Source organism: Aeromonas sp. S19(2024), assembly GCF_041402625.1.
GTDB lineage: Bacteria > Pseudomonadota > Gammaproteobacteria > Enterobacterales > Aeromonadaceae > Aeromonas > Aeromonas caviae.
In genome coordinates this window covers 403,701-461,371 of record NZ_JBGLQU010000003.1, presented here as the reverse complement: position 1 = coordinate 461,371, position 57,671 = coordinate 403,701, and the positions used below count along the sequence as shown (strand labels likewise).

Below are 57,671 nucleotides of genomic sequence, written 5' to 3'. Positions count from 1 at the left end.
CGTGCCCATCGGCAAGATCCTGGGTCTTGGCTGGATCTGCTGGCAGTTGCAGCGCAGCAAGCCCGTGCGCCGCAAACGCCAGCTCGTCATGTACCGCATCATCGATTTCATCGGACGCTGGTCCATGCTGGACCTGTTCGTCATCTCGCTGATGGTGGCCCTGGTGGATCGCGGCGTGCTGCTCAACGTGCGTGCCGGCCCCGGGGCGACGGCGTTCGCCGGCGTGGTGGTGCTCACCATGATGTCGGCCAGGATGCTCGATACCCGCCTGTTGTGGGACAAGGCGGCCCGTTAATGTTTTTTGTGTCGAACGCGCTGTGCATCACAGCCAATGTAAGGAGTCGGTATGGTCGGGGCTGAGCCCGTCATTGAGAAGCACCGCTGGTTATCACCGGTCTGGTTGCTGCCCTTCATCGCCCTCTTGCTGGCGGGAGGCTTTCTCTACCAGCAGTGGACGAGCAGTGGTCAACTCATTCGCATCAACTTTGCCCAGGGCAACGGTATCTTGCCGGGCAAGACCCAGTTGCGCTATCAGGGGGTCGCCATCGGCGTGGTCCAGGAGCTGGAACTGGCACAGGATGGTCGCAAGATTGCGGTGCTGGCCAAGGTGGACAGCCGTGCCCGCTCCCTCATACGCAAGGGCTCCGACTTCTGGCTGGTGAGTCCGAAAGCGTCACTGACCGAGATCTCCGGCCTGGACACCCTGGTGTCAGGCAACTACATCAACCTGCAACCCGGACGGGAGAACAACCCGCTGGAGGATGAGTTCGATGCCCTGGATGGCCCTCCCCCCGGTTATCAGGCCCAGGGGCGAACCCTGCACTTGACAGCCGATTCTCTGGGGTCGGTGGGCATCGGCGCCAAGATCTATTTCCGCGGGCTGGAGGTGGGCAGTGTCATCAACACCCGTCTTGGGGAAGAGAACCAGAACGTGATCCTGGATCTGGTGATCGAGCCGCGCTTCGAGCACCTCGTCAAGGCGGATACCCGCTTCTGGAACATCAGCGGCATCAAGGGCTCCTTCAGCCTGGCTGGCGTCAGTGTGGAGGCGGGCAGCCTAACCTCCATCCTGAGCGGCGGCATTGCGTTTGACTCCCCCAAGGATTCCCCCGTGGCGCAAAAGGGGGTCAACTTCATCCTCTACAAGGGGCTGGCCGAGGCCGCCCGGGGTGAGCGCATCACCATCCAGGCGGGGACTCTGCCCATCAAGGAAGGGATGCCCATCCTCTATGAGGGCATCGAGATTGGACGAGTCGACCCCATTCGCCTCACCGAACAGGGGCGGAGCGTGACGGCCCTCATCAACCCCGAACAGGCGTTCCGGGTGACCGGCAAGAGTCGTCTGGTGTGGGAGACGGTCTCTCTCTCCCCTGCCGGGATCAAGCATGCGGATCGCCTGCTGGCCGGGCCCGCCATTCGCCTGGACTATGAACCCGGTAAACGGGTCAACACCATGACCCTGGAGAGCCAGGCACAGCGCGGCGGCATCAAGCTGACCCTGCAGGCAGAGGATCTCGCCGGTTTGAGCGAAGGGGCTCCGCTCTGGTTCAAGGGGTTGCAGATAGGTCAGCTCGGGGCACTGACCCTGGATGCCGGCGGCAATGCCAGTGTCGAGTTGCTGGTGAACGAGCGTTATCGCCATCTGCTGCAACGGGCTCGCTTCTATCGCGCCGCCCCCTTGCAGGTGGAGGCGGATCTCAGCGGTATCAAGGTGGAGACCAGCCCGGCCAGTGCCTGGTTGGCGGGGGGCATCAAGCTGGTACAGGCTGCGAAGGGTGACAGGATTGACCGCCTCTACCCCAGCCAGGAGCTAGCCCTGCTTGGGAGCCGCCATGCCAAAGCGGTCAGCTGGACGCTGCGTGCCGCTCAGGCTGATGGTATCGGTGTGGGCTCCCCCGTCCTCTACCTGGGACTGGAAGCGGGCAAGGTCAAGGCGCTGGATGCCGATGATCGCGGTGTGGCCATCACCCTGGAGATCGATGCCATCTATGCTCCTTTGCTCAAGCAGCAACCCCAGTTCTGGAAGAAGGCCGCCATCGACGGCAAGATCCGGCTCGATGGCGTGCAGGTCAAGATGGGGAACCTCGCCACCCTGCTGCGTGGTGCCATCGAATTCGACAAGCTGGGGACAGGTCGCAGCAGTCATCAGCTCTTTGACAGCAAGGAGCAGGCAAGCTCCCAGGTGCGTACCCTCACGCTCACGGCGGATCACAATCCGGGTCTCGGGGTTGGCAGCCCCATCCGCTATCGCGGAGTGGACATCGGCAAAGTAGAGCAGGTGGAACTGGACCCGACCCTGGGCCAGGTAAGCTTCAAGGCCGAGCTGAATGAGCAATATGCCGCGCGTTTCCTGCAATCCGGGGCACGCTATGCCCTGGTGCAGGCCAAGGTCGGGCTGGGGGGGGTTGCCCACCTCGATACCCTGATCAAGGGGGCCTTTGTGGAGGCGACACCGGGCCGGGGGGCTGGCAAGGAGACCTTCCCCTTGAGCCAGAGTGGCCCCGCCGGTCTTGCCCTGACCCTCAAGAGCCCCTCCGTCGATGGCATCAGCGTGGGCAGCCCCCTGCTGTTTCGCAAGATGGTCGTGGGCAGCGTCACCGGCGTGACCCTGGCCCGGGATGGCAGCGAGGTACTGATCGATGTGAATGTGGATGGACAGTACGCCCATCTGATACGCGCCAATAGCCGCTTCTGGAATGTCTCCGGGGTCAAGGCCGATATCGGGCTGACCGGTGGCACCATCGAGGTCGAAACGGTGCAAAGCCTGCTGGCAGGCGGGATTGCCTTCAATACGCCGGAGCGGGAAATGGGCGCGACCGTCAAGGCGGGCCATCGTTATCCGCTTCATGCCAAGGCAGAGAAAGAGTGGCTGGAGTGGAGCCCCCGCATCTTGCCCTGAGTTATTCCCCTGTTCGTCAAAAACCGGCCTTGTGCCGGTTTTTTTATGGCCTCATGGACTCCCCCATCAAGAAGGGCCGCGCACTGTGGTAAGATGTCGCCCCTCATTTTGGGTCAGCGAGATTGCGCCGTGCACGACAACACCTACCTCCCCGATCACTTCCTGCGTCACATTGCGGAGTTCATGCCATCCCATCTCTCCATGGAGGCATTCGTGGCGAGTTGCCGGCAGCCGCTGCGGCGCAGCATCAGGGTCAACACCCTCAAGATCACGGTATCCGAGTTTGTCGCCCGTATGGCGCCGCTTGGCTGGCAGCTGGATCCCGTGCCCTGGTGTGCAGCCGGCTTCTGGCTCATCCGCAGTGATGAGAGCATCCCCCTTGGCAACACGGCCGAGCATCTGTGCGGCCTCTTCTATATTCAGGAAGCGAGCTCCATGTTGCCGGTGACGGCGCTCTTTGCCAGTGAGCAAACCAGAGGGGATGGCATGTGGCTGGACGCGGCCGCCGCCCCTGGCTCCAAGACTACCCAGATCGCGGCGCTGATGGAAAACCGCGGCATGCTGATCGCCAACGAGTTTTCCAGCAGCAGGCTGAAAGTGCTGAGCGCCAATATCCAGCGCTGCGGTGTGACCAACGTCGGCATGACCCATTTCGATGCCAAGGTCTTTGGCCAATGGCTGCCGGAAACCTTCGACGCCATCCTGCTCGACGCCCCCTGCTCCGGGGAAGGCACAGTGCGAAAAGATGAAGACGCGCTGCGCAACTGGAGCCTGGAGAGCATCGAGGAGATCGCCGCGGTGCAGCGTGGCCTGCTGGAGAGCGCTTTTCACGCCCTCAAACCCGGCGGTGTGCTGGTCTACTCCACCTGCACCCTGAGCCTGCAAGAGAACCAGGACGTCTGTCAGTCACTGCAGGAGAAGTTCGGTGATGCCTTCAGCTTTGACTCGTTGGCCGATCTCTTTCCGGGAGCGGAGAAAGCCTGTACACCGGAGGGATACCTGCATGTCTGGCCCCAGATCTTCGACAGTGAAGGCTTTTTCGTCGCCCGGTTACGCAAGCATCACTCCGTACCCAACACCATGTTCAAACCGGGCAAGCTCGGCAAGTTCCCCTTCTCGCCGCTGCCAGAGAAAGAGGCCGGCCCCATGCTGAGGGAGATTGAAGGGAATTTTGGCATCGTGCCCCATGGCCAACTGTTTGGCCGCAATGACGAGATCTGGCTCTTCCCTCACGCCTTCGAGCAGGTACAGGGGAAGCTGCGCTTCGATCGCATCGGCATCAAGCTGGCTGAGACCTTCAAGAAGGGATATCGATTGACCCATGAATGGGCTCTGGCTTACGGCCATGAGGCGAGCAAGGGATGCGTCGAGCTGGATGCCGCCAATGCCCGTGAATTCATGATGGGACGAGATGTCTGGCCAGAGCAGGATGCCGGGACTGGGGAAGTGATCGTTCGTTACCAGGGGCACCCGCTCGGCATGGGGAAATGGGTGGGGAGTCGCATCAAGAATGCCCTGCCCCGGGAGCTGGTACGGGACAACAACCTGTTCAATGCGTGAGAGTGGGTCGCTCGAGCAAAAATAGCGCCTGTTCGAGTCTGAAAAACCCCCACTCTGGTTGAACTTTTACCCGGTTCTTGAAATGCCTAGAGCCTTGTCTAAGCTTAAGGCTATCCGCATACCAGTTAGCGCACGGCTCTGCAAGGAGCCAATTCCCCTATGCCAGGTACAAGGAATTCGTACCTGGCTTTTTTTGTCTTCCTTTTTCAATCACGCCGGCACGATACCATCGTCTATTCGAGCATGTCTGCCGACTCGGGGACATCGCTCTGCTGCGCGTTGGTCGTTTGTTGCAGTTCGTGCTGATAGAGCAGATCGATTGCCTGCTCGATGATGGAGGCCTGACTGTCTTCCAGTTGTTGCCCCAGCATGGCCAACCGCTCTGCATGACGATTGCTTATCCAGCATTGCAACCGGCTGTGGGTTTCCTGCTTGCGCTTCACGTGCTGGCGCTGCCGTTCGGCATTCTCTTGCGCAGCGCTTTTCTTCAATTCCTGGCTATCGTGACCTTCCGACATGTCTACATCGTGAATGTTATCTCTCATTTTTCATTGGCATCTTCTACGAAAGTAAATCGGATTACGACTCTCCCACCGTCATGATGTCTGTGGAGGACGACATGAATATACCACCAGATCAACAGGATATCATTTAACATAAAAAATGGAGAGGCGCGGTTTTCTATAACAACCCATCCAGGGCGTGATCCGAGAACTTGTGGGCATCGTCGAAATATTCCTGCAAGGTGCGCATGTCCTTGTGTCGGGTCACCTCGATGATCTTGTTCATCGGCTTGCCCGCCGTCACCGCCGAGGTGATGAACCCCCGCCGCAAACTGTGGCCACTGACGTGGAGATCGTCGATGGCCTGGCCGGTTCGCCGCTTGATCATCAGGTTGATACCTTGCGGCCCCAGGGGGTCTGCCATCAGCTGTCCCCAGCGATTCATCCGGCGAAACAGGGGGCCCTCAGCAATCCGGCTTTTTTTCAGCCATTGTTGCAGTGCAGAGACCGGGCAATACCGGGTACCTGGAATGAGTGCTATCTCCGATTCATGGAGCTGATGTTTGCTTGGTTTGAGACGAAGGCGTATCCCCTGCCCCACAAACTGCACGTCATTCACCTCGATCCTGGCCGCTTCCGATCGGCGCAAGGCGCCACTGAACATCAGCAGCAACAGGGTGTAATCCCGAAGTCCCGCCAGGTTGCTGGTATCTATCTCGTCCAGCACGCAGGCCAATGGTTTCAGGGTCAGCGCCCCCGTTTTGCGTTTGCGGTTATCACCGAGCCGTACTATGCCCCGCATCATCTCCTTTATCTCCGCATGCTCGGTCGGCATGGGGTGGATCCCCTTCTGCTTGAAGGCATAGCGAATGCCGGCAAGCCGTCTTACCAGGGTGGCCGGTTTGCGAGGTTCCCCGTTGCGAAGCTCCCCCTTCCCTTCTTCCTTGTCGAGCCAGACCCAGTTGGCCAGGATGCCGTCGGCCTGATCCGCCAGAAAATTCATGATGTCGTGGTGTGTCGTCTGCAAGGGATCCAGCCCGTGAAGTTGGCACCAGGAGACAAAGATGCGGGTATCTGCCTGATAGGCATTGAGGGTGGAGTCGGCTTTGGCGCTGCGCAGGAAGCGTCTTGCCCGGCTGTTCAGCTGAGGATCGAAGACGCTCTGCAAGGATTGCTGAACTGGGTTTTGAAGGCGTGGGTAGTTCACTTAACTCTATGATTTAAAGCGGAGTTTCGGTGGATCTTACAGGATCATTCAGATCTATCAAGTATCGATAATGAATATTATCGATACTTAGGAAGAGTGCTTTTAACCCATTTCAGCTCCCTCATTTATTTCTCAAGTACCCTGTCATCTCTGCTCAGTTTTATCAGGATTGTGGATTTAATCTCATCAGTATCCACCGCAAAAAAAGTGAGAGATAACAACTTGGCATGATTGTTTTTGGATGAGTAATGATAGTGCTGATTGTCATAGTAAAACGCCCCGCATAGCGGGGCGTTGTCTGTTATCGCTTTGCCAACTTGAACAATTCGAAGAAATTGTGGCTGGTGGCCTCCGCCAATTCAGCGAGCGGTATCTGGCGAAGATCCGCGATAAATTGGGCGACGTCGCGAACAAAGGCCGGCTCGTTCTCCCTCCCCCGATGCGGAACCGGTGCCAGATAGGGAGAGTCGGTTTCAACCAGCAGTCGCTCCAGGGGCAACGCCTTGACCACTGCCTGCAGGGCTGAGGCGTTCTTGAAAGTGGCTATTCCCGAGATGGAAATATAGAACCCCATGGCCATCGCGGCCTCGGCCATTTCGAGGGACTCGGTGAAGCAGTGCAGCACTCCGCCCACCTGTTCGGCCCCCTCCTCTCGCATGATCCTCAAGGTGTCTTCCTGGGCATCCCGGGTGTGGATGATGAGCGGTTTGTTCAGTGCCCGGGCTACCCGGATATGTTCGCGGAAAGAGGCTTGCTGTACATCCTTGTTTTCCGGTGAATAGAAGTAGTCGAGCCCGGTTTCGCCGATGGCCACCACTCTCTCATCGGCCGCCTGAGTCAGCAGCAAGGCAGCATCCACCCCGGGATCCTGATTGAGCGGGTGAACACCGCAGGAGGCAAACACCTGGGGATGGGGGGCGATGGCCTCCATCATGGTCGGGAACTGGGCCTGGGTCACACTCACGCAGAGAAAATATCCCACGCTCTGCTGCGCCGCCTTGGCCAGCACATCGGCCATGTCGGTCTGCTTGGTGCCATAACTCAAGCGATCGAGATGGCAATGGGAATCAACGAGTAACATAGACAACCTTGTTTATAACCAGCGATTGAGCCAGTTCATCAAATGGATGGTGGGATTGGAAAGCTGTCCTGGCTGACAAGCCTCTTTCAGCACAACCAGCTGCTGTTCAGCTTCCAGGAGCCGTTCGCTGGAGTGTCTCTCAGCCAGTTGCTGGCTGAGTGATGCAAGATCTGGCATCGCCAGTTGATGATGACCGCAGCCAGCCTGAAGCTTGAGGGCATCGCACAGGAAGAGCTGCAACCAGTGCAGCCGGACCTGATTATCCTCGGCCAACTGGGCGCAGACATTCGCCGCACGGGTGGGGGCCGATGCCAGCGAGACAAATCCGTCGAGCAATGCCCGTCTGGCATCATCTTGCTGTGCTTCGATGTAGCTCAGCACCCGCAGCGGCGCACCCTGGCAGATCCGCACCTGGGCCTGGGTGGCCTGATGGCCCTGCTCGGCGAGCCAGGCAAGGGTCTCCCCCTCAGAGGAGAGCTGGCAGACATGCTTGTGACAACGGCTCAAGATGGTGGGGAGCAGGCGAGATACCCGGGATGCGATGAGCAGCAACAGACTGTCGCCAGCCGGCTCTTCCAGCGTCTTCAGCAAAGCATTGGCGGCAGACTCCGTCATGCGCTCCGCCTCCTGAATGATCACCACCTTGCCGCGACCGAGCTGGGACGTGCTCTGGAGACGGCTGCAAATCTCCCGGATGGCTTCGACACCTATGGTCTTGCCCTCGGGCCCCAGGGTGCCAAGATCCGGGTGATGCCCCTTCTCAAAAAGCTGGCAGGAGTGGCACTGACCGCAGGGCTCACCTCGTTGTGGATGCTGACACAGGTGCAGTCGCGCCAGTCGCTCTGCAAGCTGCTCCTTACCAAGGCCGGGATCGCCTAGCAGCAACCAGGCGTGCCCGAGCCGTCCGGCCCGGGCCGTCTCGCTCAAGGCATGCCAATCCGGGATCAGCCAGGGATACATAGTCCCTCGCTTGCCAGATAATGCTCAAGAGCTGCCTCGATGGCGGCTTTGACTTGCGCCGGGGGCAATCCGGCATCGATGACCTGGATGGAATCATCGGCGGCCGCCAACTCGAGGTAACGCTGGCGGGTACGTTCAAAGAAGCCGATCTGCTCCAGCTCAATCCTGTCCAGCTCGCCGCGATGGCGGGCCCGCTGCAGGCCGATGGCAGGATCAATGTCGAGATAGAGCGTCAGATCCGGCTTGAAATCCCCGAGGACCGCCCGTTTGATGGCGCCGATGAGGTTCGCATCGATGCCGCGGCCACCCCCCTGATAGGCCTGGGAGGAAAGATCGTGGCGATCACCCACTACCCAGATGCCGTCTGCCAGGGCCGGCTTGATCCTGGTCTCCACCAGTTGCACCCGGGAGGCGTACATCAACAGCAGCTCAGCTTCGACGGTCAGGCGCTCGTCGTGCACTTCCTTGACGATGGCCCGCATGCGCTCCGCCAGCGGCGTGCCGCCCGGCTCCCGGGTGCACTCGATCCGCGCCACTCCGTGGGCTTGCAGATAGTCGGTCACATAGCGCACCGCAGAGCTCTTCCCTGCCCCTTCCAATCCTTCAATCACGATAAATTTAGACATTAGGGTTTCTTCAATATGTATTCACGCACCGCCCGATTGTGTTCATCGAGGGTCTTGGAGAAGTAGTGGGCACCGCCCCCCTTGGCAACGAAGTAGAGATAGTCTGTCGATTTGGGGTTGAGCGCCGCTTCGATGGAGGCCTTGCCCGGCATGGCGATAGGCGTCGGAGGCAGACCGTCGATCACATAGGTGTTGTAGGGGTTCACGTCGGTCAGATCGCTGCGGCGAATGTTGCCATCGTACCTGTCCTTCACCCCGTAGATGACGGTAGGGTCGGTCTGCAACTTCATGCCAAGGCGTAGACGGTTGACGAACACAGAGGCAATCTGGGCCCGTTCATCCGGTTGGCCCGTCTCTTTTTCGATGATGGAGGCCATGATGAGCGCCTCATAGGGTGTCTTGTAGGGCAGATTGGCCTGACGCTTCTCCCAGGAAGCCTCCAAGAACGTTTTCATGTCCTGATAGGCGCGGCGCAGGATGGAAAGATCGCTGGCATGAGTGGTATAGGCGTAGGTTTCCGGCAGGAACCACCCCTCCAGCTTGCCATTTTCGATGCCGAGTTCCTGAGCCAGTTCGGTTTCGCTCTGCTCCAGAGTCAGGCGCTCCAGATAGGGAGCGCTGGAAAGTTGCTTCAGCCAATCCTCAAAACGGGACCCTTCGACAAAGGTCAGGCTGAAGTGAAACTCCTTGCCGGAAGCAAAGAGAGAGAGAGTCTCCTTGAGCGGCGCCCCTTCCTTGATTTCATAGGTGCCGGACTTGATGGCCACCAGTTCGGGATGACCGCGCAACCAGAGACGCACCGCCCAGGGGCTGGTTTCCCCCTCCCCCAGTTCGGCAATCAGGCGCGCCGCATGGGCGCCTTTTTCGACGGTAAAGAGGCGGGTTGGCCCCTTGTTGGTGAGCGTCTCCACCTGTTGCCACTTGTGATACACGTACCCTCCGGCAACGGCGACAGAGAGTGCCGCCCCCGCGAGCAGGGTGTAAAGCCGATTAAACTTCAATGACCAAGCGCTCCTGTAAACGGCGAATCAATACCGGACTGGGATAGTGCATATCCCCGATGCTGGTGACCGGGACAATCCCCATCAGGGTATTGGTCAGCCAGACCTCTTCCGCCTGCCAGAGTGACTCCAATGGAGCCTCTACGACACGCAGTTCAATGCCCATCTGTTTAAGCATCGTCATCACGCGCTTGCGCATGATGCCATCGATCCCGGCGCGGGTGAGATCCGGTGTGAACACCGTCCTGCCACGACGCCAAAACAGATTCGCGCTGACCCCTTCTACCAGAAATCCCCGGCTGTTCAAGACTATACCTTCGACCCCGCCACGCGCAGCAAGTTCGCGCTTCAGCATCACTTGTTCGAGGCGCCCCAGCGTCTTGAGACCGGCGAGCATGGGACTGTCCCCAAGCTGCTGCTGGCATACCAGGGCATTGATGCCGGTTTGCTGCCAATCATGATAATGCTCAGGATAAGGTGCCAAAGAGACGATGCGAGTGGGCGTGTCACAGCCTGCGCCGTCATATCCCCGCCCACCGGCGCCCCGAGTCAGCATTATCTTGACGACAGCCTGTGTCTGCCCAGAAGCCAGCTGCGCCGCCTCGTCGGCAAGCAGGTCCCAGGAGTGCTCGCCAAAACCAAGCCGGGCGTTGGCATGTTGCAGCCGGGCCTGATGGTCCTGCCACCAGAGTACCTTCCCTTCCCTCACCAGCATGGTGGTGAAATGACCATCACCGTATGCCAGTCCACGATCCCTGGCTGACAGTGTTTCTGTGGGTATTCCATTAATCAGCAAGGGGATCCCTCCGATAAAAAAGGCCCGATACTGCCGTATCGGGCCTTATCATTCGCCCAGAGCGAATTATACGCGTTTGAAGATCAGGGAGCCATTGGTGCCGCCAAAACCGAAGGAATTGGAGAGGGCATATTCGAAGCTGCCGGCCTTGGCAACATGCGGCACCAGATCCAGGTCGCACTCATCATCCGGGTTGTCCAGGTTGATGGTGGGAGGCACCATCTGGTCACGCAGAGAGAGCACGGTGATGATCGCCTCGATGGCGCCAGCCGCACCCAACAGGTGGCCTGTCATGGACTTGGTGGAGCTGACCATCAGGGCGCTGGCATGGTCACCAAACACCTTCTTCATGCCGCGCAGCTCTGCCACATCCCCAAGGGGGGTGGAGGTACCGTGGGCATTGATGTAACCGATCTGCTCGGGTGCGATGCCAGCATCCTTGATGGCGTTCTTCATGGCGCGTGCGCCACCATCGCCGTCCGAGGGAGGGGCCGTCATGTGATAGGCATCCCCGCTCATGCCAAAGCCGACCAACTCGGCATAGATCTTGGCGCCGCGGGCCTTGGCATGTTCGTACTCTTCCAGCACCAATACGCCGGCACCGTCGCCCAGCACGAAACCGTCGCGATCCTTGTCCCAGGGGCGGCTCGCCTTCTGCGGTTCGTCATTACGGGTGGAGAGCGCCTTGGCAGCGGCAAAGCCGCCCATGCCCATGGGGGTGGAGGCTTTCTCGGCACCACCGGCAACCATCACGTCCGCATCGCCATAGGCGATCATCCGGCCAGCCATGCCGATGGCATGGGTACCCGTGGTACAGGCGGTAGTCACGGCGATGTTCGGGCCCTGCATGCCTTTCATGATGGAAAGATGACCGGACACCATATTGATGATGGTGGACGGAACGAAGAAAGGGCTCAGCTTGCGGGGGCCGCCATTGATGAGGCTGCTGTGGTTCTGCTCAATCAGACCCAGACCGCCGATACCGGAGCCGATGGCAACGCCTACCCGCTCCGCGTTCTCTTCGTTGATGATCAGGCCGGAATCTTCCAGGGCCTGAACACCCGCCGCCACGCCATACTGGATGAAGAGATCCATCTTGCGGGCTTCTTTGCGGTTGATGCCGAACTCTTCGGGGTCGAAATCCTTGACCAAGCCTGCGAAACGGGTTGCGAACTCGCTTGCATCAAAGTGGTCGATGAGGGAAATGCCGCTCTGCCCGTTGAGCAGGGCTTGCCAGCTGGATTCGGCAGTGTTGCCTACCGGGGAAAGCATCCCCAAGCCGGTCACCACGACTCTGCGTTTTGACACTGAGGTAGTCTCCGAGAGGTGTTTTGAAAGGGGTAAACATAAAAGAAGCGGCCCTTGGGCCGCTTCTTTCAGAACAGGAACTTATTCCTGATTAGCGGTGATGTAGTCGATAGCCGCTTGAACAGTGGTGATCTTCTCGGCTTCTTCATCAGGAATTTCGGTATCGAATTCTTCTTCCAGCGCCATTACCAGTTCAACGGTATCCAAAGAGTCAGCGCCCAGGTCGTCGACGAAGGAGGCAGCGTTCTTCACGTCTTCTTCTTTAACACCCAGTTGTTCGATGATGATTTTCTTTACGCGTTCTTCGATGTTGCTCATGACCTGAATTTTCCTTTAAAAATACGCTATTGCGTCTGGTTGGGGTAGTGTATTCAATTGACGTGAGTTTGCAAGTGACTTGCCGCTGGTCAAACCACGAAATTCGCCAAACTTCGGCGTATTATCGCAAATTTGAACAGAACTCACGACAAATTGATTACACCATGTACATCCCGCCATTAACATGCAGGGTTTCGCCGGTAATATAGGCGGCATCATCCGATGCCAAGAATACCACAGCGGCAGCAATTTCTTTCGGATCGCCCAAGCGGGCGGCAGGCACCTGATTCATGATGCCGGCGCGCTGCTCTTCATTGAGCGCCTTGGTCATGTCGGTCTCGATGAAACCGGGAGCAACCGCATTCACCGTGATGCCACGGGATGCCACTTCACGGGCCAGCGACTTGGTAAAACCAACCAGACCGGCCTTGGCAGCAGCATAGTTGACCTGACCGGCGTTGCCCATGGTGCCGACCACGGAACCGATGCTGATGATGCGACCGTTGCGCTTCTTCATCATGGCTCGCAATACCGGCTTGCTCAGACGGTACAGGGAGGTGAGATTGGTGTCGATGATCTCGTTCCACTCGTCATCCTTCATCCGCATCAGCAGGTTGTCGCGGGTGATGCCGGCGTTGTTGATCAGGATGTCGATGTCGCCAAAACGCGCCTTGATGGCGGCGAAGACGGTTTCGATGGATTCCTGACTGGTCACGTTCAGTGCCATGCCGCAGCCTTGCTCACCCAGGTAAGCACTGATCGCTTCGGCGCCGCTCTCGCTGGTCGCAGTACCCACGACCTTGGCACCACGAGCAGCAAACGTCTCCGCAATCGCACGACCAATGCCACGGCTGGCGCCAGTGACCAACACAACCTTATCGGTAAAACTCATGACTTGCTCCTGTTTACTTGATCTGGGCCAGCGCCTGCTCGAATGAGGCGACGTCGTTGGCGTGAATACCTTCCACTCGCGCATCGATACGCTTGGCCAGGCCGGTCAATACCTTGCCTGGGCCCATCTCGATTTCGAGGGTAACACCGTCGTTTGCCATGCGCTCTACCGTTTCAGTCCAGCGAACCGGGCTGAACAGTTGACGCACCAGGGCTTGCTTGATGGCGGCCGGATCCTGCTCACAGGAAACGTCGACATTATTGATGACGGCGATGGCAGGAACCTTGATCTCGATCCCATCCAGGGCGGCGGCCAGCTTTTCTGCGGCCGGTTTCATCAGGGCGCAGTGGGAGGGCACGGAGACCGGCAGCGGCAGGGCACGCTTGGCACCTGACTCTTTCATCAGCACGTTGGCACGCTCGACCGCCTCTTTGTGGCCGGCGATGACCACCTGGCCCGGAGAGTTGAAGTTGACCGGAGAGACCACCTGCCCCTGGGCCGCTTTCTCACAGTTGGCAGCGATGCTTTCGTTGTCCAGACCGATGATGGCAGCCATGGCACCGGTGCCTTCCGGTACGGCTTCCTGCATGGCCAGACCACGCAGCTCGACCAGTTTGACGGCATCGACAAACGCCAGCGCGCCGCTGCACACCAGGGCGGAGTATTCCCCCAGGCTGTGCCCTGCCATCACGGCAGGGGTGGCCCCGCCTTGTTGTTGCCACAGGCGCCACAGCGCGACCGAGGCGGTCAACAGTGCAGGCTGGGTACGCCAGGTCTTGTTGAGATCCTCGGCCGGGCCTGCCATCACCAGGGCAAACAGGTCATAACCCAGCACCTGGCTCGCCTCGGCGAAGGTCTCTTTAATCACGGCGTGTTGCTCAGCCAGCTCGGCCAGCATGCCGACGCTCTGGGAGCCTTGTCCCGGGAAGGCAATGGCAAATCGGGTCATCATTGATTCCTTTAAGGTAAGACGAATTCGGTAAGCGGGCGCCCGAGGACCGGGCACCGCTCGGTATCAGAGGCGAACCAGCGCAGAGCCCCAGGCAAAACCGCCGCCGAAGGCTTCCAGCAGGACCAGCTGGCCGGGTTTGATGCGACCATCGCGCACCCCTTCATCGAAGGCGATGGGCACTGAGGCCGCGGAGGTATTGCCATGACGATCCAGGGTCAGGATCACCTTGTCGAGCCCCATTCCGAGTTTCTTGGCGGTGGCATTGATGATGCGGAAGTTGGCTTGATGAGGCACCAGCCAGTCCAGCTCGCTCGGCTCGACGTTGGCCGCAGCCAGGGTTTCGGTCACGATCTCGCTAAGGCGTGTCACCGCAACCTTGAAGACATCGTTGCCCTTCATGTACATGTAGGCTTCGAGCTCGGCACCCGGCATGCCGCGACGGGGCTGCGGCAGTTTGAGCAGCTCGCCATAACGGCCATCGGCATGCAGATGGGTGGAGAGGATGCCCGGCGTGTCGCTGGCACCGATGACCACGGCCCCTGCCCCGTCCCCGAACAGTATGATGGTGCCGCGATCCTCGGGATCGCACATGCGTGACAGCACGTCCGCACCGACAACCAGCACGTGGCGAGCAGCGCCGGATTTGACGAACTGATCGGCGATGGCGAGAGCATATGTAAAGCCGGCACAGGCGGCGGCTACGTCAAACGCCGGGATCCCCGGTACGTCAAGCAGCCCCTGCAGTTCACAGGCAGCAGCTGGGAAGGCATTCTCTGCGCTGGTGGTGGCCAGCACTATCATGTCCAAATCGGCGGCAGTCAGACCTGCCGCATCAAGCGCACGCAAGGCCGCCTGATGAGAAAGGGTCGCGACGGTTTCGTCGGCTCCGGCGATACGGCGTTCACGGATCCCGGTGCGTTCCACGATCCATTCGTCACTGGTTTCAACCATCTGTTCAAGATCGGCGTTGGTACGAACCGAACTCGGCAGATAACTGCCAGTACCCAGAATTTTGCTATGCATAGAGTTTTATAAATCCCTGTCGGAAAAGACAGATTCAAGGCGATCTGCAATTTGCAATGGAAGTTGATGTCTGGCTTCTTGTGCGGCCAGCAGAATCGCATGACACAGAGCGCGGCGCTCGGCCCGCCCATGGCTTTTTACCACAATGCCGCGCAATCCTAACAGACTCGCGCCATTATACTGGTCGGGGTTCAGGTAAGAGAAACGCCGTTTGAACATAAATCCGGCGAGTCGACCAAGAAAACTGCGTTTTTTGCGCGGATATCCGGCCAGTTCGGCCATCATCCGCACCACCCCCTCCGCGGTCTTGAGCGCCACGTTGCCCACGAAACCGTCGCAGACGATCACGTCACACTCGCCGCTGAAGATCCTGTCCCCCTCAATGAAACCGACAAAATTAAGGGCGGAGCATTGGCGCAGCAACTCGGCGCTGTGGCGCACCAGGTCGTTGCCCTTGATCTCCTCCTCCCCCACGTTGAGCAGTGCCACTCTGGGTGAAGGTATCCCCTCGACCTTCTCTGCGACCACGGCGCCCATCACGGCAAATTGCAGCAGGGTGTCGGCATCGCAGCTCACGTTCGCACCCAGATCCAGCATCACGGTCCGTTTTCCACCCAATGTGGGCAGCGCCTTGATGAGGGCTGGCCGGTCAACACCGGGCAAGGATTTTAGCACGCACTTTGCCATGGCCATCAAGGCACCGGTGTTGCCTGCACTGACACAGGCATCGGCAGCGCCGCTCTTGACCAGATCCAGGGTCACGCGCATAGAGGAGTCTTTCAGGGTACGCAGCGCCACGATAGGCTTTTCGCCCATGCCCACGACCTGGGAGGCATGCACGAGACGAACGCGAGGGTGGTTGAGCAAGCCATGTTGCTGCAGAAGAGGGGCTGTCTGGTGTTGATCACCGACCAGAACAAGTTTTAGCTGGGGTAGAAGAGACAGTGCCTGCACGGCGGCAGGCACTGTTTCCGAGGGGCCGATATCTCCCCCCATTATGTCTAGCGCGACAGTTTGCGTAGACAAAGGCAATCCTTAAGCGATTACCTTTTTACCGCGGTAGAAACCATCGGCAGTCACGTGGTGACGACGATGAATTTCGCCACTGGTCTGATCAACAGTCAGGGCAGCGGTGGTCAGCGCATCGTGGGAACGACGCATGCCACGCTTGGCGCGGGTTTTACGGTTCTGTTGTACGGCCATGGTAGGCTAACTCCTAAAATTCACTTACGTTTGAGCGCTTCAAGAACTGCAAAGGGATTCGGCCGCTCATCAGCAGGTTCGATTTCACCCCAGGTCATCTCCATGTTTCCTCTGGGACACACATCCACCGGATGCATGGCTACCTGAGGCAACGAGAGGATGAGTTCATCCTCCAGGATTTGATGAAGATCTATCTCGCCGTTTTCGTCCAACTCAATGGGCTCATAAGCTTCCGGCAGTTCTTCCTCGTTTGTTCTTTCGAACAGCGGAGTGTAAATAAAACTAGCTTCACAAAGGTGTTCAAACGTCTCACCACAACGCTGGCAAACCAGGTCGACCTTGGCATGGGCAGTGCCTTTCATAACGGTCAACTTCTGGACATCTTTGCCAAAGTGCAGTGTGACATCCACATCACTTCGCAAGCCTTCGGTTGATTCCTCCAGCCTGGGCATCTGCGACTTTTCCACTATCCCGACATAATCGAGTAGCTTCAAGGCATTACGGACTGGATCAACCTTAACGGGCAACTTCACCTTTTGCATAGGGCGCGAATATTATAGGTCCAACAAGGGATAGTCAAAGGAAAAAGTCCTTACCGCCGATGATTTTACCTTCACAGGCCCCTGCAAGAGGAACTTGTGCTCATCGGTGGCCGATTATGCCATATCGTGCAGGATCTGGCACAGGATCCTGTTCCCCTCCCCTGTCTGTCCACCGGATGTGCTCTTTGGTGTCTCATCAGGTGGCAGAACAGCGCGGGTCGCTCCCCAGCATGCCTGGTGTCGCAGCCACTCTGGGCTCGGCTTCCATCAGTCGGCGTATGGCTTTGAAACTGCCCACGGCAGCCTTGATGGCAATGGGATTGACCAGCCAGCCCGGCAAGTTGTTGCCCGGGTTGGTATAGGTTTCGAGCCGAACGAGTGTGCTGCCATCCCGTTGGGGTAGCGCCTCCCACCGTCCGGCGCTTTCCTGGATCCGGAACAGCCCTGCATGCAATGGCAGGGCATTCGGCTCTGCCCACACCTCGAGAGTCAGGCCGCAATCGATGCGTCGACTCAAATGGGAGCGGGTGATGAGCTCCCTGTCTTGCACCGGCCAGGGAGACGCCAGGCGGGTATAGACCAGATCATCGTCGGGACCCGATCTGGCCAGCACCCTGACTTCACGGCTCTGGGGCAACCACTCTTCATGGCGCGCCGTGTTGCGCAGCACCGTTATCAGCGTGCCAGGATCGGCATTCACGCGCATCTCCAGACGTAAGGCCTGAAAAGAGGTCGGAGGATGTGGCTGGGTCCAAAGCATCACCCCCTCATCCCCCTGACGAAGTTGCCATGTCTCTGCCCAGCTGGCGAAGGAGATCAGTGCCATGACCAAGGCCGCATATCGTGTCATCACGCTCAATTCCGATCTCTTGTGTTTGTGCTGTGGTTCCATCAGCATGCATGCTTCCCGCTAATTAGGCGAGTCCCGCTGTAGACATCTCCTGTTTGCGTGGCCCCATCTGCACAGATAGAATCAACCAATTGATTTATAAATGGATATCATCAAAACATGCAGCCTTCCTTGATCCTCGCGTCCACCTCGTCCTACCGCAAAACCTTGCTGGAAAAACTCGGTCAGCCATTTCACTGTGCTGCGCCTCAAGTCGATGAGACAGCGCGACACGGGGAGACCGCAGAAGCCCTGGTCAGCAGATTGGCATTTGCCAAGGCGAATGCCGTTGCTGCTGACCGTGATCAAGGATTGATCATCGGTTCAGATCAGGTGTGCGTCTGTGACGGGCAGATCCTCGGCAAGCCCGGCACGGTGGAGAAGGCGGTCGAGCAGTTGCTGCGGGCACAAGGCAAGCGCGTCATCTTTTACACCGGGCTCTGTGTGATCAATGCTGCGAATGGCCATGCCGAGCAGCTCGTCGAGCCTTTCACCGTGCATTTTCGCTCGCTCGACGAAGCCGCCATCCGTCGCTATGTGGAGGCCGAACGTCCTCTGGATTGTGCCGGCAGCTTCAAATGCGAGGGAATGGGCATCGTCTTGTTCAAGGCGCTGGAGGGGCGCGATCCCAACGCCCTTGTCGGTCTTCCCCTGATAGGCTTGGTTGATCTCCTGGGTCGCCACGGCCTGGCTCTGCCATAACAAGAACTCTGCCATGAAAAACGGGAGCCTTGGCTCCCGTTTTTCATGGTTGTCAGCGTGGCAGCTTGGCGAGAAACGCCTCAAGCTCCGGTGACAATGGCGCTTCCACCTGCATCTCCCGCTCATCCACCGGATGAGTAAAGGTGAGCTTCCAGGCGTGCAGGAACAGACGCTTTAGCCCCTGCCCTCGCATTTTTTCATCAAACCCGGTCTCACCATATTTGTCATCGCAGGCGATGGGATGGCCGGCGTGCTGGGTGTGGACACGGATCTGGTGAGTACGGCCAGTGATGGGGCTGCACTCGACCAGGGTGGCCTCGGCAAACTGACGGGCAATCCGGAACCGGGTCTCGGAGGGCTTGCCATCGCTGCTGACCCGCACCACCCGCTCACCGGATTGCAGATCATTTTTGCGAAGTGGCGCATTGACCACCTTGACGTGGGGTTGCCACTGGCCGCGCACCAGCGCCAGATACTGCTTGCGCATGGTTTTGACCCGCAGCTGCTCGTGCAGGCTGCGCAGGGCACTGCGCTTCTTGGCAACCAGCAGTACGCCGGAGGTGTCACGATCCAGCCGGTGCACCAGTTCGAGGAAGCGGGCTTCGGGGCGCAGGGCACGCAGCCCTTCGATGACGCCAAAACTGAGGCCGCTGCCGCCGTGAACTGCCATGCCGGACGGCTTGTTGAGCACTATCATGGCGTCGTCTTCAAACAGGATCTGGCTCTCCAGACGCTGGATGCTGCCGAGGTTGGCAGAAGGCAACTCGTTCTTCTCGGCCACACGCACGGGGGGCACCCGCACCTCGTCACCGGCACAAAGCTTGTATTCCGGTTTGATGCGCTTCTTGTTGACCCGCACCTCCCCTTTTCGAAGGATGCGATAAATCAGGCTCTTGGGGACGCCCTTTAACTGAGTCTTGAGAAAATTGTCGATGCGCTGCCCGTCATGCTCAGCTTCGATGGTGAGCAGCTGCACTTGTTGATGTATCTGTGTCATGGCGCGGATTTTAACACCGCTGACAGCCCTTGGCTGCATGCTTTGTTAAAAAATGGCGTCTTGCTATAAAAGTGGTTTAAATGGGATAATAAACAAGGTTTTGTCATTGTGTTCAAGCCTTGTACTAAGTGGCCAAAATGTATGCCACCCAATCCCGAAACACCGTGTATACAAGAACATGACGGTTCCCGGGTGCGAGGTACAACGCATGGAGAACACAAACAAAGCCGACGTAAATTGTCTCCACATCGGTATCCTTAATTCACGCCCTCTCGAGAAGGCTGAACCAGAGTGCCCTTAGTTTGCGCCTCATGCATACCCCAACCGGGAGGTTGCCCCAGCATGCTGAAGACCCGAGGCCGGCGCCGGCAGGACCCAGTGGAGGAATCAAAATGACAAAATAATGAGAACTCAATGAAAAGAATGCTAATCAACGCGACTCAGGAAGAGGAGTTGCGCGTAGCGCTGGTTGACGGACAACAGCTCTACGATTTGGATATTGAAAGTCCGGGACACGAGCAGAAAAAAGCGAACATTTACAAGGGCAAAATCACCCGAGTAGAACCCAGTCTCGAAGCTGCTTTTGTTGACTATGGCGCCGAACGCCACGGTTTCCTGCCGTTAAAGGAAATCGCCCGCAATTACTTCCCCTCCGGTTACTCCTATCAGGGTCGTCCCAACATCAAAGAAGTGGTCCGCGAAGGCCAGGAAGTCATTGTCCAGATCGACAAGGAAGAGCGTGGTACCAAGGGTGCAGCCCTCACCACCTTCATCAGTCTGGCTGGCAGCTACCTGGTGCTGATGCCGAACAACCCTCGTGCCGGCGGCATCTCCCGTCGCATCGAGGGTGACGAGCGGACCGAGCTGAAGGAAGCCCTGAGCGGACTGACCGTGCCGGACGGCATGGGCCTCATCGTGCGCACCGCCGGTGTGGGCAAGTCCCCGGAAGAGCTGGAGTGGGATCTGAACGTTCTGCTCAATCACTGGGACTCCATCCACAAGGCGTCACAACAACGTTCCGCTCCGGTGCTCATTCACCAGGAAAGCAACGTCATCGTGCGCGCCATCCGTGACTATCTGCGTCGCGATGTGGGCGAGATCCTGATCGACAACCCGGTCATCTTCGAGCGCGCCAAGTCGCATATCGAGCTGGTCCGTCCCGATTTTCTCAATCGCGTGAAGCTGTACAAGGGCGATGTCGCCCTGTTCAACCACTTCCAGATCGAGAGCCAGATCGAATCGGCCTTCCAGCGCGAAGTGCGCCTGCCCTCCGGCGGCAGCATCGTCATCGATCCGACCGAAGCACTGACCTCCATCGATATCAACTCCTCCCGCGCCACCAAGGGCGGCGATATCGAAGAGACCGCCCTGCAGACCAACCTGGAAGCAGCAGACGAGATTGCCCGTCAATTGCGTCTGCGTGACCTGGGTGGCCTGATTGTCATCGACTTCATCGACATGACCCCGGTTCGCCATCAGCGCGAAGTGGAAAACCGTCTGCGTGAAGCGGTGCATCAGGATCGTGCCCGTATCCAGCTGGGCCGTATCTCCCGTTTCGGTCTGCTGGAGATGTCTCGCCAGCGTCTGCGTCCCTCCCTCAACGAGTCCAGCAGCCATATCTGCCCCCGTTGCCAGGGTCAGGGGGTCATCCGTGACAACGAATCCCTCGCCCTGTCCATCCTTCGTCTCATCGAAGAAGAGGCCATGAAGGACAACACCGAGCAGGTTCATGCCCAGGTGCCGGTCGATGTGGCCGCCTATCTGCTCAACGAGAAGCGTACCTCCATCGCCAATCTGGAACAGCGCAATGATGTGCGTGTCTACATCATTCCGAACCAGCATCTGGAAACCCCGCACTACGAAGTGACCCGCATCCGTCAGAACGAGATCCCGGAAGCGGCCAGCTACGAGCTCAAAACCGAGATTGCCAAGCCGGTCTATCAGCCGCGCCAGGCTCAGGTAGTCGAGCGCGAACAGCCGCTGCTGCAAGGGTTTGCCCCGGCTCCCCAGCCGGTTGCGCCCACCGCCCCGGCTCCTGTTGCGACTCCCGCTCCGGTTGCAGAACAAGTTGGCTTCTTTGGCAAGCTGGCCAAGGCCTTCTCCGGCCTGTTCGGTGCCTCCTCCGATGCGGCTCCGGCCGAGGTGAAGGCGCCTGCCGACAAACCGGCCGCCCAGCGCGAAGCTCGCAAGGATGACGGGCACCGTCACCAGCGCGATGAATCCCGCAGCCGTGGTCAACGTGGCCGTCGCGATGACAACCGCGGCAGTCGCAATGTCGAGGCCGGCGAGAAGCGTGAAGGCGCAGCCAGCCGCGAGAGCAGTGATCGCAATCGTCGCCCGCGCAAAGAGCGTGAGCCTCGTCAAGAGCGGGAACCGCGCCAGGAACGGGAACCCCGTGGCGAAGTGCGCACCGAACAGCGCATGGAGCGTGAGCCTCGCGAACCCCGCCAGGAGCGCGAACCTCGTGCCCCGCGTCCGGCTCGTGAACCTCGCGCCCCCCGCGAACCCCGTGCCGAGGTGAGCGTCGAGGCGGTTGATACCGTTGATACTGCGGTCGCCAGCGCTGAACCGCGTCAGGAAAAAGAGCAAAAAGTGGCCGAGCGCCGCGAACGTCGCCAACTGCGCAAGCAGATCCGTGTCGATGTCGCCGCAACCGACACTCCTGCCCTGCCGACTGACGAGCAAATCACCGATGTCGCCGACGTGCAAGCTGCCGCTGAGCAGCAAGAAGAGCAAGGCGAAGGTCAGCGTCGTTCCCGCCGTACCCCGCGCAATCAGCGCATCGAAGGGCAACGTCGCAAGCGCATCAACGAAGATGCTCGTGGCCAGCGTGAAGACGAAGCACAAAGTGAAGTGCAGCTGACTACCGCGGCCCAGGCCGATGCGGCTCAGGTGAAGGTGGAAGAACCGGTTGTGCCTGTCATCACCATTCCGAGCGCAGAAGCGGTTGCTGCCGCCCTGCAGGCCTCCGCCGCACTGACCGAACACGTGGTGGCTGAAGCCGTTGCTGAGGAAGCGGCAGAGCAAGCACTGGCAGCCCAGGCTGTGGATGCGCCCTCCACTGACGAAGTTGAGCGGGTTGCGCAAGCAGACCCTGAACCCGTCGCCGAAGTGGCAGTTGTCGAACCCGAGATGGTCGAACCTATCGTCGACACCGCCTCTCATGACGAACCTGTAGCCGTGATCGATGCTGTCGAGCAGACCCAGCAAGTGGAGGCCATCCCAGAAGAGGTTGCACCGGTTGCTGAAGCGGCACCTGTCGTGATCGCTGAGGAGACGGTCACCGCCGAGGCGGAGGTCGTCGAGAGGCCGGCTGCCGTGGTGCAAACCGAGCCAGCAACCAGCCCCGAAGTGAAGGTCAGCAAGGGTGCCGGTGTATTGGCCCGTGCCCGCAAGGCTTATGCCCCCATGGCAACGCCGGCTGCGGCTCCTGCCCCGACACCCCGTGAACCCGTGGAGTACGCTCCCCTGGTACGCAGCGAAGTCGTGACCTCCGGTCGCCACGGTGGCAGCACCGCTGCCAGCAACGTGGCAACCAGCCCGGCCGGTCGCCCCTGAGCAGACCCGTTAGTCTGAAAAAAGAGCCACACAATGTGTGGCTCTTTTTTTGTCTCTTTTTTGGGGCTGACATCGCCTTGATCTCCCTCCCTGCCCGTTCGATATCCACCGCTTTCCCGATGTTCAGCGGCCACACACACTCAGTCCAAGCAAGACGTGAATAACACACCAGACAGAGGATTCATCTCTGTCAAAGCATCACGACATGCCCTGCTTTGTCGACAGGGTCCGTGCATTGACAGCATATGATGCTATTGGCAAACAGTCTGGCAGCGTTCCCCTTTGGTAGCACAGTCGGTGTGTTCAGTGGTGGCTGAGACAACCCAGGTTGAACGGGAATGCCAGACATAGGGCAACCTGTGGCACTCTTCACTCTCATCATTTCTGGTGAGGATCATAGACCCGTTGAACGCCCTCCCTTCAGCTTCACGTGCAAGGGTCGGCTCGTAACAAGGCGTCACACAGGCAGGTTCCCCTCACTGTGCACAACGAGTGGTTCAGGGATGTAGAGAAGCTAAAGAGGTGATAGATAATGTCATTCAACTTCTTGTCTGATGGCATACAGCTATCACTCATTGAACTATTGCCGTATGACGTGACATTCACCAGGCAACAAAAAAGGGCCCGAAGGCCCTTGTTTCATTTCCAATGACTGTCGCGCTTACCCGCCAAAGAGATGGTTGTTCAGCAGGAACAGGCCGCCGGAGAGCAGCATGGTGAGCGGCAATGTCAGCACCCAGGCAAGCAGAATGGTCTTGATGGTCTGGCTCTGCAGGCCGGACTTGTTGGCCACCATGGTCCCCGCCACCGCAGAGGAGAGAATGTGGGTGGTGGACACCGGCATCCCGGTCAGACTCGCAATCCCGATGGACGCGGCGGCCGTGATCTGGGCTGCAATGCCCTGGCTGTAGGTCATGCCGGTGGAACCGATCTTCTCCCCTACCGTGTAGACGATACGACGCCAGCCCACCATGGTGCCGCAACCGAGCGCCAGGGCGATGGACACGATGACCCAGGTCGGCGCATATTCGGCCGTGGCGGTCAGATCCTTGCGCCATTTGGCGAGATCGGTCAGCTCCTTGGCCGGCAGCGGCAATTTGGAGACCTTGCGGGCAGTGTCGTCGATGCACAGCAGCAGACGACGCACCTCGCGGCGATCTACCAGGTTCATCTCCTCGTAGGTGCGCACCTGGCCCAGACGCTTGTCGAGGGTAGCCATGGCCTGCAGGGCCTCCCCTGCCGCACAGTGGCTCATCAGCTCTTCCTGGGCTTTGGCAGGCACACTGAAGTTCACCAGATGGGAAACCTGATCCTGGTTACGCTGGTAGATCTCCATGATGCGCTGGTTGGCATCCTGGGTTCTGTCCAGATCATAGGAGCGGCTGTTCATGTCCAGCGCAAAATAGGCAGGCGCCATGCAGATCAGCACCAGCATCACCAGACCGATGCCTTTCTGACCATCGTTGGAGCCGTGCACGAAGCTCACCCCCATTGCGGAACAAATCAGTGTGACACGGGCCCAGAACGGTGGATGCTTCTTGCCGTCCACCAGCAGGCGCTCTTCCGGGGTCTTGTGGATCTTGCTGCCAAGCCATACGCGCTTCATGGCAAACAGCAGCAGGGCTGCAATGATGAAGCCCACGGTGGGAGAGATGATGAGAGAGAGCATGATGTCGATGGCTTTGCCGACGTTGATACCCTCTTTCAGGGGTTGATGGCTGATCAGGGCATAGGCACCGCCTACCCCCAGGATGGAACCGATCAGGGTGTGGGAGCTGGATGCCGGAATACCGAAGTACCAGGTTCCCAGGTTCCAGACTATGGCCGAGAACAGCAGAGAGAACACCATGATCAGACCCTGGGTGGAGTCCATGCCAAGCAGCAGATCGATGGGCAGCAGATGAACGATGGCGTAGGCCACCCCCAATCCACCCAGCATGACACCGGCGAAATTGAACAGACCGGAAGCCACCACCGCCATATGAGCCGGCATCGCCTTGGTATAGATAACCGTTGCTACCGCGTTGGCGGTATCGTGAAAGCCGTTGATGAATTCATAGGCCAGCACAAAAAAAACGGCCAATACCAAACCGATTGACCACCACAAACCCAAACCACTAAACATTTCAAACATAAAAACGAACCTGTTTATGAGTTGCGGCGGATTATGCCAGAAGGCTCGATGCGCCATACCCGTTGTTGAAATATTTCAGCAAAAAAAAAAAAGGGCATTCCGTCAGAAAATGTCTTAGGGCCTGTAGGAACGGGGCTTGTCGAGGATTAATTTAAGTCCATTCCATTACTGTGGATAGGCGCCAATCAAAGCCTGAGCATGGCTCAATGTCCCGAAAAAGGCCGCTTTTCAACCCGCTCGGCACGCCCGTTTCCTTTTGTCAGATAAAAAAAGAGGGTGCCTTGGCACCCTCCTCGATAGACAAGCCGCACGGTGCGGGGATCAATCCTGGTTGATCCGGCTGGCCACAGCCCCTTGCTGACTCTTGTATTTGGCATTTTCCCGTTTGTTGTACGGGCGAGCCGCGGTACCTGACAGCATCTCGAAGTTCAGGGCACCGATCTTCATCTTGGGACGCAGGGCCAGAGGCAACTTGCCGCCGTTGTAAAACTCCAGCACGATGCGACCGGACCAGCCCGGATCGATGCGGTGGGCGGTGACGTGCACCATGAGGCCCAGGCGCGCCAGGGAGGAGCGACCATCCAGCCAGCCGACGATATCGGCGGGCAAGGTAACCGATTCATAGGTCACCGCCAGCGCCAGCTGACCCGGGTGCAGATAGAAGGCTTCACCGTCCGGCACGTGGATCTCCTCGCTCATCACCCGCTCGATGGCATCGGCCATCTCGGCACTGGTACCGCCAAGGTCGATGTAAGGCGCGGTATGATCGCGAAACACCCGAAACTCGTTGCCCAGCAGCACATCGACGCTGACGCCGCTGATCCGCTCAACACCGGGCCGCGGCTCGATGACGATCTTGCCTTCATCCAGGTGCCTTTCGATATCGGTATCACAAAGACGCATTCTGCGACTCTCCTGACAATAGATTCATTAAAAAAAGCCGGGCATCACCCGGCTTGTTTTCTCTCAACCAATCAACATATGGCGGATACGCGCCTTGAGCATGTCGATGGCGATGCGGTTCTTGCCGCCACGGGGCACGATCACGTCGGCATACTGCTTGGACGGGTCGATGAACTGCATGAACATGGGACGCACAGTCTTCTGATACTGCTTGAGCACGGAGTCCATGGTACGACCGCGCTCCTGCACATCGCGCACCAGACGGCGCAGCAAACAGATGTCGAGCGGGGTATCCATGAAGATGGAGGCGTCCATCAGTTCGCGCAGGCGGCTGTCAGTCAACAGCAGTATCCCTTCGAGGATGATGACACGGCGCGGTGCAAAGGTAGTGACCTCGGTCATGCGCGTGTGCTCGGTATAGGAGTACTGGGGGATGTTGACCGCCTCCCCTTGCGTCAGCTGGGTCAGATGCTGCACCAGCAGATCGTGATCCAGGGCATTGGGGTGGTCATAGTTGGTCTTGACCCGCTCTTCCATGGTCAGGTGGGTCTGATCACGGTAGTAGCAATCCTCGGTGATCACACCAATCTGACCCGCTCCCAGCTCGGCCACCAGCTCTTCATAGATGGTTTGGGCGATAAGACTCTTGCCGGACGCGGATGCACCAGCAATACCGATGATCACGCAGGAATGTTGAGTATCAGACATTGAAAATACCTAAAGAGAAGAGCACTGGGGATTGTTTAAACCGATCCATTATATGAAAAAGGGGTGGCCATGCCCACCCCAAATCCGCCCCCCTTGGTCGAACGCCGATTATTCGTCCAGCGCCACCGTGTAGAGCGGGGTCGCAATCGGTTTTGCGCTGAAATAGAGCTCGGCCCCTACCCGGCGAGCCAGTTTCAGGTAAGTCTGTGACAGCTCGCCATCCGGCGCACCGAACACGGTGGGGCAGCCGTCATCCATGTGCTGGCGAATGTCGATATGCAGCGGCAACTGACCAAGCAGCGCCAAGTGATACTGCTCCGCCATCTTCTGGCCACCGCCGGTACCGAACAACGGCTCGTGATGCCCGCAGGCGCTGCAGACGTGGTAACTCATGTTCTCGACAATGCCAAGCACAGGCACATTGACCTTGTTGAACATGGCAATCCCTTTGCGGGCATCTGCCAGCGCCACATCCTGGGGCGTCGTGACGATCACCGCCGCCGTGGTGGGCACCTGCTGGGCCAACGTCAGCTGGATATCGCCGGTGCCCGGGGGCATGTCCACCACCAGGTAGTCCACCTCGCCCCAGCGGGTCTCGTGCAGGATCTGCCCGAGAGCCTTGCTCGCCATGGGACCGCGCCAGATGGTGGCATCCTGCTCGGCCACCAGATAACCGATGCTGTTGCTCTTGATGCCGCAGGCCATCACCGGCTCCATCAGCTTGCCATCAAAGCTGACAGGGCGCTCCTTGAGGGTCCCCGTCATGGTCGGGATGGAGGGGCCATAGATGTCCGCATCCAGCAGGGCGACCCGCGCCCCCTCTTTTTGCAGCGCCAGCGCCAGGTTGACCGCGGTAGTGGACTTGCCCACCCCTCCCTTGCCGGAGGCAACCACCAGGATATTGCGGATCCCCTGCACCGCCGCCAGTTGCTGCGCGCGGGGCATGCTGGCCACGTCTATCTCCCCCGTCCAGTCGATGCGGGTCGCGCCGGTTGCGCTGCGCAGCTGGGCATCGAACTCCTCTTTGATCTGTTCAAACAGGGACAGGCCTGCAAAGGGCAGCACCAGCGTGATGGCCAGGGTCTGTTCGTGCCGCTCGACGGAACGCACAAAACCGGCCGCGACCAGATCCTTGCCCCATCCTGCCGGCTTAAATTCGGCCAGGATCTGTTTTACTGAATCAATCACCATTAACTCCCCATTATGTTGTCGTTATGCTGAGGTGAACGGTTACCGCACATAAATCAGTGGCTTGCCGACGTCATCGTGATGCCGCCAGTCAGGGCACCGGGGGCCACAACCCTAGGCAGGCCGCCCCCAATTCGGGTAACATGCACGGCACTGTATCATCCCAACAGGCACATAAAGAACGTATTATGGCAACTGATCCTCGTAGAATGCTGGTAACCTGCGCCCTCCCCTATGCCAACGGCTCCATCCATCTCGGCCACATGCTGGAACACATCCAGGCCGATATCTGGGTTCGTTATCAGCGAATGCGTGGCCATCAGGTGCATTTCGTCTGTGCCGACGATGCCCACGGCACGCCCATCATGCTCAAGGCGCAGCAGATGGGGATCTCGCCAGAAGAGATGATTGCCGCCGTCTCCCAGGAGCACCAGGGGGATTTTGCCGGTTTCAACATCAGCTTCGACAACTACCACTCCACCCACAGCGACGAGAACCGCGAGCTGGCGGGCGTGATCTATGGCCGCCTCAAAGAGTCCGGCAAAATCAAGATCCGCACCATCTCCCAACTGTTCGATCCGGAAAAATCCATGTTCCTGCCGGATCGCTTCGTCAAGGGCACCTGCCCCAAGTGCAAGTCCCCCGATCAGTACGGTGACAACTGCGACGCTTGCGGCGCCACCTACAGCCCGACCGAGCTGATTGATCCGAAATCCGCCGTCTCCGGTGCGACCCCGGTGATGAAGGACTCCGAGCACTTCTTCTTCGACCTGCCCCAGTTCGAAGCCTGGCTCGCCGACTGGGTACGCGGCTCCGGCGCCATCCAGGAAGAGATGGCCAACAAGATGCAAGAGTGGTTCGAAAGCGGCCTGCAGCAGTGGGACATCACCCGTGACGCCCCCTACTTCGGCTTCGAAATTCCCGGTGCCCCCGGCAAATACTTCTATGTCTGGCTGGACGCCCCCATCGGCTACATGGCGTCGTTCAAGAACCTGTGCAACAAGCGCGGCGACATCGACTTCGACAGCTACTGGAAAGCGGACTCCGACGCCGAGCTCTATCACTTCATCGGCAAGGACATCGCCTACTTCCACTGCCTGTTCTGGCCGGCCATGCTGGAAGGCGCGAACTTCCGCAAGCCGACCAAGGTCAACGTGCACGGCTATGTAACCGTCAACGGCGCCAAGATGTCCAAGTCCAAGGGCACCTTCATCAAGGCGTCCACCTATCTCAAGCACCTGGATCCGGAGTGCCTGCGTTACTACTACGCCGCCAAGCTCAACAGCCGCATCGACGATCTGGACTTGAACCTCGAAGACTTCGTCTCCCGCGTCAACGCCGACGTGGTCAACAAGCTGGTCAACCTGGCCTCTCGCAACGCCGGCTTTATCGCCAAGCGTTTTGACGGCAAGCTGGCCGCCACCTGCGCCGAGCCCGCACTCTACGCCGAGTTTGCCAACGCCAGCGCCAGCATCGCCGAAGCCTATGAAGCGCGCGAATTCAGTCGCGCCATCCGCGAGATCATGGCACTGGCCGACAAGGCCAACCGCTATGTGGACGACAAGGCTCCCTGGGTCATCGCCAAGCAGGAAGGGGCGGATGCCGAATTGCAAGCCGTCTGCTCCGTCGGCATCAACCTGTTCCGCGTGCTGATGGCCTACTTGAAGCCCGTCATGCCGCAACTGGCCGAGCGCGCCGAAGCCTTCCTTGGCGAAACCCTGACCTGGGACGGCATCGCCGCCCCTCTGGTCGACCACGGCGTCGCCCCCTTCAAGGCACTCTTCTCCCGCATCGAGTCCGCCAAGGTGGATGCCATGGTGGAAGCGTCCAAGGAAGATCTCGCCAAGGAGCAGAGCAAGAAGCCGGCAGGCCCCCTGGTGGACGATCCCATCAGCGAGACCATCACCTACGACGACTTTGCCAAGATTGACCTGCGGGTGGCGCTGATCAAGAAAGCCGAAGCGGTGCCGGAAGCCGAGAAGCTGCTGAAGTTGCAGCTGGACATCGGCGGCGAAACCCGTCAGGTCTTTGCCGGTATCAAGTCCGCCTACAACCCGGAAGATCTGGAAGGCAAGCTGACCGTGATGGTGGCCAACCTGGCCCCGCGCAAGATGCGCTTTGGTATGTCTGAAGGCATGGTGCTGGCGGCAGGTCCGGGTGGCAAGGATCTCTGGATCCTCGAGCCCCAGGAAGGTGCCCAGCCGGGCATGCGCGTGAAGTAATACGCCCCTTCCCGGACAGTCCCAATGAAAAGAGAGGCCAATGGCCTCTCTTTTTTTACCTTGTGGAGTGCTTACTGCCCGCTCTGCAGCAATGCCATGCGAAGGCCGACCAGCTCCGCCTGATGGCAATCCAGTTGCAGTAGTTGGCAGCGGATCTCTGTTTTCAGGGCTCGCCGTTGCTGGCCTCGCCCCGTTTCGCCCCCAAGGCGTCTGAGCCATTGGCGCCTGTCCTGCAATTGCCCAAGCCGCTCCTGCCAGCTCACCTGCATGGACAACCAGGCCGGATCCCCTCCCCCCTGTGCCGTCAGCAGCTCCATCCCGTAGCGCGCCTGTTTCAGCACCAGACGCAGCCGGTGCCAGCACCGAAGTTTCGCCCTGATGCCCACAGGAAGGGAGGTGGTCTTCGCCAGTGCATCCGACAGTGACAGCGCTAGGTGCAGCCGAAACAGCGGCAAGAGATCGACACCGACAGGTACCTCTTCCAGTCGGGCCAGCCAACGGGCCAGCGGGCCGGTCAACAGGGGGACCCGTGGCAAGCGGCTCTGCCGAAGCGAGCCACCATGATGCTGCGCATAGACCTGGGCATCGCGCAGGGCGGAGAGCGTACCGACGGCACGGGTCAATCGCCGCTCCAGCTCGGGCTCATGAATGAGGGGTCGCCACAGGGCGAGCAGCGCCAGCAGGCGACGGGCCGCTATCCGGTAGGCATGCGCCTCTTCCATCCCCTTGTGCTGGCGCAGTGCCAGGGTCGCCCCCCGATATTGCCCAACGAGCCGGTTGGCCTGCGCAATCCCGCTCTCCCCCATGAACCCTCCCGGCTAGTTGGTATGAAAACCGGTTCCGGTGGGTGGCAACGCCTGGATGCACTCCATTCGGGTGACGGTGGCGGTTCGGGGCCCGTGCTCAAGCCAGCCCAGCATCATCTGTACCTTCTGTTCGGGACCGGCAATCAGGATTTCCACCGAGCCATCTTCCAGGTTGTAGGCATGCCCCCGCAGCCCCAGTTGCAGCGCCCGCTCCCGGGTGAAGTAGCGAAACCCCACTCCCTGAACCTGACCCCACACCCGCACGACAAACGATTGCTCTCCCATTTATCACACCTTTTCCTTAAGTAATTTTTCCCCGGGGCGATAATGAGCGCGACACTCTCTTCCCCTTGCAGGACGCAATACCATTATGAAAGAAGTAAAGTTTCGGTGGGTTGACCGTTATCTCATTCACCTCACGATCAGCGAGAAATTTCTCATCACCTTCTGGTGCCCCCTGGTGTTCATCGCCTTCCTCACCTGGTATCTGCTGGCCGACGGCCATGATCAGGCGATGCAGCTCAGAGTGGATCAGCTCAAAGGGCGGGTCGAGACCACGGCCCAGCTGGTGAGCCAGCAGCCGACCCTTACCCTGCCCGCGGATCTCGTACTCACGCCTGGCGCCGCCACCGGCCTTAGCCAGCAGGGGGACATCTATCGCTATGGCGCCAGCGCAGGACAGGCGGGCGTCGTCTCCGGCACCCTGGATACGAGTCACTACGCCCTCTGGGATGGTCAGGGCACCACGCTCACCATCATCGCGGTGCTGGCCGCCCTGCTGGCCCTCATCACCCACTATCTGATGACCTTTGTCTCGGGGGCCCTCTACTCCACCAACAAGGCATTGCAGACGGTAGCGAACGGCGATCTCACCTTCCGGCTCAATTTCTTCCCGGTGCGCGACGAGTTCTCCATTCTGGCGGGCAGCATCGACACCTTCACCGACCGCCAGCACAAGATAGTGCAACTGGTGGAAGAGTCCGCCGATGCCCTTACCCTGGCCGCAGACGAATTTCGCGAGCATGCCAGCGACGGCGAGCAGCTTGCCCGCGCCCAGCGCCAGCACATGGACTCCCTGGCCGCCGCCATGGAGCAGATGTCCGCCGCCATCCGGGAAGTGGCCCGCAACGCCAATGACACCCTGCTGCAAACCCGCCAGTCCAGCGACGAGGCGACTCACGGGGCACAGCGGGTGGCACGTACCATTACCGCCATCCGCACCCTGGCAGACGAGATTGGCAATGCCTCGGGCGCGGTCGAGCGGCTGACTCACAACGCCAATCGCATCAACGAAGTGGTCAACGTCATCAACGCCATCTCCCAGCAAACCAACCTGCTGGCCCTCAACGCCGCCATCGAGGCGGCCCGCGCCGGTGAACAGGGACGCGGCTTTGCGGTGGTGGCCGACGAGGTGCGCACCCTCGCCAGCCGCACCCAGCAGGCCACGGTGGAAATCCAGCAGATGATCGAGGAGCTCCAGGCCGGGACCGGGGCGTTGAACGACATCATGGAGAAGACGGTGGGGCGCGCGGCCGACAGCCAGCAGCTCATCACCGAGGTGGGCATGGACATCGAGCGGCTCAGCAACCACAGCGATGCGGTGCTGGAGATGAGCACCCAGATCGCCACCTCCAGCGAAGAGCAGAGTTCGGTGGCCGAGGAGATCACCCGCAACCTCGACAAGGTGCGCCACGAGGCGAGCCGGGTGGAGGAGTCCGCCAGCGCGGCGGTCGCCGGCACCACCGGCCTCAAGGGAACCGCCAGCGAACTCGGTCAGGCGCTCACCGGCCTGCGGATCTGACCCCCTCCGGCAGGCCATCGTCCAGATGGCCTGCCATGTCTGGGCCAGGCGCTGGGGACGCGCGGAACAGTCCGTTCGACCCTGACCGCGTGAGGATGCACGGATCCCGGTAGACGCGGCTTGCGTGCCTACCCTCACAGCCCCTACTATATGCCCCCTTCTTTTCTACCATCGGCAACTACCCATGAGCGCTTCCATCTATCTCGTCAAAGGCCGCGAAAAATCCCTGCTGCGTCGCCACCCCTGGATCTTCTCCAAGGGCATTGAGCGGGTGCAGGGCAACCCCGTTGACGGCGATACCGTCGAGATCTTCACCCATGACGGCAAATGGCTCGCCCGTGGCGCCTGGTCCGGCAGCTCCCAGATCCGTGCCCGGGTCTGGACCTTCGACAAGGATGAGAGCGTCGATCTCGACTTCTTCATCCGTCGCCTCAAATATGCGCAGGAGTCCCGTGACGGGCTCATCAAGCGTCAGGGCCTCACCGGCTATCGCCTCTGCGCCGCCGAATCCGACGGTCTGCCGGGCCTCACCATCGACCGCTACGCCGACTTCCTGGTGTGCCAGATCCTCTCCGCCGGTGCCGAGTTCCAGCGCGAGCTGATCACGCAAGCCCTGCGTACCCTCTACCCCGAGTGCAGCATCTATGAGCGCTCCGACGTGGCCGTGCGCAAGAAGGAAGGGCTGAAGGAGCGCACCGGCGTCATCCATGGCGAGACCCCGACCGACCTCGTGGTGATCGAGGAGAACGGCGGCGTCAAGATCCTGGTCGATATTCGTAACGGTCACAAGACGGGTTTCTATCTGGATCAGCGGGACAACCGCCTTGCCGCAGCGAAATACACTGAAGGCAAGCGGGTGCTCAACTGCTTCTGCTACACCGGCGGTTTCGGGGTCTATGCCCTCCAGGGCGGTGCCAAGGAGGTAGTCAACGTCGATCTCTCCCAGAATGCGCTGGACATCGCCCGCCAGAACGCCGAACTGAACGGTCTCGATACCAGCAACACCCAGTTCGTCCGCCACGACGTCTTCAAGCTCTTGCGCGAATATCGCGAGAAGGGCGAGAAGTTCGATGTCATCGTGCTGGATCCGCCCAAGTTTGCCGAGAGCAAGGCCCAGCTGCTGGGCGCCTGCCGCGGCTACAAGGACATCAACATGCTGGCCTTCCAGCTGCTGGCGCCGGGTGGCGTGCTCTTGACCTACTCCTGCTCCGGCCTGATGGAGCAGAGCCTGTTCCAGAAGATAGTGGCCGATGCGGCCCTCGATGCCGGCCGCGACGCCCAGATCCTGGAGCTCCTCTCCCAGGCATCCGATCACCCCATCGGCACCGCCTATCCGGAAGGCTTCTACCTCAAGGGACTGGTGGTGCGCGCCCGCTAAGCCGAGCAGACCAGCGCAGCCCCCTTGTTCCCGGTTCCAGATCCGGGCCAGGCTGGGTTCTGCTAGTCATCAAAAAGCCCGCGATCGTAGCGGGCTTTTTTTATGCGGCCGCCAAAGAGACAACCTCCCCCCGACTTTGCCACCAACAGCGATTGCTGCCCCCATCCCTCCTCTTCCACTGACGACTGCCATCTTCAATCAAAGGTTGCCGCATCGTTAACCCGAATCTCATCTCTCTTTCACTACACAACCCACCAGCAGAGACATGCCCGGCATTTGCTTTATGCAAAAGCATGAAATATTACGCATCAAAATTCAAAAATCCTCGGGGAAATATCAGCCATAAACGCATATCCACTCATTTGAATGAATATTGCTGTTTTCCCCCTGCAATGGATCACGCCATGCCCCTTGTCCGCCTCGCACATTGCCTGGGGCGACAATACTCGCCCACCACAAGTCATCCCGCTCAATCACGCGCTGGCGCGCCCAGCGGGAAGTAGTGTCGAAATGGCCTCGCCTCCTCCACCACCCGCACGATGGAGGGATGATTGAGCAGACGGGCGCGATAGGCACGCAGACGGCCATAGCCAGCCGGGATCTCGTGGGCCCAGTCGGCGTAGAAGAGCGAGGGTGCGGCGGCGCAATCGGCCAGCGTGAAGTCTGCGCCGGCAATCCAGTGGCGTCCTTCCAGCCGCTGATCGAGCCAGGGGTAGATCTGATTGAGCAGCTCGCGGGCCTCCACTGCGCCATAGCGGTCGCGATCCGCGACCGGGCGCAGCGCATCCAGCACCACTTTTTGCATCGGCGTCATCACATAGTTGTCGAAGACGCGATCCAGCATATGCACCTCCAGACCCGCATCGCCGGGCGGGATCAGGCTGACTGGGCCCGGATGGTGCGCCTGCAGATGGGCGACGATGGTGCTGCTCTCGAGGATGCAGCGACCATCATCCAGCAACACCGGGAAGCGCTTGAGTGGCCAAAGGGCGGCAAGTTCGGCGCTGGCCGCCGGCTCTTCGAGGTTCAGGTATTCGAACAGGGTGGCATTCTCGTAGAGAGCGATCAGCACTTTCTGGCTGTAGGACGAAAAGGGGTGGGCATAGAGTTTCATAAGGATGTTCCTGACGCTCAGAGGGATGACTTCCCTAGTCTAGATCCCCTCTCTATTTTCGATGCGTCCCTATCCCATGCTGGTTTTGGGATGATAAACGCCCATTCATGACGGCAATCACACTCGTATGACTCTCTTTTAGGTAGGGTGATCCCGCCTGTGGCCGCCAAGCCGGGGCAGCCGACTCATCAGGGTTGATGAGCGGCACCACAACAAAAATCGATGTCAGGCCAAGCTGAACATCATCAAGGATCCCGTCATGAATCAATCATTGCCGCTGTTGACGCCGCTGCGGGGCATCGCTGCCCTGATGGTGGTGCTGTTCCACGCCCGCTTGCTGCTCTTCCCCCAGTGGATGGAGTCGATCGCCGGCCACACCCAACTCATCGAGAACGGCTACCTCTGGGTCGATCTCTTCTTTATCTTGAGCGGGCTGGTGCTGGCCCATGTCTACGGGGAGGCTTTCGCCCGCACGCCCCGCACCATAAGTTATGGCCGCTTCCTCTGGCTGCGGCTGACCCGGGTTTATCCCCTCTACCTGGTGACCCTGCTGCTGCTGGTGGGCTGGGAGCTCTACAAGGCCCACCACGGGATTGGCTTCTACGCCGGCCCCCTGTTCAAGATGTGGGAGTGGGAAGGAATGCCTCCGTTCGGCTCACCCTTTACCCCGGCCGAGGCGCTGCCAAGCAGCCTGTTGCTGCTGCAGGTGGTGACCGCTCACGGATTGACCTGGAACTTCGCTGCCTGGTCGCTCAGCGTGGAGTGGATTAGCTATCTGCTGTTTCCGCTGCTCATTCCCCTCGCCGTCACCCGCAGCCCCTGGAGCAACCTCGCCCCCTTGCTGGCCCTGACGGTGCTGGCCTTTATCGTGCACAGTCGCGGTACCCTGGATGTCACCAGCGGGGCGCTGGCCATCGGGCGCGGGGTGAGTGAATTCGTGCTCGGCCTCTGGCTGCTGCCGAAGGTGAAGGCTGCCCGCCAGTGGTCCATGATGCAGCAAGATCTGCCGCTGCTGCTCGCCTTTATGCTCCCCTTCGCACTGATGCAGTTCACCATGACACCGTTGTTGACCCTGCTGCTGATCAGCGCCTACGTGTTGCTGATCTGGATTGCCGCTGTCCAGGGTGATCGCCAGAGCCCGCTGCTGCGCCTCCTGGACAACCGCTTCACCAACTGGCTGGGGGATCTCTCCTACTCCATCTACCTGCTCCACGCCCTGGTGTTGCTCACCGGCTGCGAGCTTGTCCACTCTCTGGCGCCGGGGCTCACCGCGTGGTGGTACGCCCAGACCAACCCCTTGCTGGGGGTGCTGGCCACCCTGTTGATGCTCGCCGTGCTGATCGGGCTCTCGGCGCTGAGCTACACCCTGCTGGAGCGGCCGCTGCAACGGCGACTGCGCCGGCTAGGCAAGGCGCCCCAACCAGTGATGGAGCAAGCTGGCTAGTTTCCGTCGCCACATGCTGCCCCGATGCAAGACCGGCACGCCGTCGGGGCGGCTCAAAGTGGGACTAGCCTGAGCAAGGCGAAGAGTACGGCTCTTTTTGAACCCGACAATCCCCTGCGCTTTGTGTGAATTCCAGTTCGAATCAAGAGGGCCGTCTGTGGCATAATGGCCCGTCCTGTGGTCCTCGGCGGGGCTTCGCTGGCGCATCCTTGCCCTCCTCCCGTCCTGCCAGGCAGCCTGACATCACTGTGTTCACAGGCCGCCAGGGCCACCCTATTTTTGCGCGCACATTTGACGGTGCCATAGCAGTTATTTGCACACGCAAGTCTGCCCACACAAGGGGAAAGCATGTCTTCCATTCGTCTGACCCAATACAGCCACGGCGCTGGCTGCGGCTGCAAAATCTCTCCCAAGGTGCTCGACACCATCTTGAAGAGCCAGATTCCGGGCTTTGACGACCCCACTCTGGTGGTCGGCAACAGCAGCAAAGATGACGCCGCCGTGGTGGACATCGGCAACGGTCAGGGCATCGTCTCTACCACCGACTTCTTCATGCCCATCGTCGACGATCCCTTCACCTTCGGTCGCATCGCCGCCACCAATGCCATCAGCGACATCTATGCCATGGGCGGCAAGCCCATCGTCGCCATCGCCATCCTCGGCTGGCCCATCAACACGCTGGCGCCGGAAGTGGCCCAGCAGGTGATCGACGGCGGCCGCCAGGTGTGTCACGAGGCGGGCATTTCTCTGGCAGGCGGTCACAGCATCGACGCCCCAGAGCCCATCTTCGGCCTGGCGGTGACCGGTATCGTGCCTCTCGACGCCATCAAGCAGAATGACACCGCCCAGGTGGGCGACACCCTCTATCTGACCAAGCCCCTTGGCATCGGTATCCTCACCACAGCCCAGAAGAAGGGCAAGCTCAAGCCCGAGCATGAGCAACTGGCCCCGGATGCCATGTGCACCCTCAACAAGATTGGCCAGCGCTTCGCCGCCTTACCCGGCGTGCACGCCATGACCGACGTGACCGGTTTTGGGCTGGCAGGCCACCTGCTGGAGATGTGCGAAGGTTCCGGCGTCAGTGCCCGTCTGGACTTCAAGGCGCTGCCGCTGCTGGACGAGGTGGATTACTACCTGAGTGAGGGCTGCGTACCGGGCGGTACCCTGCGCAACTTCGACTCCTATGGTGACAAGCTGGGCGCCATGGATGATCGCACCCGCAACATCCTGTGCGACCCGCAGACCAGCGGCGGCCTGCTGGTAGCCGTCGGTAAAGAAAGTGAAGCCGAGCTCCTTGCCATTGCCGCACAGGCAGGGCTGACCCTCTCTCCCATCGGCCAGTTGCAGGCCCGCACCGCCAACCAGTTCATCGAGGTTGTCCAATGAGTGCCCTGTCACTGGCCACGGATTACGCCCGGATCTTTCTGGATGAGGTTCCACTCATCGATCTGCGCGCCCCCGTCGAGTTCAAGGAAGGGGCCTTTCCCACCGCCGTCAGCCTGCCGCTGATGACGGACGAGGAGCGCGCCCGGGTCGGTACCTGTTACAAGCAGGAGGGACAGGCCGCAGCCATCGCCCTGGGCCATCAACTGGTGGGAGGCGCGGTGCGCGCCGCGCGCATGGAAGGCTGGCTGGCCAGGTTGCGCCAGCAACCCGACGCCCTGCTCTACTGTTTTCGCGGCGGCCTGCGCTCCCAGACAGTGCAGCAGTGGCTGGCCGAGGCCGGCATCACCCGCCCCCGGATCGCGGGTGGCTACAAGGCGCTGCGCCACTTTCTCATCGACACCCAGGCGAAGGCCAGTGCAGAGTGCGGCTGGACCGTGCTGACCGGCATGACCGGCTCCGGCAAGACCCACATGCTGGCGCACATCACCCAGGCGGTGGATCTGGAAGGGCACGCCCGTCACAGGGGGTCGTCGTTTGGCCAACTGCCGGGTGGGCAACCCGGCAACATCGACTTCGAAAATCGGCTTGCCATCGAGCTGCTTCAGCGTCGCAACCGGGGAGAGTCACAGTTTGTCCTGGAAGACGAGAGCCGTCTCATCGGTCGCTGCGCCCTGCCACTCAACCTCTATGAGGCCATGTGCCGGGCTCCTCTGGTGGTGGTGGAGGTGCCGCAGGAGGCACGGGCCGAGCAGATCCGCACCGATTACGTGCAGGATCTCTGGCTGCGCTATCTGGAGTTCCATGGGCCAGATGCAGGCTGGCCCCTCTTTGCCGGCTACCTCACCGACGCCATGGCCAGGCTCAAGCGCCGACTCGGTGACAAGGATTATCGCGAACTCGATGGGCTGTTGCAGGCCGCCCTCAGGGAACAGGCCCAGAGCGGGGACACCCGCGCCCATCTGGTCTGGATCAGGCTGCTGCTGACTCGCTACTATGACCCCATGTACCGCTATCAGCTGGACAACAAGCGCGAGCGGATCCTGTTTCGTGGTGACAAGGAGGCCTGCCTCGCCTTCTTCGCCAAACGCTCCCCCCTTCAGACCCCTCAGGAGAGTCCCACATGTTGAAGTTCGAGGTGATCCCGGTCACCCAGTTCGCCCAGAATTGTTCTCTTATCTGGTGTGACGAGACCCGCCAGGCTGCCCTCGTCGATCCCGGCGGCGAGGCGGACAAGCTGCTGGCCGCCATTGCCAAACGGGGGCTGACCCTCACCCATATCCTGCTGACTCACGGCCATCTGGATCACGTGGGCGCCGCCGCCGATCTGCGCGAGAGAACCGGTGTCGCCATTACCGGCCCCCACAAGGAGGATGCCTTCTGGCTCGATATCCTGCCCCAGCAGAGCCAGATGTTCGGCTTTGCCCATACTCCGGCCTTTACACCGGATAGCTGGCTCGAACAGGGTGACAAGGTACAGGTTGGCAAATGCGAGCTGGAGGTCTATTTCTGCCCGGGCCACACTCCGGGCCACATCGTGCTGCTCTGCCAGGCAGAACGCCTCGCATGGGTGGGGGATGTGCTCTTTGCCGGCAGCATAGGCCGCACCGATTTCCCGCGCGGGGATCACGGGACGCTGATCAAGTCGATCACCGAGACCCTGCTGCCGCTCGGGGATGAGATCGTCTTTATTCCGGGCCATGGCCCGAGCTCCACCTTTGGTCACGAACGGGCCAGCAATCCCTATCTGACACAGCCCATCTGGTAATCCCCCCGCTCCTCGCGGGCATCCCATTGAGCCTTGAGGCGCAAGATCTCCGGCATGATCTCGAGAAAACGGGAGAGCAGCCGGGGATCGAAGTGCTGGCCTGCACCATCGCGCATGGTAGCCAGCACCCGGTCCAGGGGCCAGGGCTCCTTGTAGGGACGACGCACGCTCAGGGCGTCAAAGACGTCAGCGATGGCCACTATCCGCGACGCCTCGGGGATCCCCTCACCGGTCTCGCCAGCGGGGTAGCCCGAGCCGTCCCATTTCTCGTGGTGGTGCAGGGCAATCTCCGCCGCCATGCGAAAAATGGGGGCATCGGATCGCCTCAGGATCTCGTAACCGATGCGTGGATGACTTCGCATGATGACCCACTCCTCCTCGGTGAGGGGGCCGGGCTTCTTGAGGATGTGATCGGGGATACCAATCTTGCCCATGTCGTGCATGGGGGCCGCAAGCTCCAGCAGATCCGACTGCTCCGGGCTCCAGCCCGCCGCATCAGCCAGGGCCCGGGCGTATGCGGCCATGCGCCAGATATGCACCCCCGTGTCGGTGTCGTTGTAGTGGCCCGCCTCGCTCAGCATGACGATGGCGGTGCGATAGCTGCACTCGAGCTGATCGAGGCGCACCAGGGAGAGATGATTGCGCACCCGGGCACGCACCGTGCTCGGACAGACCGGCTTGTAGATATAATCCACTCCGCCCGCCTCGAACCCCTGGCTCTCGCTGTCTGCGTTGTCGCTCGCGGTGATAAAGAGCACCGGGATCCCGGCGTGAGCCGGATCGGCCTTGAGCCGGCGGCACACTTCGTAACCATCCATGTCGGGCATGCGCACGTCCAGCAGGATAAGTGCCGGCTCGTGACGCCCCACGGCGGCCAACCCCTCCTCTCCCCCTTTGGCAAAGAAGAGGTTGTACTCCTCTTTGAGGATTTGCCGCAGCAACCCGAGGTTGCTCGGCTCGTCGTCGATGATCAGCACGCGCGGTCGACTCATGGCGCAGGTTCCTCCCGATCCTCCAGATAATCCTCCAGCTTGCGGGTGGCGAACGGGATATCGAACAGCTCCAGGGCTGCACTTATTTCGCTCACCAGCTCGCAAGGCAAGTGACTCCTTGCCTGGCTCAGCGCCGGCTCAATCAGATCCAGATCCTCGCTCACCAGGGCCTGATGCAGGGCGTGCAGGCAGACCTCCCGCGCTTCCCCCTGGGCCAGCGGGGAACTGACCGCGCCCGGCTCGCGCCCGGCATAGGTATCGATGGAGTGTTGTGCCCGCTCCAGGGCCTCGAGGAAGGGTGCGATAAGCTGGCTGGTATCGCTCCCCTGCTCGATGGCCTCGTTCAACTCGGCACTGATACGCGCCACATCGGTGAGCGACAGGCTGCCCGCCACCCCCTTGAGCTTGTGGGTCAGGCTCGCGGCCGCATCGGTCTCGTGCTGGGCGATGTAACCCGGCAACACGGTACCGACCGTCATGTAGTCATCGCGAAAACGCCGCAGGTATTTAAGATAGACCGAGGCTTCACCCCAGTTGCGCAGTCCGGTATCGATATCGATGCCGGCCACCGGCTCGTGGGGGAGTCGCTCGTCGTTCACGGTGAGCGGCAGGACTACGTCCGGCAGATAACGCAGCAAGGTCGCGATGAGCTGCTCCACATCGAGCGGCTTGGCTATGAAGTCGTTCATGCCAGAGGCCAGCGCCGCCTCCCGCTGATCCTTGAATACCCCTGCGGTGAGTGCCAGCACGGGAGTCTCCTCCCGCCCCGGCAGCAGGCGCAGGCGACGGGTCGCCTCGTAGCCATCCATCACCGGCATCTGCACATCCATGAGCACCAGATCAATGCGCCGTGCCGGATCTGCCAGGCAGGCCAGGGCTCGCTCCCCATCGATGGCGGTCATCACCTCGGCCCCCTCCCGTTGCAACAAGCGGGTCGCCACCTCCAGGTTGATGTCGCTGTCATCCACCAGCAGTATGTGCACGCCCGGCAGGCGCAGACGGCGCTGGCCACTCTCAAGGGGCTCCACATGCTCGCGCTTCTCGTGGATGAGACGCGCCACCGCGTTGTAGAGACTGGAGCCGGTGACCGGTTTGTGCAGCACCAGATCCACCTGATCCGAGCCGGGGCGGTGCATCAGTTCATCCTGGGAATAGGCGGTCGCCATGATGATGATGGGTGAACGCTCCTGCTGCTCGAAGGCGCGGCGAATGGCCAGGCAGGTCTCGAGCCCGTCCATGCCCGGCATGATCCAGTCCAGCAGGATCACGTCGAAACGCTCCCCCTGGCGCAGCAGATGGTGCAGCGCCTGCTCACCGGACTCCACCACCCGCGACTGCCATCCGAGGGAACCCACCGTCATCGACAGGGCGTCGCGGGTCACCTGATTGTCGTCGGCGATGAGCAGCGAGATGTGCTGCAGGCGCTCGTTCAAGGCCTCGGGCCGCTCCACCTGCTCCAGCCGGACGCGGAACCAGAATTCGCTCCCCTTGCCAAGCTCGCTGGTGACGCCGATATCCCCCCCCATCAGATTCACCAGGCGGCGACTGATGGTCAGACCAAGCCCGGTGCCCCCGAAGCGGCGACTGGTGGAGGAGTCTGCCTGGGAGAATGCATTGAAAATGTTGGCCTGCTGCTCGGGGGGAATGCCGATCCCGGTGTCGCGCACCCGAAACAGCAAGGTGGCCATGCCGTCTTGCTCTGATTCCAGCACAACCTTGACCTCCACCTCGCCGCGTTCGGTAAACTTGATGGCATTGCCGGTCAGGTTGAGCAGCACCTGCTCGAGGCGCAGGGCGTCCCCAATCAGATGGGAAACCGGCTCGGGGGCACTGCTCACCACCAGTTCGAGGTGCTTCTGGCCAACGCAGGTGGACATGATGGCCGCCACGTGATCGAGCACCTCTTCGAGACTGAATGGCACCCGCTCAAGCTCGAGCCGACCCGACTCAATCTTGGAGAAATCAAGGATGTCGTTGATGATCCCGAGCAGCGCCTGCCCGGCCTGGTGGATTTTGCGCACCAGGGCATGCTGACCATCGTCGAGCCCTCCCTGTTCGAGCAGGTAGGTCAGCCCCATGATGGCGTTCATGGGGGTGCGGATCTCGTGGCTCATGTTGGCGATGAAATCACCTTTGACCTGTGCCAACCTGGCCGCTTCCTGCTGGGCCAGTTGCTCCTTGTGCCTGCTGCGCACCAGTGCAGCCACACCGGCACCAAACAACAGCAGCAGCACGGCGCTGGCGGCCAAGATGATCCCCCAGATATGAGTGCGAATGGCCTGCAGCTCGCTGTGCGGCACCAGGGACGCGGCTTTCCAGATCAGCTGATCATGATTCTGTGCCGGGTACAGGGTGGTCCAGCTCCAGAGTCCGTCGGCAGACTCCATCTGGCCGTTTGATGCGTCCCAGAACGCCTGCCAGGCCTGGGGAGAAGTCTGCTTCAGAGTCAGATCCGGGCGCTCGAGCATGAAGCCCCACTCCCGGGATGGGTCCGGGCTGCGCAGCCAGTATCCATCCTGGTTGAACAGCATGATGTGATCGGCTGCCTTGCCGCGGTTGTCGGCAAACTCCTTGAGCATACGGGCAGCCTGGACGTTGATAAGCAGCAGACCAAGATCACGCCCCCCAAGGCGCAGACGCTTGGCAATGCGGATCATGGGGTTGAAGGGGCGATCGATCACCCCGTGTTCAACGTTGAGATCGAGCGGCGAGACGTAGACCCGCTCCCAGGGCAGCGCCATGGCATCGCGAAAGTAGTAACGCTCCCCCTTGTTCTGCAACTGGTCGTCCGCTACACGCCACAGACGCTGGCCCTGACGTTCGATGCGCACCCGCTCCATGCCATCTGGGGCAAGCCAACGCACCTGGGCATAGTCGGGATTGCGGTTCAGCAGGATGGTGAACTGGACGGCCAGGGTGTCACGGTCATTGCGAGCCGCCGCTTCGAGCAGGATGGGTTCTTCCGACATGCTGCGCACATGGCGCAGCGGCACCGCCAGCTCGCCGTCAAGGCGGCCGCTGGCAAGCGCCAGGAAGGTGCTCTCATCGCTGCGAACGCGATAGAGCTCGCGCTCGATCAGTGCATTGCCCAGAAGATAGCCACCCGCCAGGACCAACAGCAGAATAGGTGAAAACAGCAGGATATATGTCCGTACGATTCCTTTCATAACGGTCAACATCGCCCCGAAAAATGGACTTGCCCGAGTACTTTTTGAACATCAGAGCACCACAACACGTGTCCTGCTGTCAATCATGCCTTCAAGTAAAGACCAATAGTGCTGTTTGAGTATTTTATTTTCCCGGAAAAAATGCTGTAAAAACAAAGAGGCCACCCGATTGGGTGGCCTCTTCACAGGAAAGTTCGTTGTCGATTAGACGCGAACGAAATCCAGGTGAACCAGCTTGTAGCGAACCGGGTGACGCTGGATAGCCTTCACGTTCACTTTGACTTCTTCACCGTTGATGACCAGGGTCAGCTCGGAGGAGTAAAACTCCGGCTTCTCTTGGGCCAGGATCAGCTTTTTGTGGTCCAGGGTAACGGACACGGCTTCTTTGCCTGCACCGTAAACGATGGCAGGAACCAGGTCAGCATGACGCAGGCGGCGGCTCGCACCTTTCCCCAGGTCAGAACGGACTTCAGCTTGGAATACGAAAGACATAGTGATTATCTCTTTTAAGATGAATGTATGGTGTTGACTGCGACCGGTCAGCACCTCGCAAAACGAGCGCGAATACTAGCACGGGCCCGAAGGGGATACAAGGAAAGAACCCGCGGCACTCCTCTCTAGGCAAAAAGGCACTCCACCACGCCTCTCGCCATCTCCTAACGCCCCTGCTCCAGACGGGCAAACTGCTGCTGTCGCTGGGCCGGGCTCAGGGAATCGAATTGCGCCAGAGTCTGCGCTTTCGGGCAATAGAGGCGCTGCCCGGCCTGTACCTGGATCCCTTTGGCCATCCTGTCACGATTTTCCTGCACCAGCGCCAGCAGATAACTGTAAGTATCCGAGCCGCCGGCCTCCTTTGACTGAAGCTGGCTTGCAATGCGCCACAGGGTTTCTCCCGCCGCCACCTGATGACAAACCCGCGATGCCTCCCCTGCCGCCGTGGCGGAAAGAGTCAGGGTCGCCTGCTCAGGGGCAGAATCTGCGGTGGCCATGGGCTGTGCATCTCCCTGTCTTGCCAAGGCCTGTGTGGGGACCTGCCCCCCAAGTCGTGCGAGCAAGGGCTCCCCCAGAGGCATCCGCGCCTTCCTCTCCCGAGGCAGGGAGAACTCGGCGACAAAGGCGACAGCGCCCGGGACTTCGAACGAGGGGGCCGAGGAGGCGGCTTGCTGTACTGATTGGTGGGGCGCCATGCCATAGGCCATCTCATCGATGCGCTTTAGCCTGGCCAGGTAAGCCTTGGAGAGCTGGGCCTCCCCTTCGAACAGATCGAAGGGGGGCACCAGCCGGGCAGGAAAGAGGATCTGCCAGCGGCCATTCTTCTTTCTCTGTTCAAGTGGGGGAAACTGATTGCCCCGCCAGGCCGCAAAAATGGGCGGCACGGGGCGCAGCACCGGATAGAACTCCGGGTTGAGCTGCACCCAGGTTTGTTCCGCAATGGGTTGATACCCGCTGATGTTGACCAGTGCCACCCCCAACCAGATCCCCAGCATATGACGGCCTCCCTTCCCTTTGGCGTCTCGTTGCTTTCACACTATGGCTCAGAAAACAGATAGATAGCAGCTTAGCACTGGGCAATGGCGCTCTGCACCCGTTTATCCGAGATAGGGTATGGCGTCCCCAGTTGCTGGGCGAAGAAGGAAACTCGCAGCTCCTCGATCATCCAGCGGATATTGGCCACCTCGGCCGGGATCAGCTGGGATTTGGGGATCTTGGCGAGCAGTGCCTTGTACTCCGACTCCACGCTGTGCACCTTGAGCATGTAGACCCGATCCCGGTTGGGATCGATGGCGAGCTTCTCGAGCCGCCGCTCGATGGCCCGCAGGTAGCGCAGCAAGTCAGGCAGCCGCTGCCAGCCGGTCTCGGTGACAAAGCCCTTGTGAATGAGGTTACCCAACTGCTGCTGGATGTCCGACATGGCAAAGGCGGTGTCGAGCTGCATCTTGCCCTTGAGCCGTTTCTTGATCTCATGGGAGAGGGTCAGCACGGCTTCCACCTGTTTGGCCACCTCCACCACCGCATCGTTGAGCTCGGCGCGGACATACTCCTTGAGCGCCTCGAAACCCGCCTCGTCCCAAGCCATGCCGCCGTGCTGCTCAATCAGCTTGTCGCAGCCGCAGGCGATGCAGTCGTCAATCAGCTCGGCCACCTTGCCAAAGGGGTTGAAATAAAGTCCCAGCTTGGCCTTGTTGGGCAACTTCTCCTGCAGATACTTGATGGGAGATGGCACGTTGAGCAGCACCAGCCTGCGTTGGCCTGCCCACATCAGCTGCTGCTGCACCACTGGACTCTCCACCAGCTGGATGGCGACCGAATCCTTCTGATCCACCAGGGCCGGATAGGCTTTCACCTCGAAACCGCCCCGCTTCTGACTGTACTCCTGGGGCAGCTCGCCAAAGCTCCACAGGGTGAGGCCAGACTGCTCGATATCGTCGTCCGCCACTTGCGACAGGGTCTCCTGCACTTTGCCGCGCAGCGACTCTTTCAATGCCTCCAGATCCTTGCCTTCCGCCACCTTCTTGTGTTTGTCGTCCACCACACGGAAGGTGAGTTTCAGGTGATCGGGCACCGCAGCCCAATCCCAGGATTCACGGGGCACGGTCACGCCAGTCATGCGGCGCAGCTGACGCTCCATCTCGTCCAAGAGCTGCCCCTGCTCGGGGTTGATACTGGCGAGCAGCGCATCGGCATAGTTCGGCGCTGGCACGAAGTTCTTGCGCATCGGCTTTGGCATCGACTTGATAAGAGCGACGAGCAGCTCGTGACGCAGCCCCGGGATCAGCCACTCGAACCCCTTCACCTCCACCTGATTCAGGAGCGGCAGCGGGATATGCAGGGTCACGCCATCCGCCGCCTCCCCCGGCTCGAACTGATAGGTCAGCTTGAGCTTGAGGCGCCCCTGCTGCCAGAAGTTGGGGTAGTCGAGATCGCTGATGTGGGCGGCATCCCCCTTCATCAACATCTCTTTTTCGAAGTTGAGCAGCTCGGCATCCCGCTTTTGCGCCTCTTTCCACCACTTGTCGAAGTGGCGGCTTGATATCACCTCCTCCGGCAAACGGGCATCGTAGAAGCGGAACAAGTCCTCGTCATCCACCAGAATATCGCGCCGACGGGATTTGTGCTCCAGCGCCTCTACCTCGGCCAGGAGCTTGCGGTTATCGCTGAAGAAACGGTGGCGGGTCTCGAAATCCCCCTCCACCAGGGCGCGGCGGATAAACAGCTCGCGGCACAGCGCCGGATCGATGCGGCTGAAGTTGATGATGCGCTCGTTGACCAGAGTCAGGCCATAGAGGGTCACCTTCTCCTTGGCCATCACGGCACCGTTTTTCTTCGACCAGTGAGGGTCGCTGTGGTGTAGCTTGATGAGGTGACCTGCCAGCGGCTCCACCCACTCCGGTTCAATCTTGGCGTTGATGCGGGCGTAGAGGCGCGAGGTCTCCACCAGCTCGGCGGCCATCACCCACTTGGGGGGCTTCTTGAACAGACCCGAGGCCGGGAAGAGGTGGAAGCGGCCATTGCGGGCCCCGAGGAATTCGGGCTTCTCCAGATCCTTGTTGCCGATATGGCTCAAAAGACCGGTCAAGAGCGCACAGTGCACCGTCTTGAAGTCTGCCGGTTCCTGGTTGGCCTTGAAGCCCAGCTCTTTGACCGTCTGGCGCAGTTGGAAGTGAATGTCCTGCCACTCGCGCACCCGCAGGTAGGAGAGAAACTCCTTCTGGCACATGCGGCGAAACGGGTTGCTGCCAAGGGCATCCTGCTGCTCTTTCAGGTAGTTCCACAGATTGACGAAGGCGAGGAAGTCAGACTCCTTGTCTTCAAAGCGTCTGTGCTGCTCGTCGGCGGCCTGCTTTTTCTCCATGGGCCGCTCGCGGGGATCCTGAATGCTGAGGGCGGCGGTGATCACCATCACCTCGCTCAAACAGCCGGTTTGCGCTGCGCTGATCACCATCTTGGCCAGACGCGGATCAAGGGGGATGCGCGAGAGCTGGCGACCGATCTCGGTCAGTTGCAGTTTGGCTTCGCGATCGCCGGTGGCGGGCAGCTCGCGCACCGCCTCCAGCTCTTTCAAGAGGGTCAGACCGTCCTTGATATGGCGTGACTCGGGTGGCTCGACGAACGGGAAAGCCTCCATGTTGCCAAGGCCGAGCGCCAGCATCTGCAGGATGACCGAGGCCAGATTGGTGCGCAGGATCTCGGGGTCGGTAAAGGCCGGACGGCCGTTGAAATCCTCCTCGGAGTAGAGGCGGATACAGATACCATCCGCCACCCGACCGCAACGCCCTTTACGCTGGTTGGCGCTGGCCTGGGAGACCGGCTCGATGGGCAGGCGCTGCACCTTGGTGCGCCAGGAGTAACGACTGATGCGGGCGGTGCCCGGATCGATGACGTAGCGAATGCCCGGCACCGTCAGCGAGGTCTCCGCCACGTTGGTGGCCAGCACGATGCGCCGCCCGGCATGTTGCTGGAACACCTTGTTCTGCTCGGCATTGGAGAGGCGGGCGTAGAGCGGCAGTACTTCGGTATCGCGCAGGTTGAGCTTGCGCAGAGCATCGGCGGTATCGCGGATCTCCCGCTCGCCGTTCATGAAGATGAGGATGTCACCCAGCCCTTCGCGTGCCAGCTCTTCCACCGCATCGAAGATCCCCTGCAGTTCGTCGCGCTCCTCCAGCCCTTCGCTTTTATCACTGCTTTTTTTATCAACAAACAGTGGGCGGTAGCGCACCTCCACCGGGTAGGTGCGGCCAGAGACCTCGATCACCGGCGCCTTGTTGAAATGGCGGGAGAAACGTTGCGGGTCGATAGTGGCCGAGGTGATGATCACCTTGAGATCCGGGCGCCTCGGCAGCAGTTGCTTGAGATAGCCCAGGATGAAGTCGATGTTGAGGCTGCGCTCGTGGGCCTCATCGATGATGATGGTGTCGTACTGGGTGAGCATCCGGTCGTTCTGGATCTCCGCCAGCAGGATACCGTCGGTCATCAGCTTGATGTGGGTCTGCTCGCTCACCTGATCGGTAAAGCGCACCTTGTAACCCACGTAGTGGCCAAGCTCGGACTCCATCTCCTCGGCGATGCGGGCTGCGACGGTACGGGCCGCCAGACGGCGCGGCTGGGTGTGGCCGATGAAGCCCTTGACCCCACGCCCGAGCGCCAGACAGATCTTGGGGATCTGGGTGGTTTTGCCCGAACCGGTTTCGCCGGCGATGATCACCACTTGATGCTCTTCAATGGCTTTGGCGATCTCCCCCTGCTTCTGGCTGACTGGCAGATTGTCCGGATAGGTGACCTTGGGCACGCCCGCCAGACGGGACTGGTAGCGCGCCTGTGCCACATCCAGGTCAGCGGCGATGGTCTCGAGCACGGCAGCCTGCTTGGCTTCCGGCAGCTTCTTGACCCCGTGCAGTCGACTGGAGAGACGGCGGGCGTCGAGATTCATGCAGGCGGTAAGACGGCGGCGCAGCGCCTCGATAGAGAGAGACAAGGTACGAATTCCTTAAAAGAGTGCCCATCAAGGGCCATATCGATAGCTGGGGGAGATCCTAAAGAGCGAGGCTGGGCGGTGCAAGCCTTAAAGCGCCGCGCCAGCACATCAAGCCGGAGGCGTCATGACCATCACGGATGAAAAGAGCAGGCCGGAGCCTGCTCTTTGAAAACAACCAGACAACACCGCTCAGACTCTGGCCTGATGCACGAAACAGGTGCCAAGCTGGGCGTGGATGGCCTGCATCACATTGTGGCGGTTGATGACCCCGAGCAGGCGCCCCTCCTCCACCACAGGATAGATCTTGGGCTTTTGACCCATCATCATCTCCGCCAGATCCAGGATGCTGGTGTCGGGGCCGACTGCCAGCACCTCCTTGCGCATCACATCCCTGACCTGGGCCACCTGTTCACAGTGGTAGGCCTCCTTGAGCATGACGGCGATGCAATCCTGCTCGGAGACCCAGCCAATCAGATGTCCCTGGCTGTCCACTACGGGGCCGCCCAACTGATGACTGTTGAGAAATTTTTCCACCGCCGCCTGTACCATCATCTCTGCGCTGAAGGTGATGGGCTTGGTCTGCATGTAGTCCTTTGCCTTGAGTGATTCCATGACGCTTTCCCCCAACGAGCCTCCCGAGGGGAGGCAAGAGCCGGGCACTATGTCCGGCTCACTCCAAGCATAGCTGGTGCCTATCAGGAGATGGATTGTAACAAGAGCAGCAGCTCGTTCTGGCTGTGGCAATCGGTCTTCTTGAACACCCCCTTGAGGGTGGAACGCACGGTTTCCACCTTGACCCCGCGCAGCTCGGCGATGTCGTTGCTGCTGTAACCCTTGCTCATCAGCACCAGCAACTCCTTCTCGCCGATGGTGAGGGGATAGAGGCTGGCCAGCGCTTCGATGTCGGGGTTGAAGGCGTGCTCGGGGTCACGCAGCACCACTTCCACATAGCGTTCAAAGCGGCTGAGTCCGCTCATCAGGGTGCATTGGACCAGCAGCGGGCGCAGGTTAGGCTGACGGGGAATGGACATATAGGCGCTGGCGCCGGGCAGCAAATAGGCAAAGCCATTGAGGATCTCCTTGAGCTGGCGTTGCTGCTCCTTATTCTGCAAAGAGAAAATGCCATTGATGGCCCGCAATTCCACATTTTCATCGGCGATACGGTTGAAGGCCACATTGGAATAATGAATATGCCCCTTGTCGTCTATGATGGCGCTGGGCTTATTATGGTTTTTCACCAGCTGTTGCAACTGATAGTTCTGGGTTTCCAGGGCCAGCAGGTTCCAATAATGGTGGCTCCAGGCCGCCAGTCCGGAATAGATTTCGGAGAGCGAGGTGAGGTCGCGACTGCTGAAATCATCTTGCGCTGCACCACGGTAACTGCACAGGCTGCTCAGCCCACGCCCTTTGACCTGGCAGACGCCGCCGGCGGCGAATTGGGCGCCGAAACTTGCCAGCAGGCCCACCGAGCTTGAAATGCTGTTGGCGCTGACGATCCCCTTGCACCCTTTATCCAGGTAATGGTTGAACCACACATCCTGACGATGATGTTGCAGGTAAAACTGCTGCTGGGCCTCGGTCAGACCGCTGGAAAAAAGCTTTATTCCGTCGCTCTTGTCATCATCCCGCAATAAAAACAGGGATGAACTGCAGGAAACATCGGCGCGAAATTGGTCCACGACGAGCTTAATGTCAGAATCATTAATACCGCACTCGTATAACTGGCTGATATAGGGCGATATCCTTTCTTTCTCTAATGCCTTCACACCCGAACTCCTAATTCTTATTTTTATTGAAGAGGCATCTTACTCTGCAATGGGATAGCCGAAAAGTAGTCAAATGAACAAAGGGTTTATGATTTATTCATAAATAGTCATGAATATAGGCCCATGAATGAATATGACCAGAAAGGGTAAATAGCCGCTCATGTTTTTCCTGGCGCTGGTCGCTTTCCTCCCTGTTTTGCCTCTTGATGCCTCACCACCCACTCGCCATCCCGGCCCCTCTTCCCCCCAAGATCACGCTTTTCAACCTTGGGGTCATCTGCATCCACACCGATTCACATGTTGCATTTTGGTGACTTTGGTGTTTCCATTTTGAGCGCCGGACGATATTGTATATACAAATCATCCCCTCAACGGAATTGAACCATGCGGATCACAAGGAGAGAAAATGGAACCTGAACACACGCTCACTGCACCGGCAGGATCAGGGGCCGGCATCAAGCTGCTGCTGGCCAGTCTGCTTGGCATCGCCATCTTTTTTGTTCCCTTCGAGCTTGGCGGGCGCAGCACCATAGTGGTGGATCACCTGGCCGGCTTTCTGATTGCCCAGCGCCCCCTTGCCCTGACCCTCATTCTCTTGCTCATCGCCTATGGCGCCATCACCCCCTTGCTGGATGGCCGCTGGCGCGCCCGTCCCATCGACAGGGTATTGAGCCTGTTCAAGCTGCTCGGGCTGGCCCTGGCCATTTTGTATGTCACAGACTGGGGCTCTGCCTGGTTGATGACCCCGGATCGCCTCCCCTTCCTGTTCGATAAACTGGCCATGTCTGTGGGTCTCATCGTGCCTATCGGCGCCATGGCCCTGACCTTCCTGCTCGGTTTCGGCCTGCTGGAATTCATCGGGGTGCTGATGCAACCTGTGATGCGCCCCCTGTGGCGCACGCCGGGTCACTCCGCCATCGATGCCGTCGCCTCTTTCGTCGGCAGCTACTCGGTGGGCCTGCTCATCACCAACAGGGTCTTCCTCGCGGGCAAGTACACGGTGCGAGAAGCCGTCATCATCGCCACCGGCTTCTCCACCGTCTCAGCCGCCTTCATGATCATCGTGGCCAAGACCCTCAACCTGATGGGACACTGGAACTTCTACTTCTGGTCCACCCTGGTGATCACTTTCGTCATCACCGCCATCCTGGCGCGTGTTCCTCCCATCAGTCGCCTGGCTCACCATGGGGAGACCGACGAGCCGCTACCGGCTGGCATGAGCCGCTGGCAGGCGGCCCTCACCTGCGGCCTGACCCAGTCCCACCAGGCAGATCCCCTGCTGCGGCAATTGAAGGACAACCTCAGGGACGGTCTTCACATGGCCGCTGCCGTGGTGCCCACCATACTGTCCGTCGGTCTGCTGGGCCTGCTGCTGGCAAAGCACACTCCCCTGTTCGATCTGCTGGGCTGGCTGCTTTGGCCACTGACCTGGCTGCTGGATCTCGGCGAACCGCTCGCCACCGCCAAGGCCCTCTCGGCCGGTCTCGCCGAGATGTTCCTGCCCGCCATCCTGCTCAAGGATGCCGACCTGCTGGTGCGCTATGTCGCGGCCGTGGTTTCGGTCAGCTCGGTGCTCTTCTTCTCTGCCTCCATCCCCTGCATCCTGGCCACCCGGATCCCGGTGAGCGTGGGACAGCTGGTGGTGATCTGGCTGCTGCGCACCCTGCTTGGCATCCTGCTGGCCGCCTTGTGCGGCAGGCTGGCACTGGCCCTCGGCTGGCTCGGTTGACCAGGGCTCACAAAAAAACAAAGCGCCATCAGGCGCTTTGTTTTTATCGGGATTGTCTCAGGGGGCGATGACGGCGAACCGGCCGCTGTTGAAATCATCTATCGCCTGATGGATCTCTGCCTCGCTGTTCATGACAAAGGGCCCATAACCCACGACGGGTTCATCGATGGGCTCGCCACTCAACAGCAACAAGCTGGCCTCGCCCTCCGCCTCCAGCATGAACTCCTCCCCGTTGGGATCGAGCAGCACCAGTTGTGCTTCGCCCGCGCGCTCCTGACCGTTGATCAAGAGAGAACCCTTGAGCACCACCAAGGCACTGTTCCATCCCGCTACCGCCGGCAGCACCACACTGGCCCCGCCCTTGAGCCGCAAATCCCAGATGTTCATGGGCGAGAAGGTGCGGGCTGGCCCCTCTACCTCGCCTTGTTGCAACCCGGCATCGTTCCCGGCGATGATGCGCACCCGCACGTCGCCCTCCTTGAGGCTCAGTTGCGGGATGGTGTCGCTGGTGATGCCCTGATAACCGGGCGTCGACATCTTGTGTTTGGCGGGCAGGTTGACCCACAGCTGCACCATGTCGAGGGTGCCACCACGACGGGTGAACCCCTGAGAGTGGAACTCGTCGTGCATGATGCCGGCGGCGGCCGTCATCCACTGCACGTCTCCCGGACCGATGATCCCCCCCTGGCCGGTAGAGTCGCGATGGGCGACCTCCCCTTCATAGACGATGGTGACAGTCTCAAAACCACGGTGCGGGTGTTCCCCCACGCCCCTGGCATGATCGGCGGGCTCGAAATGTGCCGGACCAGCCCTGTCCAGCAGCAGGAAGGGGCTCAAGGCGCGGCCATGGGTCTGATACGAGAACAGTGAGCGAACCGGGAATCCGTCGCCGACCCAGTGTTGTCGAGGGGCGCTGTAAATACCGATGACTCTTTTCATGATGCTCTCCTGGGTGATCGTCACGGGATGTGTCGTTGCTCGCATTGTGAGTCTGGAACGCTGCGTCCGGTAGACGTAAAATTTGCCATCAGCGTCCTATTTTGTGAACGATAAACCCATGCAACAGGATCTCAACGACCTCTATTTCTATGTCCAGGTGGTGGATCACGGGGGCTTTGCCCAGGCTGGCAGGGCCCTCGGCATGCCAAAATCGCGGCTCAGCCGCCGCATCGCCATGCTGGAGGAGCGACTCGGAGTGCGTCTTATCCAGCGTTCCACCCGCAGCTTCACCGTCACCGAACTCGGGCAGGCTTATTACACCCGTTGCCGGGCCATGCTGGTGGAAGCCGATGCGGCGCAGGATCTCATCGCCGCGACCCAGAGCGAGCCTTGCGGTCTGGTGCGCATCGCCTGCCCCATCGATCTGCTCCACGCTCACGTGGGACGGATGCTGGTCTCTTTCGCCCTGGCCCATCCCAGCGTCAAGGTGCAGCTCGTCGGGGTCAACCGGGCGGTGGATCTGGTCGCGGAGGGGTTGGACATGGCGCTCAGGGTGCGACCACTGCCCCTGGAGGACAGCGATCTCGCCATGCGGGTGCTGGGTTATGCGACCCAGTGTCTGGTGGCAAGCCCGGCCCTTGTCGCGTCACTCGGCATGCCCCGGGCCCCCGCAGATCTGCTGTCATGGCCGAGCCTCGGTCATGGCGCCAGCCTGGAAGGCCATCACTGGACCCTGCTGGGCCCCAATGGGGCCAGAGTCAAACAGCACCACAGCCCCCGCTTTGCCACCACCGACATGCAGACATTGCGTCAGGGGGCGATCGACGGGCTCGGGGTCGTGCAACTGCCCACCATGATGATGGATGAGCCCCTGGCCGATGGCCGGCTGGTGCGTCTGCTCCCCGACTGGGCACCGCGCCAGGAGGTGATCCACGCGGTCTTCCCCTCACGCCGCGGTCTGCTGCCTGCCATCCGCGCCCTCATCGATCATCTGGTCGAGGGCTTCTCCCCCCTGGGGCAGGCAAGTGCGCCGCCCCCGCCATGATCTGTGCATGGCCGTTCCCGGGGGTGCCGACATGCAAAAGGCCAGAGCTTGGCTCTGGCCTTTTCATTTTTCCCCTTCCCAGAGGAGGGGAAACGGATACGGGCAGTATCCTCAGAAGGGCATCTTGAAGCCCGGGGGCAGTTGCATGCCGCCGGTCAGCTCGCCCATCTTGGCCTTGTTCTGCTCTTCCACGCGGCGCACGGCATCATTGACGGCGGCGGCGACCAGATCTTCCAGCATCTCCTTGTCATCTTCCATCAGGCTGGGATCGATCTCGATACGACGCACGCTGTGGCTGCCGGCCATGGTCACCTTGACCATGCCTGCGCCCGCCTCGCCGACCACTTCCATCTGGGCCAGCTGCTCTTGCATCTTCTGCATGCGCTCTTGCATCTGTTGGGCCTGTTTCATCAGGTTACCCATTCCACCTTTACCAAACATAGATCGTCTCTCGTCTTGAAATCCGGCATCAAGCGCCGGGCTGTGGGTTCATCTGCCCTAAATGGGGGCAGCCAAAGGTCTTTTCAACCGGGGACAAACCCCGGCACGGTTTTTTCACCGCAACTCAGCGACTCAGGGGTTCGATGCTCTCGGGATGAAGCACGGCGCCGAAACGCTGCTGCAAGAATTGTACGTTGGGATCCGCCGCCAGATCCCGGCTCACCTGTTCACGCACCCCGAGATAGAGACGGTGCTCTATCTCGAGCGGCGTCTCCCGCGCGGGATCCGAGCCCAGGGTCACATCGATGTGAACCGGGCCGCCCAGCTCGGGACTGATGATCTCGGCCAGATCGGCGCGGGCCTTGTCGCTCACCAGATGGCGCTGCTCGGGTTTGAGCAGCAGGGAGACCCGATTGCCTTCCCGGGTCATCACCGCGTTGATGGCCAGTTGACGCAGCCGACCACCCACCCCGGTGCGGGCGATGAGCTCGGCCCAGGCGTCCCCGCAATTGACCAACAAGGACGAGGGGATCAGACGGGCGACCTCCCCCTCCTCCTCGGGTTGTTCGTCGCTCTCCAGCGCATCCCAGTCGATGGTCTCCATCAACGCAATGGCGGGCTGAGGCTCGCTGGCGACCACTGGAGGCGCGGCAGGCACCATAGCGACAACCGCAGGTGCCGCCGCATCCGCGCTGCCGGCGTCAGCGCCCAGATCCCAGGGCGGCAGATCTTCCTGCGAAGGAGATGCCATGGTGGCGGGAGCTGGCTGGGCGGAAGTCACTGCCCGCGTGGGCAACGGGGCACTGGCAAACCCCTCGTCAAAACCCTGATTCAGATATTCTTCGTAGTCACTGGCTCCCTCTTCATAGGCATCCAGAGGGGGCAGGTCGTCATACCCCGTTTGCATGGCAGATCCCTGCCCCGGCATCTCGGGCCGCGCCGCTGGTTGCACCTCGGCCTGGGGCGAAGTCGCGACGGCAGGCATCGCAGGGGCCGGTTTGGTCGCGGCCACCGGTTTGGCGGGGGTGATCCGGGCAGGCGCGGCGTTTGCACTCTGCTCGCCACGCAAGCGGCTTCGCAGCAGATTGCGCTTGCCAAGCAGGCTCTGCATGCTGGATGTCGAAGAGATGGCGACGTCTTCCCCTTGACCCTCAACCTGCTGCGTCTGCCCGGCGTCATCCGCCGCCAACGGCCCAGAGGCAGGCTCTGCAGGCGGACTGGCGGACACCACGGCCTCGTAACCCATCCGTTCGGCCTCACGCAGCAGCTCATCCTGCTCGGCAAAGAGCGGATCCAGCACTGCGCCCTCCTCCACCTTGGGTGCGGGGGCGACGTGCTCGGCCTCAAGGACCGATGCTGGCGCGGCGGGAGCCTGTGGTGCTGCGCTGGCAGCCGGGGCCGACTCAGCCCCCTGGGGCTTTCCCGGCAGGAGCGGCGCGCTTTCCCTCGCTGCCGCCATCACGCCGGAGTGCCCTGTCATGAGAGGTTGGGCCGCCAGGTTGGCGGGATGGACCACCTCGCGCCGGGGAGAGAAGGCCAGCATCCGCAGACAGGTCATCTCCAGTGCGGTGCGCCCGTCAGGGGCCCAGGGCAGATCCTTGCGCCCCCCCAGCACGATTTGATAGCAGAGCTGCACCTCTTCCGGGCTCATGGCTCCGGCGAGCTGCAGCAAGGCATCGGCATCCGCCCCCTGCTCCTGCACGCTCGCAGGCAGCAGTTGCGCCATGGCCACCCGATGGAGCAAGGCTTCCAGCTCGGCGTGAAGCTGGTCGAAATCCGGCCCCAGGGTAGCAATCTCGGTGATCTTGGCCATGGTGGCCGGGGCATCCTGGCGCAGCACTGCCTCCAGCAACTGGTGCAGGTGGTGATGATCGAGGGTCCCCAGCATGGCGAGCACGCTCTCCAGGCGCACGCTGCCGTTGCCGTGGGCCAACGCCTGATCGGTGAGGCTCAGGGCATCGCGCATGCTGCCGTCGGCCGCCTTGGCCAGGGCCAGCAGGGCGCGAGGCTCGAAGGGTTGACCCTCCTGGTCCAGTACCCATTCGAGCTGCCTGGCGATCTGGGTCTGATCCAGGCTCTTGAGATGAAACTGCAGGCAGCGCGACAGTATGGTGATGGGGAGCTTCTGCGGATCCGTGGTGGCCAGCAGGAATTTCACATAGGGGGGCGGCTCTTCCAGGGTTTTGAGCAGCGCATTGAAGCTGTGGCGCGACAGCATGTGCACTTCATCGATGAGGTACACCTTGAAACGAC

48 protein-coding genes (2 of these 48 cut by a window edge) are annotated in these 57,671 nt (G+C 60.4%); 14 read left to right on the top strand and 34 right to left on the bottom strand.

What is annotated here, in order from left to right:
- From ACB037_RS09450 to rsmF, 3 genes are all read left to right on the top strand, one after another.
- A protein-coding gene (locus ACB037_RS09450) for a paraquat-inducible protein A (protein ID WP_010674753.1) crosses the window boundary here: on the top strand, positions 1 to 295 show its 3' portion. 314 nt of this gene lie to the left of the window's left edge; the window shows 295 of its 609 coding nt (coding positions 315-609); its start codon lies beyond the left edge, outside the window; it ends in the stop codon at positions 293 to 295.
- A gap of 51 nt (positions 296 to 346) precedes the next feature.
- Entirely contained in the window at positions 347 to 2,899 is a 2,553-nt protein-coding gene (locus ACB037_RS09445; protein WP_041205787.1) for an MlaD family protein, read from the top strand.
- A 129-nt stretch (positions 2,900 to 3,028) separates the two neighbouring features.
- Positions 3,029 to 4,459, top strand: a complete 1,431-nt coding sequence (rsmF, locus tag ACB037_RS09440; protein WP_371175258.1) for a 16S rRNA (cytosine(1407)-C(5))-methyltransferase RsmF — start codon at positions 3,029 to 3,031, stop codon at positions 4,457 to 4,459.
- 233 nt (positions 4,460 to 4,692) lie between these two features.
- Here the strand turns inward: rsmF and ACB037_RS09435 are convergent, their stop codons facing one another.
- From ACB037_RS09435 to ACB037_RS09360, 16 genes are all read right to left on the bottom strand, one after another.
- A complete protein-coding gene (locus tag ACB037_RS09435; protein WP_041215903.1) occupies positions 4,693 to 4,977 on the bottom strand; it encodes a RepB family protein in 285 nt (94 codons plus the stop codon).
- 163 nt (positions 4,978 to 5,140) lie between these two features.
- A complete protein-coding gene (locus ACB037_RS09430; protein ID WP_041215162.1) occupies positions 5,141 to 6,169 on the bottom strand; it encodes a site-specific integrase in 1,029 nt (342 codons plus the stop codon).
- A gap of 301 nt (positions 6,170 to 6,470) precedes the next feature.
- On the bottom strand, positions 6,471 to 7,250 hold the full coding sequence (locus ACB037_RS09425) for a TatD family hydrolase (RefSeq protein WP_042017645.1): 780 nt from the start codon (positions 7,248 to 7,250) through the stop codon (positions 6,471 to 6,473).
- Between the two features lie 12 nt (positions 7,251 to 7,262).
- Positions 7,263 to 8,210, bottom strand: a complete 948-nt coding sequence (gene holB / locus ACB037_RS09420; RefSeq protein ID WP_371175250.1) for a DNA polymerase III subunit delta' — start codon at positions 8,208 to 8,210, stop codon at positions 7,263 to 7,265.
- Complete coding sequence (tmk, locus tag ACB037_RS09415) at positions 8,195 to 8,836, bottom strand: dTMP kinase (RefSeq protein ID WP_042017643.1); 642 nt, start codon at positions 8,834 to 8,836, stop codon at positions 8,195 to 8,197. The genes holB and tmk overlap by 16 nt, the downstream gene beginning before the upstream one ends.
- Positions 8,836 to 9,837: an endolytic transglycosylase MltG gene (mltG, locus tag ACB037_RS09410; protein WP_042017642.1), complete on the bottom strand. Its 1,002-nt coding sequence runs from the start codon at positions 9,835 to 9,837 to the stop codon at positions 8,836 to 8,838. Before mltG ends, tmk begins: the two co-directional genes overlap by 1 nt.
- Positions 9,827 to 10,633, bottom strand: coding sequence for an aminodeoxychorismate lyase (gene pabC, locus ACB037_RS09405; RefSeq protein WP_323948587.1), 807 nt, complete (start codon positions 10,631 to 10,633; stop codon positions 9,827 to 9,829). The genes mltG and pabC overlap by 11 nt, the downstream gene beginning before the upstream one ends.
- 66 nt (positions 10,634 to 10,699) lie before the next feature.
- Positions 10,700 to 11,941 carry a beta-ketoacyl-ACP synthase II gene (gene fabF, locus ACB037_RS09400; RefSeq protein WP_151027385.1) on the bottom strand — a complete coding sequence of 414 codons (1,242 nt, stop codon included), beginning with the start codon at positions 11,939 to 11,941 and terminating at the stop codon, positions 10,700 to 10,702.
- Between the two features lie 81 nt (positions 11,942 to 12,022).
- Entirely contained in the window at positions 12,023 to 12,259 is a 237-nt protein-coding gene (gene acpP, locus ACB037_RS09395) for an acyl carrier protein (protein WP_005300909.1), read from the bottom strand.
- A gap of 157 nt (positions 12,260 to 12,416) precedes the next feature.
- Positions 12,417 to 13,151: a 3-oxoacyl-ACP reductase FabG gene (fabG, locus tag ACB037_RS09390; protein ID WP_039041169.1), complete on the bottom strand. Its 735-nt coding sequence runs from the start codon at positions 13,149 to 13,151 to the stop codon at positions 12,417 to 12,419.
- 13 nt (positions 13,152 to 13,164) lie between these two features.
- Positions 13,165 to 14,100 carry an ACP S-malonyltransferase gene (fabD, locus tag ACB037_RS09385; RefSeq protein ID WP_371175249.1) on the bottom strand — a complete coding sequence of 312 codons (936 nt, stop codon included), beginning with the start codon at positions 14,098 to 14,100 and terminating at the stop codon, positions 13,165 to 13,167.
- A gap of 66 nt (positions 14,101 to 14,166) precedes the next feature.
- Positions 14,167 to 15,126: a beta-ketoacyl-ACP synthase III gene (locus ACB037_RS09380; protein WP_010674740.1), complete on the bottom strand. Its 960-nt coding sequence runs from the start codon at positions 15,124 to 15,126 to the stop codon at positions 14,167 to 14,169.
- 6 nt (positions 15,127 to 15,132) lie between these two features.
- Positions 15,133 to 16,152 carry a phosphate acyltransferase PlsX gene (gene plsX, locus ACB037_RS09375; protein WP_041215168.1) on the bottom strand — a complete coding sequence of 340 codons (1,020 nt, stop codon included), beginning with the start codon at positions 16,150 to 16,152 and terminating at the stop codon, positions 15,133 to 15,135.
- Between the two features lie 9 nt (positions 16,153 to 16,161).
- Positions 16,162 to 16,329, bottom strand: coding sequence for a 50S ribosomal protein L32 (rpmF, locus tag ACB037_RS09370; protein ID WP_005300935.1), 168 nt, complete (start codon positions 16,327 to 16,329; stop codon positions 16,162 to 16,164).
- 20 nt (positions 16,330 to 16,349) lie between these two features.
- The gene (yceD, locus tag ACB037_RS09365) at positions 16,350 to 16,871 is read right to left on the bottom strand and encodes a 23S rRNA accumulation protein YceD (RefSeq protein ID WP_029314532.1); all 522 of its coding nucleotides are present in this window, start codon (positions 16,869 to 16,871) and stop codon (positions 16,350 to 16,352) included.
- A 196-nt stretch (positions 16,872 to 17,067) separates the two neighbouring features.
- Entirely contained in the window at positions 17,068 to 17,697 is a 630-nt protein-coding gene (locus ACB037_RS09360) for an START domain-containing protein (RefSeq protein ID WP_336591272.1), read from the bottom strand.
- Between the two features lie 183 nt (positions 17,698 to 17,880).
- Between ACB037_RS09360 and ACB037_RS09355 the strand changes: the two genes are divergently transcribed.
- The gene (locus ACB037_RS09355; protein WP_041215169.1) at positions 17,881 to 18,462 is read left to right on the top strand and encodes a nucleoside triphosphate pyrophosphatase; all 582 of its coding nucleotides are present in this window, start codon (positions 17,881 to 17,883) and stop codon (positions 18,460 to 18,462) included.
- 52 nt (positions 18,463 to 18,514) lie between these two features.
- Here the strand turns inward: ACB037_RS09355 and rluC are convergent, their stop codons facing one another.
- On the bottom strand, positions 18,515 to 19,459 hold the full coding sequence (rluC, locus tag ACB037_RS09350) for a 23S rRNA pseudouridine(955/2504/2580) synthase RluC (protein WP_010674735.1): 945 nt from the start codon (positions 19,457 to 19,459) through the stop codon (positions 18,515 to 18,517).
- 414 nt (positions 19,460 to 19,873) lie between these two features.
- On the opposite strand from rluC, the gene rne reads away from it, so the two are divergent.
- Positions 19,874 to 23,017 carry a ribonuclease E gene (gene rne, locus ACB037_RS09345; protein WP_371175248.1) on the top strand — a complete coding sequence of 1,048 codons (3,144 nt, stop codon included), beginning with the start codon at positions 19,874 to 19,876 and terminating at the stop codon, positions 23,015 to 23,017.
- Positions 23,018 to 23,678: 661 nt separating this feature from the next.
- Here the strand turns inward: rne and ACB037_RS09340 are convergent.
- The 4 genes from ACB037_RS09340 to apbC form a co-directional block, all read right to left on the bottom strand.
- A complete protein-coding gene (locus ACB037_RS09340) occupies positions 23,679 to 25,151 on the bottom strand; it encodes an inorganic phosphate transporter (RefSeq protein ID WP_045524860.1) in 1,473 nt (490 codons plus the stop codon).
- A 321-nt stretch (positions 25,152 to 25,472) separates the two neighbouring features.
- Complete coding sequence (gene dcd, locus ACB037_RS09335) at positions 25,473 to 26,054, bottom strand: dCTP deaminase (RefSeq protein WP_010674732.1); 582 nt, start codon at positions 26,052 to 26,054, stop codon at positions 25,473 to 25,475.
- 63 nt (positions 26,055 to 26,117) lie between these two features.
- Positions 26,118 to 26,762, bottom strand: a complete 645-nt coding sequence (gene udk, locus ACB037_RS09330) for a uridine kinase (protein ID WP_010674731.1) — start codon at positions 26,760 to 26,762, stop codon at positions 26,118 to 26,120.
- Between the two features lie 108 nt (positions 26,763 to 26,870).
- The gene (gene apbC, locus ACB037_RS09325) at positions 26,871 to 27,953 is read right to left on the bottom strand and encodes an iron-sulfur cluster carrier protein ApbC (protein WP_371175247.1); all 1,083 of its coding nucleotides are present in this window, start codon (positions 27,951 to 27,953) and stop codon (positions 26,871 to 26,873) included.
- A 185-nt stretch (positions 27,954 to 28,138) separates the two neighbouring features.
- Here apbC and metG point away from each other — a divergent pair, with 185 nt between their 5' ends.
- Positions 28,139 to 30,172, top strand: coding sequence for a methionine--tRNA ligase (gene metG, locus ACB037_RS09320; protein WP_128271386.1), 2,034 nt, complete (start codon positions 28,139 to 28,141; stop codon positions 30,170 to 30,172).
- A gap of 71 nt (positions 30,173 to 30,243) precedes the next feature.
- Here the strand turns inward: metG and ACB037_RS09315 are convergent, their stop codons facing one another.
- The gene (locus ACB037_RS09315) at positions 30,244 to 30,978 is read right to left on the bottom strand and encodes a CHAD domain-containing protein (RefSeq protein ID WP_371175246.1); all 735 of its coding nucleotides are present in this window, start codon (positions 30,976 to 30,978) and stop codon (positions 30,244 to 30,246) included.
- Between the two features lie 12 nt (positions 30,979 to 30,990).
- The gene (locus ACB037_RS09310; protein ID WP_239053592.1) at positions 30,991 to 31,263 is read right to left on the bottom strand and encodes an acylphosphatase; all 273 of its coding nucleotides are present in this window, start codon (positions 31,261 to 31,263) and stop codon (positions 30,991 to 30,993) included.
- Positions 31,264 to 31,348: 85 nt separating this feature from the next.
- On the opposite strand from ACB037_RS09310, the gene ACB037_RS09305 reads away from it, so the two are divergent.
- Both ACB037_RS09305 and ACB037_RS09300 read left to right on the top strand, forming a co-directional pair.
- Positions 31,349 to 32,779 carry a methyl-accepting chemotaxis protein gene (locus ACB037_RS09305; RefSeq protein WP_010674726.1) on the top strand — a complete coding sequence of 477 codons (1,431 nt, stop codon included), beginning with the start codon at positions 31,349 to 31,351 and terminating at the stop codon, positions 32,777 to 32,779.
- Between the two features lie 184 nt (positions 32,780 to 32,963).
- Positions 32,964 to 34,157, top strand: a complete 1,194-nt coding sequence (locus ACB037_RS09300) for a class I SAM-dependent methyltransferase (RefSeq protein ID WP_371175245.1) — start codon at positions 32,964 to 32,966, stop codon at positions 34,155 to 34,157.
- A 469-nt stretch (positions 34,158 to 34,626) separates the two neighbouring features.
- Here the strand turns inward: ACB037_RS09300 and ACB037_RS09295 are convergent, their stop codons facing one another.
- Positions 34,627 to 35,271 carry a glutathione S-transferase family protein gene (locus ACB037_RS09295; protein ID WP_371175244.1) on the bottom strand — a complete coding sequence of 215 codons (645 nt, stop codon included), beginning with the start codon at positions 35,269 to 35,271 and terminating at the stop codon, positions 34,627 to 34,629.
- A gap of 259 nt (positions 35,272 to 35,530) precedes the next feature.
- Here ACB037_RS09295 and ACB037_RS09290 point away from each other — a divergent pair, with 259 nt between their 5' ends.
- The 4 genes from ACB037_RS09290 (at position 35,531) to ACB037_RS09275 (ending at position 39,866) form a co-directional block, all read left to right on the top strand.
- A complete protein-coding gene (locus ACB037_RS09290) occupies positions 35,531 to 36,715 on the top strand; it encodes an acyltransferase family protein (protein ID WP_371175243.1) in 1,185 nt (394 codons plus the stop codon).
- Between the two features lie 348 nt (positions 36,716 to 37,063).
- Positions 37,064 to 38,101: a selenide, water dikinase SelD gene (gene selD, locus ACB037_RS09285; RefSeq protein WP_268453539.1), complete on the top strand. Its 1,038-nt coding sequence runs from the start codon at positions 37,064 to 37,066 to the stop codon at positions 38,099 to 38,101.
- The gene (gene mnmH / locus ACB037_RS09280) at positions 38,098 to 39,228 is read left to right on the top strand and encodes a tRNA 2-selenouridine(34) synthase MnmH (RefSeq protein ID WP_268453537.1); all 1,131 of its coding nucleotides are present in this window, start codon (positions 38,098 to 38,100) and stop codon (positions 39,226 to 39,228) included. The genes selD and mnmH overlap by 4 nt, the downstream gene beginning before the upstream one ends.
- On the top strand, positions 39,222 to 39,866 hold the full coding sequence (locus ACB037_RS09275) for an MBL fold metallo-hydrolase (protein ID WP_268453534.1): 645 nt from the start codon (positions 39,222 to 39,224) through the stop codon (positions 39,864 to 39,866). The genes mnmH and ACB037_RS09275 overlap by 7 nt, the downstream gene beginning before the upstream one ends.
- Here the strand turns inward: ACB037_RS09275 and ACB037_RS09270 are convergent.
- The 7 genes from ACB037_RS09270 to ACB037_RS09240 form a co-directional block, all read right to left on the bottom strand.
- Positions 39,842 to 40,858, bottom strand: a complete 1,017-nt coding sequence (locus ACB037_RS09270; protein WP_039039149.1) for an HD domain-containing phosphohydrolase — start codon at positions 40,856 to 40,858, stop codon at positions 39,842 to 39,844. The two genes, ACB037_RS09275 and ACB037_RS09270, sit on opposite strands and share 25 nt — an antisense overlap.
- The gene (locus tag ACB037_RS09265) at positions 40,855 to 44,025 is read right to left on the bottom strand and encodes a response regulator (protein WP_371175242.1); all 3,171 of its coding nucleotides are present in this window, start codon (positions 44,023 to 44,025) and stop codon (positions 40,855 to 40,857) included. Before ACB037_RS09265 ends, ACB037_RS09270 begins: the two co-directional genes overlap by 4 nt.
- 204 nt (positions 44,026 to 44,229) lie before the next feature.
- Complete coding sequence (gene rplY, locus ACB037_RS09260; protein WP_010674717.1) at positions 44,230 to 44,517, bottom strand: 50S ribosomal protein L25; 288 nt, start codon at positions 44,515 to 44,517, stop codon at positions 44,230 to 44,232.
- Between the two features lie 164 nt (positions 44,518 to 44,681).
- A complete protein-coding gene (locus ACB037_RS09255; protein ID WP_319884804.1) occupies positions 44,682 to 45,512 on the bottom strand; it encodes a hypothetical protein in 831 nt (276 codons plus the stop codon).
- A gap of 71 nt (positions 45,513 to 45,583) precedes the next feature.
- Positions 45,584 to 49,498, bottom strand: a complete 3,915-nt coding sequence (gene hrpA / locus ACB037_RS09250) for an ATP-dependent RNA helicase HrpA (protein ID WP_371175241.1) — start codon at positions 49,496 to 49,498, stop codon at positions 45,584 to 45,586.
- Positions 49,499 to 49,687: 189 nt separating this feature from the next.
- Positions 49,688 to 50,110, bottom strand: coding sequence for a CBS domain-containing protein (locus tag ACB037_RS09245; protein ID WP_010674714.1), 423 nt, complete (start codon positions 50,108 to 50,110; stop codon positions 49,688 to 49,690).
- Positions 50,111 to 50,193: 83 nt separating this feature from the next.
- Positions 50,194 to 51,264, bottom strand: coding sequence for a transcriptional regulator (locus ACB037_RS09240; RefSeq protein ID WP_041215183.1), 1,071 nt, complete (start codon positions 51,262 to 51,264; stop codon positions 50,194 to 50,196).
- A gap of 406 nt (positions 51,265 to 51,670) precedes the next feature.
- On the opposite strand from ACB037_RS09240, the gene ACB037_RS09235 reads away from it, so the two are divergent.
- Positions 51,671 to 52,993 (top strand): YjiH family protein, encoded by a 1,323-nt coding sequence (locus ACB037_RS09235; RefSeq protein WP_371175240.1) that lies wholly within the window; start codon positions 51,671 to 51,673, stop codon positions 52,991 to 52,993.
- Between the two features lie 57 nt (positions 52,994 to 53,050).
- Here ACB037_RS09235 and ACB037_RS09230 read toward each other — a convergent pair whose 3' ends face one another.
- Complete coding sequence (locus ACB037_RS09230) at positions 53,051 to 53,932, bottom strand: pirin family protein (RefSeq protein ID WP_139736305.1); 882 nt, start codon at positions 53,930 to 53,932, stop codon at positions 53,051 to 53,053.
- A gap of 118 nt (positions 53,933 to 54,050) precedes the next feature.
- Between ACB037_RS09230 and ACB037_RS09225 the strand changes: the two genes are divergently transcribed.
- Positions 54,051 to 54,977, top strand: coding sequence for a LysR family transcriptional regulator (locus ACB037_RS09225; protein ID WP_371175239.1), 927 nt, complete (start codon positions 54,051 to 54,053; stop codon positions 54,975 to 54,977).
- Between the two features lie 111 nt (positions 54,978 to 55,088).
- Here the strand turns inward: ACB037_RS09225 and ACB037_RS09220 are convergent, their stop codons facing one another.
- Complete coding sequence (locus ACB037_RS09220; RefSeq protein ID WP_005301028.1) at positions 55,089 to 55,418, bottom strand: YbaB/EbfC family nucleoid-associated protein; 330 nt, start codon at positions 55,416 to 55,418, stop codon at positions 55,089 to 55,091.
- A gap of 124 nt (positions 55,419 to 55,542) precedes the next feature.
- Positions 55,543 to 57,671: the 3' portion of a DNA polymerase III subunit gamma/tau gene (gene dnaX, locus ACB037_RS09215; protein WP_371175238.1), read on the bottom strand. The gene runs 352 nt beyond the window's last position; the window shows 2,129 of its 2,481 coding nt (coding positions 353-2,481); the start codon falls outside the window, past its right edge — the gene reads right to left on this strand; the stop codon is at positions 55,543 to 55,545.

Excerpts from the sequence above, each read along its gene's own strand:
- ACB037_RS09445 (WP_041205787.1), top strand. The coding sequence starts at position 347 with ATGGTCGGGGCTGAGCCCGTCATTGAGAAGCACCGCTGGTTATCACCG.
- ACB037_RS09435 (WP_041215903.1), bottom strand. The coding sequence starts at position 4,977 with ATGTCGGAAGGTCACGATAGCCAGGAATTGAAGAAAAGCGCTGCGCAA.
- ACB037_RS09425 (WP_042017645.1), bottom strand. The coding sequence starts at position 7,250 with ATGTTACTCGTTGATTCCCATTGCCATCTCGATCGCTTGAGTTATGGC.
- holB (WP_371175250.1), bottom strand. The coding sequence starts at position 8,210 with ATGTATCCCTGGCTGATCCCGGATTGGCATGCCTTGAGCGAGACGGCC.
- tmk (WP_042017643.1), bottom strand. The coding sequence starts at position 8,836 with ATGTCTAAATTTATCGTGATTGAAGGATTGGAAGGGGCAGGGAAGAGC.
- acpP (WP_005300909.1), bottom strand. The coding sequence starts at position 12,259 with ATGAGCAACATCGAAGAACGCGTAAAGAAAATCATCATCGAACAACTG.
- fabG (WP_039041169.1), bottom strand. The coding sequence starts at position 13,151 with ATGAGTTTTACCGATAAGGTTGTGTTGGTCACTGGCGCCAGCCGTGGC.
- fabD (WP_371175249.1), bottom strand. The coding sequence starts at position 14,100 with ATGACCCGATTTGCCATTGCCTTCCCGGGACAAGGCTCCCAGAGCGTC.
- ACB037_RS09380 (WP_010674740.1), bottom strand. The coding sequence starts at position 15,126 with ATGCATAGCAAAATTCTGGGTACTGGCAGTTATCTGCCGAGTTCGGTT.
- rpmF (WP_005300935.1), bottom strand. The coding sequence starts at position 16,329 with ATGGCCGTACAACAGAACCGTAAAACCCGCGCCAAGCGTGGCATGCGT.
- yceD (WP_029314532.1), bottom strand. The coding sequence starts at position 16,871 with ATGCAAAAGGTGAAGTTGCCCGTTAAGGTTGATCCAGTCCGTAATGCC.
- ACB037_RS09360 (WP_336591272.1), bottom strand. The coding sequence starts at position 17,697 with ATGGCACTGATCTCCTTCGCCAGCTGGGCAGAGACATGGCAACTTCGT.
- ACB037_RS09355 (WP_041215169.1), top strand. The coding sequence starts at position 17,881 with ATGCAGCCTTCCTTGATCCTCGCGTCCACCTCGTCCTACCGCAAAACC.
- rluC (WP_010674735.1), bottom strand. The coding sequence starts at position 19,459 with ATGACACAGATACATCAACAAGTGCAGCTGCTCACCATCGAAGCTGAG.
- rne (WP_371175248.1), top strand. The coding sequence starts at position 19,874 with ATGAAAAGAATGCTAATCAACGCGACTCAGGAAGAGGAGTTGCGCGTA.
- ACB037_RS09340 (WP_045524860.1), bottom strand. The coding sequence starts at position 25,151 with ATGTTTGAAATGTTTAGTGGTTTGGGTTTGTGGTGGTCAATCGGTTTG.
- dcd (WP_010674732.1), bottom strand. The coding sequence starts at position 26,054 with ATGCGTCTTTGTGATACCGATATCGAAAGGCACCTGGATGAAGGCAAG.
- udk (WP_010674731.1), bottom strand. The coding sequence starts at position 26,762 with ATGTCTGATACTCAACATTCCTGCGTGATCATCGGTATTGCTGGTGCA.
- apbC (WP_371175247.1), bottom strand. The coding sequence starts at position 27,953 with ATGGTGATTGATTCAGTAAAACAGATCCTGGCCGAATTTAAGCCGGCA.
- metG (WP_128271386.1), top strand. The coding sequence starts at position 28,139 with ATGGCAACTGATCCTCGTAGAATGCTGGTAACCTGCGCCCTCCCCTAT.
- ACB037_RS09315 (WP_371175246.1), bottom strand. The coding sequence starts at position 30,978 with ATGGGGGAGAGCGGGATTGCGCAGGCCAACCGGCTCGTTGGGCAATAT.
- ACB037_RS09310 (WP_239053592.1), bottom strand. The coding sequence starts at position 31,263 with ATGGGAGAGCAATCGTTTGTCGTGCGGGTGTGGGGTCAGGTTCAGGGA.
- ACB037_RS09305 (WP_010674726.1), top strand. The coding sequence starts at position 31,349 with ATGAAAGAAGTAAAGTTTCGGTGGGTTGACCGTTATCTCATTCACCTC.
- ACB037_RS09300 (WP_371175245.1), top strand. The coding sequence starts at position 32,964 with ATGAGCGCTTCCATCTATCTCGTCAAAGGCCGCGAAAAATCCCTGCTG.
- ACB037_RS09295 (WP_371175244.1), bottom strand. The coding sequence starts at position 35,271 with ATGAAACTCTATGCCCACCCCTTTTCGTCCTACAGCCAGAAAGTGCTG.
- ACB037_RS09290 (WP_371175243.1), top strand. The coding sequence starts at position 35,531 with ATGAATCAATCATTGCCGCTGTTGACGCCGCTGCGGGGCATCGCTGCC.
- selD (WP_268453539.1), top strand. The coding sequence starts at position 37,064 with ATGTCTTCCATTCGTCTGACCCAATACAGCCACGGCGCTGGCTGCGGC.
- mnmH (WP_268453537.1), top strand. The coding sequence starts at position 38,098 with ATGAGTGCCCTGTCACTGGCCACGGATTACGCCCGGATCTTTCTGGAT.
- ACB037_RS09275 (WP_268453534.1), top strand. The coding sequence starts at position 39,222 with ATGTTGAAGTTCGAGGTGATCCCGGTCACCCAGTTCGCCCAGAATTGT.
- ACB037_RS09270 (WP_039039149.1), bottom strand. The coding sequence starts at position 40,858 with ATGAGTCGACCGCGCGTGCTGATCATCGACGACGAGCCGAGCAACCTC.
- ACB037_RS09265 (WP_371175242.1), bottom strand. The coding sequence starts at position 44,025 with ATGAAAGGAATCGTACGGACATATATCCTGCTGTTTTCACCTATTCTG.
- rplY (WP_010674717.1), bottom strand. The coding sequence starts at position 44,517 with ATGTCTTTCGTATTCCAAGCTGAAGTCCGTTCTGACCTGGGGAAAGGT.
- ACB037_RS09255 (WP_319884804.1), bottom strand. The coding sequence starts at position 45,512 with ATGCTGGGGATCTGGTTGGGGGTGGCACTGGTCAACATCAGCGGGTAT.
- ACB037_RS09245 (WP_010674714.1), bottom strand. The coding sequence starts at position 50,110 with ATGGAATCACTCAAGGCAAAGGACTACATGCAGACCAAGCCCATCACC.
- ACB037_RS09235 (WP_371175240.1), top strand. The coding sequence starts at position 51,671 with ATGGAACCTGAACACACGCTCACTGCACCGGCAGGATCAGGGGCCGGC.
- ACB037_RS09230 (WP_139736305.1), bottom strand. The coding sequence starts at position 53,932 with ATGAAAAGAGTCATCGGTATTTACAGCGCCCCTCGACAACACTGGGTC.
- ACB037_RS09225 (WP_371175239.1), top strand. The coding sequence starts at position 54,051 with ATGCAACAGGATCTCAACGACCTCTATTTCTATGTCCAGGTGGTGGAT.
- ACB037_RS09220 (WP_005301028.1), bottom strand. The coding sequence starts at position 55,418 with ATGTTTGGTAAAGGTGGAATGGGTAACCTGATGAAACAGGCCCAACAG.